General features: G+C 60.6%; 54 protein-coding genes and 1 pseudogene (1 of these 55 only partly in view). 28 read left to right on the top strand and 27 right to left on the bottom strand.

The window, feature by feature from the left end:
- The 4 genes from ubiB to ubiE form a co-directional block, all read right to left on the bottom strand.
- Nucleotides 1-895: the 5' portion of a ubiquinone biosynthesis regulatory protein kinase UbiB gene (ubiB, locus tag ACNAZS_RS25945; protein WP_415793457.1), read on the bottom strand. It extends 659 nt beyond the left edge of the window; only the first 895 of its 1,554 coding nucleotides appear in the window; its start codon is at nt 893-895; the stop codon falls past the left edge of the window.
- Nucleotides 896-898: 3 nt separating this feature from the next.
- Nucleotides 899-1,537 (bottom strand): ubiquinone biosynthesis accessory factor UbiJ, encoded by a 639-nt coding sequence (locus ACNAZS_RS25940; protein ID WP_415793456.1) that lies wholly within the window; start codon nt 1,535-1,537, stop codon nt 899-901.
- 349 nt (nt 1,538-1,886) lie between these two features.
- A complete protein-coding gene (locus ACNAZS_RS25935) occupies nt 1,887-2,900 on the bottom strand; it encodes a Tim44 domain-containing protein (RefSeq protein WP_415793455.1) in 1,014 nt (337 codons plus the stop codon).
- Nucleotides 2,901-3,158: 258 nt separating this feature from the next.
- The gene (gene ubiE / locus ACNAZS_RS25930; RefSeq protein ID WP_415793454.1) at nt 3,159-3,923 is read right to left on the bottom strand and encodes a bifunctional demethylmenaquinone methyltransferase/2-methoxy-6-polyprenyl-1,4-benzoquinol methylase UbiE; all 765 of its coding nucleotides are present in this window, start codon (nt 3,921-3,923) and stop codon (nt 3,159-3,161) included.
- A 162-nt stretch (nt 3,924-4,085) separates the two neighbouring features.
- Here ubiE and phoB point away from each other — a divergent pair, with 162 nt between their 5' ends.
- The 3 genes from phoB (at nt 4,086) to serA (ending at nt 7,430) form a co-directional block, all read left to right on the top strand.
- Nucleotides 4,086-4,784, top strand: coding sequence for a phosphate regulon transcriptional regulator PhoB (phoB, locus tag ACNAZS_RS25925; RefSeq protein ID WP_415793453.1), 699 nt, complete (start codon nt 4,086-4,088; stop codon nt 4,782-4,784).
- Between the two features lie 12 nt (nt 4,785-4,796).
- Complete coding sequence (gene phoR / locus ACNAZS_RS25920) at nt 4,797-6,095, top strand: phosphate regulon sensor histidine kinase PhoR (protein WP_415793452.1); 1,299 nt, start codon at nt 4,797-4,799, stop codon at nt 6,093-6,095.
- Nucleotides 6,096-6,230: 135 nt separating this feature from the next.
- Nucleotides 6,231-7,430, top strand: a complete 1,200-nt coding sequence (gene serA / locus ACNAZS_RS25915; protein WP_415793451.1) for a phosphoglycerate dehydrogenase — start codon at nt 6,231-6,233, stop codon at nt 7,428-7,430.
- Here the strand turns inward: serA and ACNAZS_RS25910 are convergent.
- Nucleotides 7,397-8,284, bottom strand: coding sequence for a LysR family transcriptional regulator (locus ACNAZS_RS25910; RefSeq protein WP_415793449.1), 888 nt, complete (start codon nt 8,282-8,284; stop codon nt 7,397-7,399). The genes serA and ACNAZS_RS25910 overlap by 34 nt on opposite strands.
- Nucleotides 8,285-8,463: 179 nt before the next feature.
- Here ACNAZS_RS25910 and ACNAZS_RS25905 point away from each other — a divergent pair, with 179 nt between their 5' ends.
- The 4 genes from ACNAZS_RS25905 to ACNAZS_RS25890 are packed head-to-tail and all read left to right on the top strand — an operon-like array spanning nt 8,464 to nt 11,453.
- Complete coding sequence (locus ACNAZS_RS25905; RefSeq protein WP_415793448.1) at nt 8,464-8,895, top strand: VOC family protein; 432 nt, start codon at nt 8,464-8,466, stop codon at nt 8,893-8,895.
- Between the two features lie 24 nt (nt 8,896-8,919).
- Nucleotides 8,920-9,645, top strand: coding sequence for a 5-oxoprolinase subunit PxpB (gene pxpB / locus ACNAZS_RS25900; protein WP_415793447.1), 726 nt, complete (start codon nt 8,920-8,922; stop codon nt 9,643-9,645).
- Nucleotides 9,642-10,643: a 5-oxoprolinase subunit C family protein gene (locus ACNAZS_RS25895; RefSeq protein WP_415793446.1), complete on the top strand. Its 1,002-nt coding sequence runs from the start codon at nt 9,642-9,644 to the stop codon at nt 10,641-10,643. The genes pxpB and ACNAZS_RS25895 overlap by 4 nt, the downstream gene beginning before the upstream one ends.
- Before the next feature lie 36 nt (nt 10,644-10,679).
- Entirely contained in the window at nt 10,680-11,453 is a 774-nt protein-coding gene (locus ACNAZS_RS25890) for a LamB/YcsF family protein (protein WP_415793445.1), read from the top strand.
- 73 nt (nt 11,454-11,526) lie between these two features.
- Here the strand turns inward: ACNAZS_RS25890 and ACNAZS_RS25885 are convergent, their stop codons facing one another.
- A complete protein-coding gene (locus ACNAZS_RS25885; RefSeq protein WP_415793444.1) occupies nt 11,527-15,486 on the bottom strand; it encodes a DUF3683 domain-containing protein in 3,960 nt (1,319 codons plus the stop codon).
- Between the two features lie 76 nt (nt 15,487-15,562).
- A complete protein-coding gene (locus ACNAZS_RS25880; RefSeq protein ID WP_415793443.1) occupies nt 15,563-16,108 on the bottom strand; it encodes a YqaA family protein in 546 nt (181 codons plus the stop codon).
- Between the two features lie 113 nt (nt 16,109-16,221).
- Here ACNAZS_RS25880 and ilvA point away from each other — a divergent pair, with 113 nt between their 5' ends.
- Nucleotides 16,222-17,730, top strand: a complete 1,509-nt coding sequence (ilvA, locus tag ACNAZS_RS25875; RefSeq protein WP_415793442.1) for a threonine ammonia-lyase, biosynthetic — start codon at nt 16,222-16,224, stop codon at nt 17,728-17,730.
- A 52-nt stretch (nt 17,731-17,782) separates the two neighbouring features.
- Here the strand turns inward: ilvA and ACNAZS_RS25870 are convergent, their stop codons facing one another.
- The 6 genes and pseudogenes from ACNAZS_RS25870 to ACNAZS_RS25845 form a co-directional block, all read right to left on the bottom strand.
- On the bottom strand, nt 17,783-18,673 hold the full coding sequence (locus tag ACNAZS_RS25870; protein WP_415793441.1) for a LysR family transcriptional regulator: 891 nt from the start codon (nt 18,671-18,673) through the stop codon (nt 17,783-17,785).
- Nucleotides 18,674-18,876: 203 nt separating this feature from the next.
- Nucleotides 18,877-19,340: pseudogene (locus ACNAZS_RS25865) on the bottom strand (nuclear transport factor 2 family protein).
- 96 nt (nt 19,341-19,436) lie between these two features.
- Complete coding sequence (locus tag ACNAZS_RS25860; protein ID WP_415793440.1) at nt 19,437-21,503, bottom strand: FAD-binding oxidoreductase; 2,067 nt, start codon at nt 21,501-21,503, stop codon at nt 19,437-19,439.
- A gap of 58 nt (nt 21,504-21,561) precedes the next feature.
- Nucleotides 21,562-22,179: a glutathione S-transferase family protein gene (locus ACNAZS_RS25855; protein ID WP_415793439.1), complete on the bottom strand. Its 618-nt coding sequence runs from the start codon at nt 22,177-22,179 to the stop codon at nt 21,562-21,564.
- Between the two features lie 375 nt (nt 22,180-22,554).
- The gene (locus tag ACNAZS_RS25850) at nt 22,555-23,685 is read right to left on the bottom strand and encodes a porin (protein WP_415793463.1); all 1,131 of its coding nucleotides are present in this window, start codon (nt 23,683-23,685) and stop codon (nt 22,555-22,557) included.
- A gap of 306 nt (nt 23,686-23,991) precedes the next feature.
- Nucleotides 23,992-24,351, bottom strand: a complete 360-nt coding sequence (locus ACNAZS_RS25845; protein WP_415793438.1) for a DUF4148 domain-containing protein — start codon at nt 24,349-24,351, stop codon at nt 23,992-23,994.
- Nucleotides 24,352-24,485: 134 nt separating this feature from the next.
- Here ACNAZS_RS25845 and ACNAZS_RS25840 point away from each other — a divergent pair, with 134 nt between their 5' ends.
- The gene (locus tag ACNAZS_RS25840; protein ID WP_415793437.1) at nt 24,486-25,436 is read left to right on the top strand and encodes a LysR family transcriptional regulator; all 951 of its coding nucleotides are present in this window, start codon (nt 24,486-24,488) and stop codon (nt 25,434-25,436) included.
- On the opposite strand, the gene ACNAZS_RS25835 is transcribed toward ACNAZS_RS25840, so the two are convergent.
- From ACNAZS_RS25835 to purT, 8 genes are all read right to left on the bottom strand, one after another.
- On the bottom strand, nt 25,433-25,981 hold the full coding sequence (locus tag ACNAZS_RS25835; protein ID WP_415793436.1) for an adenine phosphoribosyltransferase: 549 nt from the start codon (nt 25,979-25,981) through the stop codon (nt 25,433-25,435). The two genes, ACNAZS_RS25840 and ACNAZS_RS25835, sit on opposite strands and share 4 nt — an antisense overlap.
- A gap of 55 nt (nt 25,982-26,036) precedes the next feature.
- Nucleotides 26,037-27,722, bottom strand: a complete 1,686-nt coding sequence (gene cydC, locus ACNAZS_RS25830) for a thiol reductant ABC exporter subunit CydC (protein WP_415793435.1) — start codon at nt 27,720-27,722, stop codon at nt 26,037-26,039.
- Nucleotides 27,719-29,518 (bottom strand): thiol reductant ABC exporter subunit CydD, encoded by a 1,800-nt coding sequence (gene cydD / locus ACNAZS_RS25825; protein ID WP_415793434.1) that lies wholly within the window; start codon nt 29,516-29,518, stop codon nt 27,719-27,721. Before cydD ends, cydC begins: the two co-directional genes overlap by 4 nt.
- Before the next feature lie 5 nt (nt 29,519-29,523).
- Nucleotides 29,524-29,649 (bottom strand): cytochrome bd-I oxidase subunit CydX, encoded by a 126-nt coding sequence (gene cydX / locus ACNAZS_RS25820; RefSeq protein ID WP_415793433.1) that lies wholly within the window; start codon nt 29,647-29,649, stop codon nt 29,524-29,526.
- A gap of 39 nt (nt 29,650-29,688) precedes the next feature.
- Nucleotides 29,689-30,843 carry a cytochrome d ubiquinol oxidase subunit II gene (cydB, locus tag ACNAZS_RS25815; RefSeq protein WP_415793432.1) on the bottom strand — a complete coding sequence of 385 codons (1,155 nt, stop codon included), beginning with the start codon at nt 30,841-30,843 and terminating at the stop codon, nt 29,689-29,691.
- A gap of 15 nt (nt 30,844-30,858) precedes the next feature.
- Nucleotides 30,859-32,436, bottom strand: coding sequence for a cytochrome ubiquinol oxidase subunit I (locus ACNAZS_RS25810; RefSeq protein WP_415793431.1), 1,578 nt, complete (start codon nt 32,434-32,436; stop codon nt 30,859-30,861).
- A gap of 123 nt (nt 32,437-32,559) precedes the next feature.
- Complete coding sequence (locus ACNAZS_RS25805; RefSeq protein ID WP_415793430.1) at nt 32,560-33,105, bottom strand: GbsR/MarR family transcriptional regulator; 546 nt, start codon at nt 33,103-33,105, stop codon at nt 32,560-32,562.
- Between the two features lie 242 nt (nt 33,106-33,347).
- Nucleotides 33,348-34,562, bottom strand: coding sequence for a formate-dependent phosphoribosylglycinamide formyltransferase (purT, locus tag ACNAZS_RS25800; protein ID WP_415793429.1), 1,215 nt, complete (start codon nt 34,560-34,562; stop codon nt 33,348-33,350).
- Between the two features lie 110 nt (nt 34,563-34,672).
- On the opposite strand from purT, the gene ACNAZS_RS25795 reads away from it, so the two are divergent.
- The 8 genes from ACNAZS_RS25795 (at nt 34,673) to hprK (ending at nt 40,475) form a co-directional block, all read left to right on the top strand.
- Complete coding sequence (locus ACNAZS_RS25795; protein ID WP_415793428.1) at nt 34,673-35,662, top strand: KpsF/GutQ family sugar-phosphate isomerase; 990 nt, start codon at nt 34,673-34,675, stop codon at nt 35,660-35,662.
- Nucleotides 35,659-36,264, top strand: coding sequence for a KdsC family phosphatase (locus ACNAZS_RS25790; protein ID WP_415793427.1), 606 nt, complete (start codon nt 35,659-35,661; stop codon nt 36,262-36,264). Before ACNAZS_RS25795 ends, ACNAZS_RS25790 begins: the two co-directional genes overlap by 4 nt.
- A 14-nt stretch (nt 36,265-36,278) precedes the next feature.
- Entirely contained in the window at nt 36,279-36,896 is a 618-nt protein-coding gene (lptC, locus tag ACNAZS_RS25785; RefSeq protein ID WP_415793425.1) for an LPS export ABC transporter periplasmic protein LptC, read from the top strand.
- Nucleotides 36,893-37,531: a lipopolysaccharide transport periplasmic protein LptA gene (gene lptA, locus ACNAZS_RS25780; protein ID WP_415793424.1), complete on the top strand. Its 639-nt coding sequence runs from the start codon at nt 36,893-36,895 to the stop codon at nt 37,529-37,531. Before lptC ends, lptA begins: the two co-directional genes overlap by 4 nt.
- Before the next feature lie 31 nt (nt 37,532-37,562).
- The gene (gene lptB / locus ACNAZS_RS25775; RefSeq protein ID WP_415793423.1) at nt 37,563-38,354 is read left to right on the top strand and encodes an LPS export ABC transporter ATP-binding protein; all 792 of its coding nucleotides are present in this window, start codon (nt 37,563-37,565) and stop codon (nt 38,352-38,354) included.
- Between the two features lie 153 nt (nt 38,355-38,507).
- The gene (gene hpf / locus ACNAZS_RS25770) at nt 38,508-38,846 is read left to right on the top strand and encodes a ribosome hibernation-promoting factor, HPF/YfiA family (RefSeq protein WP_415793422.1); all 339 of its coding nucleotides are present in this window, start codon (nt 38,508-38,510) and stop codon (nt 38,844-38,846) included.
- Between the two features lie 227 nt (nt 38,847-39,073).
- Nucleotides 39,074-39,529, top strand: coding sequence for a PTS sugar transporter subunit IIA (locus tag ACNAZS_RS25765; RefSeq protein WP_415793462.1), 456 nt, complete (start codon nt 39,074-39,076; stop codon nt 39,527-39,529).
- A gap of 19 nt (nt 39,530-39,548) precedes the next feature.
- The gene (gene hprK / locus ACNAZS_RS25760) at nt 39,549-40,475 is read left to right on the top strand and encodes an HPr(Ser) kinase/phosphatase (RefSeq protein ID WP_415793421.1); all 927 of its coding nucleotides are present in this window, start codon (nt 39,549-39,551) and stop codon (nt 40,473-40,475) included.
- 57 nt (nt 40,476-40,532) lie between these two features.
- Here the strand turns inward: hprK and ACNAZS_RS25755 are convergent, their stop codons facing one another.
- Both ACNAZS_RS25755 and ACNAZS_RS25750 read right to left on the bottom strand, forming a co-directional pair.
- Nucleotides 40,533-41,837, bottom strand: a complete 1,305-nt coding sequence (locus ACNAZS_RS25755) for a c-type cytochrome (protein WP_415793420.1) — start codon at nt 41,835-41,837, stop codon at nt 40,533-40,535.
- 9 nt (nt 41,838-41,846) lie between these two features.
- The gene (locus ACNAZS_RS25750; protein WP_415793461.1) at nt 41,847-42,509 is read right to left on the bottom strand and encodes a c-type cytochrome; all 663 of its coding nucleotides are present in this window, start codon (nt 42,507-42,509) and stop codon (nt 41,847-41,849) included.
- Between the two features lie 300 nt (nt 42,510-42,809).
- Between ACNAZS_RS25750 and rapZ the strand changes: the two genes are divergently transcribed.
- A complete protein-coding gene (gene rapZ, locus ACNAZS_RS25745) occupies nt 42,810-43,682 on the top strand; it encodes an RNase adapter RapZ (protein ID WP_415793419.1) in 873 nt (290 codons plus the stop codon).
- Complete coding sequence (locus tag ACNAZS_RS25740) at nt 43,679-44,824, top strand: septal ring lytic transglycosylase RlpA family protein (RefSeq protein ID WP_415793418.1); 1,146 nt, start codon at nt 43,679-43,681, stop codon at nt 44,822-44,824. The genes rapZ and ACNAZS_RS25740 overlap by 4 nt, the downstream gene beginning before the upstream one ends.
- A 5-nt stretch (nt 44,825-44,829) precedes the next feature.
- Here the strand turns inward: ACNAZS_RS25740 and ACNAZS_RS25735 are convergent, their stop codons facing one another.
- Both ACNAZS_RS25735 and rsmI read right to left on the bottom strand, forming a co-directional pair.
- Complete coding sequence (locus ACNAZS_RS25735; protein WP_415793417.1) at nt 44,830-45,480, bottom strand: methylated-DNA--[protein]-cysteine S-methyltransferase; 651 nt, start codon at nt 45,478-45,480, stop codon at nt 44,830-44,832.
- Nucleotides 45,477-46,415, bottom strand: coding sequence for a 16S rRNA (cytidine(1402)-2'-O)-methyltransferase (rsmI, locus tag ACNAZS_RS25730; RefSeq protein WP_415793416.1), 939 nt, complete (start codon nt 46,413-46,415; stop codon nt 45,477-45,479). Before rsmI ends, ACNAZS_RS25735 begins: the two co-directional genes overlap by 4 nt.
- 69 nt (nt 46,416-46,484) lie before the next feature.
- Between rsmI and ACNAZS_RS25725 the strand changes: the two genes are divergently transcribed.
- From ACNAZS_RS25725 to ACNAZS_RS25710, 4 genes are all read left to right on the top strand, one after another.
- The gene (locus tag ACNAZS_RS25725; RefSeq protein ID WP_415793415.1) at nt 46,485-46,985 is read left to right on the top strand and encodes a YraN family protein; all 501 of its coding nucleotides are present in this window, start codon (nt 46,485-46,487) and stop codon (nt 46,983-46,985) included.
- A 94-nt stretch (nt 46,986-47,079) separates the two neighbouring features.
- Nucleotides 47,080-47,673 (top strand): phosphoheptose isomerase, encoded by a 594-nt coding sequence (locus ACNAZS_RS25720; RefSeq protein ID WP_415793413.1) that lies wholly within the window; start codon nt 47,080-47,082, stop codon nt 47,671-47,673.
- Nucleotides 47,670-48,404 carry a BON domain-containing protein gene (locus ACNAZS_RS25715; RefSeq protein ID WP_415793412.1) on the top strand — a complete coding sequence of 245 codons (735 nt, stop codon included), beginning with the start codon at nt 47,670-47,672 and terminating at the stop codon, nt 48,402-48,404. The genes ACNAZS_RS25720 and ACNAZS_RS25715 overlap by 4 nt, the downstream gene beginning before the upstream one ends.
- 15 nt (nt 48,405-48,419) lie before the next feature.
- Nucleotides 48,420-48,914: a peroxiredoxin family protein gene (locus ACNAZS_RS25710; protein WP_415793411.1), complete on the top strand. Its 495-nt coding sequence runs from the start codon at nt 48,420-48,422 to the stop codon at nt 48,912-48,914.
- 14 nt (nt 48,915-48,928) lie between these two features.
- On the opposite strand, the gene ACNAZS_RS25705 is transcribed toward ACNAZS_RS25710, so the two are convergent.
- Entirely contained in the window at nt 48,929-49,714 is a 786-nt protein-coding gene (locus ACNAZS_RS25705) for a MetQ/NlpA family ABC transporter substrate-binding protein (protein ID WP_415793410.1), read from the bottom strand.
- A gap of 234 nt (nt 49,715-49,948) precedes the next feature.
- On the opposite strand from ACNAZS_RS25705, the gene argB reads away from it, so the two are divergent.
- Genes argB through slmA form a run of 3 tightly spaced genes read left to right on the top strand, consistent with a single transcriptional unit; the run spans nt 49,949 to nt 52,218 of the window.
- Entirely contained in the window at nt 49,949-50,851 is a 903-nt protein-coding gene (argB, locus tag ACNAZS_RS25700; RefSeq protein WP_415793409.1) for an acetylglutamate kinase, read from the top strand.
- Nucleotides 50,851-51,600, top strand: coding sequence for a pyrimidine 5'-nucleotidase (locus ACNAZS_RS25695; protein WP_415793408.1), 750 nt, complete (start codon nt 50,851-50,853; stop codon nt 51,598-51,600). Before argB ends, ACNAZS_RS25695 begins: the two co-directional genes overlap by 1 nt.
- A gap of 45 nt (nt 51,601-51,645) precedes the next feature.
- Nucleotides 51,646-52,218 (top strand): nucleoid occlusion factor SlmA, encoded by a 573-nt coding sequence (gene slmA, locus ACNAZS_RS25690; RefSeq protein ID WP_415793407.1) that lies wholly within the window; start codon nt 51,646-51,648, stop codon nt 52,216-52,218.
- Nucleotides 52,219-52,326: 108 nt separating this feature from the next.
- On the opposite strand, the gene ACNAZS_RS25685 is transcribed toward slmA, so the two are convergent.
- A complete protein-coding gene (locus tag ACNAZS_RS25685) occupies nt 52,327-53,493 on the bottom strand; it encodes a mandelate racemase/muconate lactonizing enzyme family protein (protein ID WP_415793406.1) in 1,167 nt (388 codons plus the stop codon).
- 135 nt (nt 53,494-53,628) lie between these two features.
- On the opposite strand from ACNAZS_RS25685, the gene ACNAZS_RS25680 reads away from it, so the two are divergent.
- Together ACNAZS_RS25680 and ACNAZS_RS25675 are read left to right on the top strand one after the other, a co-directional pair.
- Nucleotides 53,629-54,543, top strand: a complete 915-nt coding sequence (locus ACNAZS_RS25680) for a LysR family transcriptional regulator (RefSeq protein WP_415793405.1) — start codon at nt 53,629-53,631, stop codon at nt 54,541-54,543.
- 158 nt (nt 54,544-54,701) lie between these two features.
- On the top strand, nt 54,702-56,501 hold the full coding sequence (locus ACNAZS_RS25675) for an ABC transporter ATP-binding protein/permease (RefSeq protein WP_415793404.1): 1,800 nt from the start codon (nt 54,702-54,704) through the stop codon (nt 56,499-56,501).
- Nucleotides 56,502-56,643: the final 142 nt, after the last annotated feature.

The following is a 56,643-nucleotide window of genomic DNA, read 5'->3' as shown; positions in this document are numbered from 1 at the left end:
CGGGCTGATCAGAGACGTAGATGTTACCCGGGTGCATGTCGGCATGGAAAAAACCGTCGGAAAACACCTGGGTAAAGAAAATATCCACACCACTGCGCGCCAGCTTGGCGATGTCGATGCCAGCCGCACGCAAACGATCGATCTGTCCCACCGGTATGCCATACATCCGCTGCATGGTGAACACCGTCGCGGTCGTGAACTCCCAGATCACCTCGGGGACGATCAGCAAATCACCGCGCCCGGATTGCGCATCGAAATTGCGGCGCAACTGGCTGCAATTAGAAGCCTCGCGCACGAGATCGAGCTCATCGTGCAGGTAATTGTCAAACTCCGCCACGACTTCGCGTGGCTTGAGGCGGCGGCCATCGGCGCCGGCGCGCTCGACAATGCGCGCCACAATATGCAGCAAGGACAAATCGCGCTCGATCGCTTTGCGCATTCCGGGACGCAGGACTTTCACGGCGACCTCGCGGCCGTCGTGCAGCACGGCGAAGTGGACTTGGGCAATCGACGCAGAGGCCACCGGATCGACATCGAACTGTGCGAACAACTGCGAGGGCGGCGCCCCAAGCGCGGTCTCAATGCACGCCGCCGCCTGCGCCGACGGAAATGGTGCGACGCGGTCCTGCAAATGCGCGAGCTCGTCAGCAATATCGGCTGGAATCAGGTCGCGGCGCGTCGATAGCACCTGGCCGAACTTCACAAAAATCGGACCCAGGGACTCGAGGGCGCGTCGCAAACGCAAGCCGCGCGGCGCTTTGGGCTGCCCCCCCAATCTCAGCAACCACCGCAACGCGCTCGCCAACGGGTGATTCAGACTGGACAACACCAAGTCATCGAGACCGAAACGAAACGCCACGCACAGGATACGAAGCACGCGAAAGATGCTGGGCATGGATCAGACGCCTCGCTTTGCGGCCAGACGGGCCAAACGTGCTTCCAGTGCCGCTGCCCCGCGGGCGATCTCGTCGCGACGTTGGGTCATGTCAGCCAGATCCTGACGCCATTGGGCCAACAAGGGCGCGCCGACGAGCACACCCCGCTCTTCGGCCAGGTACTCTGACACATTTCGGGTCAGATTGGATGCAGCGGTGCGCGCGCCCTGGCTGGCAGCCCGGGCCCCGGCCATCAGGCGCGCGGCGGGAATATCGCCCACGAACCGAGACAGGTCGTCCTCCGGATCCCAGCGCAGGTTTTCTGCCAGATCGGACACGACACGCGCCAGGGCGGCATCGCCCTCGATATGGGTCGCCTCGGCCATATCCGGCCGCGTCTGGCCGGGCAGCAGGCCCAGCGGGTTGAACTTGGCGGGGTCCACGGTCAGGGTCACATCCGGCACCACGGCGGCGTCGGCCTGATCGGCGTAGCCCTCGCTATTGATCGCCAGGCCCGTCACGAAACCGCCCACGGCAAAACGTACGGTTTTACCCGCATGACGCGCCAAGCGTTCGCGCGCCCAGTCCTCACGCGACAGCAAGGCGTTGAGCGCACGGACAGCCAACCGCGACGGCGTGGGCAGTAAGGAAAAAGGCAGCATTGATGCGAGACGAGCCTGCACTAGCAGCCCCCGTCAAAAAAACGAAGATATCCGGAGTTTACCGGTTCAGGGCATGAGCCCCTGAAAACGCGCCGTGTCGGCCCGCAGAAATGAAAAGCCCCGCATGCTGCGCCTTTGGCTTGCTGCCCCCCAAGGGGGGTTTTGCCTTGGGGCGGCCCGGCGGCAAAAAAAGGCCCCCAACGCTGCGCCTTTGGCTTGCTGCCCCCCAAGGGGGGTTTTGCCTTGGGGCGGCCCGGCGGCAAAAAAAGGGCGCCTCACTGACGACGCCCTCTTTGGATTGGGGGGAATCCGACGGGATCCGTGCTTCAGATCCCATGGCCCACCGTGATCAGCTGGCGTATTCGACAGGAATCTGCTGAATACCGGCCAACAGCCACCCGCCTTGCTGAGGCTTGTAGAGGTTCCAGACTTCTTCGAAGCGGAAGGCTTCAGTACCCGGGGCCTCACGCAGCATGCCGGAAAAGCGCACGCTGGCCAGGTGACCGTCGGACACCGTCTCGATGCCCAGCATTTCGGCGTTGAGCAAAACGACCTCGGTTTTGTTCGGCGCCGCGCCACGCTCGGTCAATTGCTGCTTGAGCTCGGCGATCAGATCGTCGGTCAGGTATTCGCGCAGACGATCCGTCTCGCCACTATCCCAGATGCCCTGGATAGCCACAAACTGGGCCTTGGCGTTTTTCAGGAACGCGGTGGTATCGAAATCACCTGGGATATACCAGTTATCGTTATCGCCCGCGGCAGGCGATTCAGCCGATGCCGAGGCCGGGGCCGAAGGTGCCACCGCGGCGGCGGGCACGGCTGCCGGCGACTGCGACTGCGATTCGCGCCACATGGGTTGCTGGCTCTGGCCGGCATGGTCCTGGCGGGCGGCATTGTTGCCGCCAAAAGCGCCTTGCATGGCCGGACGCGCGCCCGCACCGCGCAGGCGGCGGACGATAAACAAGATGGCGAAGACAACCAGCCCGATCAGCAGCATGCTGGACAGGAACTCGGCAAACGCGCCCGACAAGCCCAGGTGAGACAGCAGAGCGGCAATACCCAGACCCGCTGCGATACCGGCGATCGGACCCAGCCAGCGGGACATGCCGCTCTTGGCCGCGGTGCCCGCCGCCGCTGTACCCGCCGCGGCAGCCGTCGGTGCGGCACTGCGGTTGGTCGTGGTCGACGTGGTCGACGGCGTCGTGGCCTGGCGCTGCTGCGTGATGTTGGTGGATTGACGGCCAAAGCTGCTGCCGCCGCCCATGCGACGCGCCTCGGCGTCAAACGACACCGCAAGCATCGCGGTACCCGCGACGGCGATCAGCGCTGCAGCGAAAAACCGGGTAATTCCGGATCGGGACATATCGTGTGACTCCTGACATATGGCGGTGCCCTGGAAGACGCCGCTACCAGCCCCCCGCTAGGTTGCTGGCTTTTTGTTAAAAGCTTTCTTACGGAAAGCTGAATACCCAAAGAATAATAGACAAGCCCGGGAACGGCAAGTTCCTCGCGCGACGCCCTGGGGGATCAGGCCGATGCCTCGTGAGGCGAGCAATCCCCATCGGGGCCTTCATTGTGCGGGGCAGGCCGGCAATGGTACCAAGGCGCGCCCTGCCGACGTTCAAGCCAGACGCACACCTTCGTGCAGTGCCGCCACGCCGGCCGTCAGATTGAAGTACTGCACCCGCTCGAGGCCCGCCTTGCGCATCATGTCGGCCAGGGTGTCCTGGTCGGGATGCATGCGGATGGATTCGGCCAGGTAACGGTAACTGGCTTCGTCGCTGGCGACTTTTTTGCCCAGCCAGGGCAGCACATTAAAGGAATACCAGTCGTACACCGGCGCCAGTGGGCGCGCCACGCGTGAGAACTCGAGCACCAGCAATTTGCCACCTGGCTTGAGCACCCGCGTCATTTCCGCCAACGCCTGGTCTTTGTGCGTCATGTTGCGTAGACCAAACGCCACGCTCACCCGGTCAAAATAACCGGAAGGAAACGGTAATTTTTCAGCGTCGCACACCGCCGTGGGCAACAACAGGCCCGCATCGGTCAGACGATCGCGCCCGACCCGCAACATCGAGTCGTTGATATCAGTCAGCCAGACCTCGCCCGTCGGACCGGCGCGACGTGCAAAGGCGCGGGCCAGATCACCAGTGCCACCCGCGATATCCAGCACTTTCATGCCGGGGCGAATGGCCGCACGGCCAATGGTAAAAGCCTTCCAGATGCGATGCAGGCCGCCCGACATCAGATCGTTCATGACGTCATAGCGCGAGGCCACGGAATGGAAGACTTCGGCGACCTTGCGCGCTTTTTCGCTTTCGGGAACCGATTGAAAGCCGAAATGGGTGCTGGCCGAATCAGAAGAAGAATCAGGGTTTTGTTGCATAGTGAGGGCCCGGTGTATGACGCAATGGTAGCCGATCGGGGCTCAGAACCGTTGCGAAAGTCCTGGCAAAAAAGGCATTGGTCACATACCTGTAATAATTTGGCCATAGTATCGCAATGTTCGCGCCTACTATGCGCTCATCAGCCTTCCTGATTACTGCCCATGTCCAGCACTATTCTTGTCGTCGAAGACGAACCCGCCATTCAAGAACTGATTGCCGTCAACCTCTCGTTTGCCGGCCATAAGGTCTTGCGCGCGTTCGACGCGGATCAGGCGCAAACCCTGATCCGCGCTGAGCTCCCCGATCTGATTCTGCTGGACTGGATGCTGCCCGGCACATCCGGCCTGGCCCTGGCGCGCAAGCTACGCGATAGCGAACGCACTCGTGCCGTCCCCGTCATCATGCTGACGGCCAAGGGGGCTGAGCAGGACAAGGTCGACGGACTGGAAGCCGGCGCCGACGACTACATCACCAAGCCGTTCTCGCCCAAAGAGTTGATGGCGCGCATCAAGGCGGTCTTGCGCCGCCGTGCGCCCCAACTGACGGACGACATCATCGATGTCAGCGGCCTGAAACTCGACCCGGTAACGCACCGCCTGTCCGGAAATGAGCAATCGTTATCGATCGGCCCCACCGAGTTCCGCCTGCTGCATTTCTTCATGACCCACCCGGAACGTGTGTTCTCGCGCTCGCAATTGCTGGATCAAGTATGGGGCGATCATGTCTTCGTCGAGGAACGGACGGTGGATGTGCACATCCGGCGTCTGCGCAAGGCCCTGGAGCCCTCGGGCCATGACTCCCACGTGGAAACGGTGCGTGGCAGCGGATATCGCTTTACGGCACAGATTCCGGCACGGTAAAACTGTGCCACGATGATTTGGCTGCGCACTTTCTTTCTCGTCGCCCTCTGGGCGATCCTGGCGTTGCTCGTGCAATGGATAATTGGCGATCCGGCAGGCTGGATCGTATTTTGCACCGCCGTGACATTCATGCTGTTTTGGCGCAGCTGGCGACTGCGCCTGGTATCCCACTGGGCCAATCATCCAGACACCTCGCCCCCCGCCGCGGTTGGCCCCTGGGATGACATCCTGGCGCCGCTGTATCGCTACACGCGCGCCCGGGCCCGCGATCTGGCCGAGGCGCGTGCCGCCATGCAAAGCATGCTGTCGGCCGCTCAAGCCCTGCCTGATGGTGTCGTCACACTGAACGAAGACTTTCAGATTGAATGGTGCAATCGCGTCGCGCGCCATCACCTGTCGCTGAATTTACCCGCTGATCGCGGCCAAAATCTACTGAACCTGCTACGAGCACCAGAGTTTGTCGCGTACGCCCATCTGGACGACTGGCCCGATCCTATTTTGGTGCGCCTGGCGCATGGCGGCCAAGAGCGCGTCATGATGATGCATTTGGCCGCCTACGCCAGCAACCGCCGGCTGCTGATCACGCGCGATGTCACGCAAATCGAAAAACTCGAAACCACGCGACGCGATTTTGTGGCCAACGTCTCGCACGAGCTACGCACGCCGTTGACGGTGCTGACGGGCTTTCTGGAAACACTGCGCGATATGCCCGTGGATGCGCTGGATGATGCGCAGCGTGCCCAATACCAGGCCATGATGTTCGAACAGGCGCAACGCATGCAGGCGATCGTCGAAGACTTGCTGGCGCTCTCTACACTGGAGTCCTCTCCCGGATCCGATCCCCGCGCCGTCAACGTCCCTGCGCTGCTGCAAACGGCACGCCAGCAGATCGAGGCGCTGTCGGCTGGCCGGCATACCTTCTCGTGGGACATCGACGAAACCCTTGACATCCTGGGCGCCGAAACCGAGCTGGCATCGGCCATGTCGAACCTGTTAACGAACGCCGTGCGCTATACACCCGACGGCGGCAAGATTACGGTACGCTGGTATAGCGAGTCCGATGGCGGGGCCCGCTATAGCGTGCAGGACACCGGCATAGGCATCTCCGCGCTGCATATCCCCCGCCTGACCGAGCGCTTTTACCGAGTAGATCGGGGTCGTTCGCGTGCAGCGGGCGGTACGGGACTGGGGCTGGCCATCACCAAGCACATCGCGATCCGCCACGATGCCGAGTTGCTGATCACCAGCGAACCCAGCCGCGGCAGCACGTTCGCCCTGCATTTCTCCGCCGAGCGCGTGGTGGCCGCCTGAGCTCGCGGCGCGTCCTTGCATTGCGCCCTATCGCCTTACCGATCTAATGGGCTCTCGCACCTGAAACGGGAAACTAGGTCACAATCAATGAACGCTTTTCATTGATTCCTTCCGCATTTTCCCACTGCCGCATCCATGACCAAGATCGTCCTGTTCGAGAATATCCATCCTAGCGCCCGCGAAGTCTTTGCCGCGGCGGGCTACACCGACATTGTCACGCATGCGACGGCGCTGCCGCCAGCCGAGTTGCGTGAGGCGCTGCGCGGTGTGCACGTCGCGGGTATTCGTTCCCGCAGTCACATCGATGAGCAGGCCCTGGCCGCAGCCACCGACCTGCGGCTGGTGGGCTGCTTTTGCATCGGCACCAATCAGGTCGATCTGAATCACGCCATGCAACGGGGCATTCCGGTCTTTAATGCGCCATTTTCCAATACCCGCTCGGTGGCCGAATTGGTATTGGGCGAAGCGATCCTCTTGCTGCGCCGCATTCCCGAAAAAAATGCCAGGGTCCATCTCGGGCATTGGGATAAATCAGCCAATGGCGCATTCGAAGCCCGTGGCAAGACGCTGGGCATCATCGGCTACGGCAATATCGGGTCGCAGATCAGCACATTGGCCGAAGGCCTGGGTATGCGCGTGGTCTTTCATGATGTAGAAGGCAAGCTGCCGCTGGGCAATGCACGCGCGGCGAATTCGCTCGCCGACCTGCTCAAGCAAGCCGACGTGGTAACGCTGCATGTGCCGGGCGGCAAGAGCACGGAAAACTTGATAAATGCCGATACGCTGGCCCAGATGAAGCCCGGCGCGATCCTGATCAACGCGTCGCGCGGCACAGTGGTCGACATCGACGCGCTGCACACGGCATTGACGTCGGGCCATTTGGCGGGGGCGGCACTCGATGTTTTCCCGACGGAGCCCAAGGGGCCGAACGAACCGCTGGCAAGCCCACTGATCGGCCTGCCGAATGTTTTGCTGACCCCGCACATCGGAGGCAGTACGCAGGAGTCACAGGAAAACATCGGCCGCGAGGTGGCGGAGAAGCTCGTGCGCTTCTTGCAAGCGGGCACGACGAAGGGCGCGGTGAATTTTCCCGAATTGCCCTACCAGGAGCCGACGGGCGAGACGCGCATCCTGCACGTTCACCGCAATGCGCCGGGCGCGTTAGGCGCGCTGGATAATCTGCTGGCGGAACAGGGCCTGAATATTCTCAGCCAAAGTCTGCAGACGCGTGGCCAAGTGGGCTACGTGATTACCGATGTGGATGGGGAAGTCAATGATCTCGTACTAGAGAAGTTGCGCAATCATCCCATTACGGTGCGGTGCGATCTAGTGTAGCGGCGCAAAGCCAGGCAGTGGCTTAGCTGAGCCGCAAGCGAGTTGGGGTCTTGAGCGGCCGGGGCAACGACACCCACCTCCCGGTTGAAGGCAGCAGGCCCCAGGTCCTGGAGGTGCAGGCCTTGTGAGTCGAGGTGGCGAGTGCGAGGCAGCAGCGCCACACCCAGACCGCGGCGGACGAGGTTGGCGATCGCGTCCATTTCGTCGAGTTCTATGGCCTCGCGTACGGTGATACGGTGTTTTTTCAGGAACATATCGACGAGGCGGCCGCCGAACGAGGAGCGGTCGTAACGGATGAATGGTTGCCTGGTGAGATGATCACGCCAGGATTGCGCGGGCAGATCTGCGGGTGCCGCCAAGACGAGGGGCTCTTGCAGAATGAGACGCCAGGTCAGTTCGGGGGGCAAGGCAAAGGGCGGACGCAGCATGACGGCCATGTCTATTTCGCCGGCGTCGACTTGGCCCAATAGCGACAGAGAAACGCCGGGAATGACGCGCACCCGCACGTCAGGAAACGTTTCCCGAAAATCCTTGAGGGCATCGACGAGCAGATGCTGCTGGACCGACGCGATGGCTCCCACTCGCAGTAGACCGCTGATGTGTCCGGCACCCGCGGAGGTAGCCATGCGCTCTGCCATGGCCACCAGTTCTTCGGCCTGAGGCAGCATGTCGCGGCCTGCGGCGTTCAGCACGGCCGATTTGCCTGTGCGCTCGAACAAGGTCACACCCAGATAGTCTTCGAGCCGGCGCATTTGCGCGCTGACGGCGGATTGGGTCAGGCCCAGTTGGCGGCCAGCGCCGGTAAAGGTGCCATCGCGTGCGACGGCAATAAAGGTTTTGAACTCTCGGATCATGATGACCCCATACTATCGATTTTTTTGATGCTCAGGACAAATAAATATCGTTTTTCGATCAAAAAAACAATTGCTAAACTATCTCTCATTGTGTCGCTATCGACATAGCCGTTTGTTCCGGCATCAGGATGTCGACACCTTCCCCTACTTTTTTTACGCTTATTGACTTGGAGTTCTGTATGAGCACACCCGCCATTCTGCCGCCCTTTCACTTGGCATTCCCCGTGCGCGATATCGCCGAAGCCCGCGCGTTTTATGGTGAATTATTGGGCTGTCCCGAGGGCCGTAGTTCGGACGAATGGGTAGACTTTAACTTCTATGGCCACCAAATCGTTGCGCACCTGTCGCCCGACGAGTGCGGCCACAAGTCGACCAGCTCGGTGGATTCGCACGATGTGCCAGTGCGCCACTATGGCGCCGTGCTGCCCATGCAAGACTGGGAAACGCTGTCCAAGAAGCTGATCGCTGCCGGCACCAAATTTGTCATTGAGCCCTATGTGCGCTTCAAGGGCGAGGTTGGCGAGCAAGCCACCATGTTCTTCCTGGATCCGTCGGGCAATGCTCTAGAATTCAAATCGTTCAAGAACCTGGATTCGCTGTTTGCGAAATAATCCCGTCTGGAGGCGGTTGCCCTGGTGAACGAGTCCTCGCTGATACCCAGTTCAACCGCCTGGCGCATCGTGCCGCAAGGCGATCGCTGCCTGATGATTTATTTTGGCGACCAGATCGACGCCGCGACGGGTCGATTATGCCTGGCCGCAGCCAGCCTGCTGAGCCAGGCCAGGTTGCCCGGGGTCACGGATCTGGTGCCGTCGTTCATCGCGCTAGCCGTGCATTATCAGCCCAACGGTCGGCACGGCCCACGCTACACAGCGTTGGTCAACCAGATCGAGGGAATTTTGTCGCAAGGCATCGCGCCCGATGCGCAAACCGGGCGGGACGTCGATATCCCCGTTTGCTATGGCGGCGAGTATGGCCCGGATCTGGACGAAGTCGCCCGTCACGCCGACACGTCCACCGATGAGATCATTGCACTGCACACGCGCCCCGGCAGTCTGGTGTTCATGCTGGGATTCGCACCGGGCGCCCCTTATATCGGAGTCCACGACGAACGATTGAATATTCCCCGGCGAGCCTCGCCACGTACTGCCGTCCCGGCGGGATCCGTTGCCGTCGCCAATCGCCAAAGCGTACTGTATCCCAGTCGCTCACCCGGCGGCTGGAACATCATCGGTGCCACGCCCTTGTCGTTGTTTGATCCTGCGCGTACGCCCTCCACACTGTTGCAACCCGGTGATCGCGTGCATTTTGTGCCGATCGACCGCGCCGAGTTCCTCCGACTGCGGGAGGCCAAAGCATGAGCCTGACCGTCCTGAAGCCCGGCCTGCTTTCTACCTTTCAGGATATGGGTCGCGCCGGCCATCAGCATTTAGGTGTGCCCGTCTGCGGTGCCATGGACATGTGCTCGCATCGTCTGGCCAACCTGCTGGCGGGCAATGACACCGATCACGCCACGCTGGAAATGACCCTGGTCGGCCCGACGCTGCGGTTTGAGGCACCGGCCTGTTTCGCGATTGCGGGGGCCGACTTGCAACCGACGATCAATGACGCCCCCGTTTCCGCTTATCGTCCGCTGATCGCCCGTGCGGGCGACGTACTGGCCTTTGGATCGGCTGCACCCGATACCGGCGTGCGTACCTACCTGGCCGTCCACGGTGGCTACGCGCTCACCCCCGTGCTGCAAAGCACCAGCACTTATGTCCGCGGCGCCTTTGGTGGACATGCCGGCCGAGCGCTCGCCAAGGGCGATACCATCGGCCTGCACACGACGCTGACGGCGGCCTCCGACACCTTGACGGATCTGGCCCAGGCCTTGTGGCAGATCCGCGTCTACCTGCCCAGCGCAGTCGTGGCCCGGGCACGCAGTCATCTGCGTCTATTGCCCGGCGTTCATTGGGACGAATTCACCGCAGCATCCCACCACGATCTGCTGAGCAGCGCATTCCGCATCAGCGTCCAATCAGACCGCATGGGCTACCGTCTCGAGGGCCCTGCCCTGTCGATGACGACGCCGCGTCAGATTCTGTCCGAGGCGGCCAGCTATGGGACCATCCAGGTGCCATCTGGCGGCGAGGCCATCATCCTGATGGCCGATCGCCAAAGCACCGGCGGATATCCCAAAATCGCGCAAGTCATTACCGTAGACCTGCCCTGGCTGGCACAACGTGGGCCCGGAGCGACAGTACGCTTTGAACTTACCGAGCTCGATGACGCCCAGCGGCTCGACGGCGAGCGCGAAGCCGCTTTTCTACAATTACAGGACGCGCTCGCCTCGCTGCGAACCGCGCTACAGGCCTGACGCCACTCTCATCTGCATCCTCACAGGAACGCCATCATGACCACCACGCCCCATCTTGTCATTGACCTGAACTGCGACATGGGCGAAAGCTATGGCGCCTGGCACATGGGCAACGACGACGCCATCTTGCAATTTGTCAGCTCGGCGAACGTGGCCTGTGGGTTTCATGGCGGTGATCCCTCGACCATGCGCAAAACGGTCGCCGCGGCCATCTCGAACAACGTCGCGATCGGCGCGCACCCCAGTCTGCCCGATCTGGTGGGCTTTGGGCGGCGCGTGATGCAGATCACGCCCCAGGAAGCCTACGACATGGTGGTCTATCAAGTCGGCGCGCTCGCTGCCGTCGCCGCCACGCAAGGCACGCGATTGCATCACGTCAAGGCCCACGGTGCCCTCTATAACATGGCCGCCAAAGACGCCGCCTTGTCACAAGCCATTTGCCGCGCAGTCCGGGATGTCGATGCCAATCTCGTGCTCTATGGCCTGGCGGGCAGCCACCTCATCCAGGCCGCCCAGGATCTGGGCCTGAAGGCGGCTAGCGAGGTGTTTGCCGATCGCTCTTATCAGGACGACGGCTCGCTCACTCCCCGCAGCCAGCCAGGCGCCATGATCGAAGGTGTGGACACGGCGGTCGCCCAGGTCCTGCGCATGGTTCAGGAACGCCTCGTGCGTTCGGTCAACGGCCGCGACGTACCCGTTCAGGCCGACACGCTCTGCATTCATGGCGATCAGCCCGGCGCCCTAGTTTTTGCGCAAACATTGCGCGATGCACTCGGCCAGGCAGGGATCGACGTACGGACAATGTCGTGATGAGCGCAGTCACGGGCTTTTAAGCGCCGCGCGCTCAAAAGCCCTCTCCCATTAGGTGTAACGCGTAAACGCGTTACACCAGCACCCGCTCAATCCCGCCCGCATTCGCGCGCTGCACGTATTCTTGCATCCATTGCTCGCCCAGGATATGGCGCGCCATCTCGACCACGATGTAATCCGCCTGCATCGCCGTATCGCCCTCATAGCGTGACAATCCCTGCAAGCAGGACGGGCACGACGTCAGCACTTTGATGTCGTCGGTATTGCCATCCTTGCGTAGTGCCTCCTGGCCCTTGAGCAGTTCCTCTTGCTTGCGGAATCGCACTTGGGTCGACACATCGGGCCGGCTCACCGCCAACGTCCCCGACTCGCCACAGCAGCGATCCGTTTTCACCGTACTGTCGCCCACGAGCGAACGCACCGTCTTCATCGGATCCTGCAGCTTCATGGGCGTATGGCAGGGGTCGTGGTACATGTAGCGCACGCCCTTGGCTCCGTCCAGCTTGATGCCTTTTTCCAGCAGATATTCGTGAATATCGATCAGGCGGCAGCCCGGGAAAATTTTGTCGAATTCGTACCCGGCAAGCTGGTCGTAACAAGTCCCACAACTAACCACGACGGTCTTGATATCCAGATAGTTCAACGTGTTGGCGACACGATGGAACAGCACGCGGTTATCCGTGATGATCTGCTCGGCCTTGTCATTCATGCCATTGCCGCGTTGCGGATATCCGCAGCACAGATAACCTGGCGGCAAGACGGTTTGTACACCCGCGTGCCATAGCATCGCCTGCGTCGCGAGGCCGACCTGCGAGAACAGGCGTTCGGATCCGCAGCCCGGGAAATAAAACACGGCTTCGGTATCCGCCGACGTGTGCTTGGGATCACGAATGATCGGCACGTAATTGGCGTCTTCGATATCCAGCAGTTTGCGCGCGCTTTGCTTGGGCAGCCCACCGGGCATCTTTTTATTGATGAAGTGCACGACCTGCTCGCGCAGCGGCGGCTTGCCCACCGTGGCGGGCGGCTGTGCGGTTTGCTTGCGAGCAAAGGACGACAAGACATCATGGGCCAGGCGCTGGGCTTTGTAGCCCACGCCCACCATCGCCTTGCGCGTGGCGTTGATGGTGGCCGGGTCTTTAGCGTTCAAGAAAAACATGGCCGCCGAAGTACCGGGGTTAAATGACTTGCGACCCATGCGGCGCAACAGCGCACGCATGTTCATCGATACGTCGCCGAAGTCGATATCCACCGGACAGGGGTTGTAGCACTTGTGGCACACCGTACAGTGGTCGGCCACGTCTTCGAACTCTTCCCAGTGCTTGAGACTGACGCCGCGGCGAGTCTGCTCTTCGTAGAGGAAGGCCTCGACCAGCAACGACGTCGCCAGGATCTTGTTACGCGGCGAATACAGCAAATTGGCGCGCGGCACATGCGTGGCACACACGGGCTTGCACTTGCCGCAACGCAGACAATCTTTCACCGAATCGGCGATCGCGCCGATGTCGCTTTGCTGCATGATCAGCGATTCGTGCCCCATCAGGCCAAAGCTGGGCGTCCAGGCATGGCGCAAATCCGCACCCGGCATCAGCTTGCCTGCGTTGAAATGGCCACGCGGATCGACACGCCGCTTGTAGTCCTGGAACGGCGCGAGTTCGGCTTCGCTCAAAAACTCGTACTTGGTCAGGCCGATGCCGTGTTCCCCCGAAATCACCCCATCCAGATCCCGCGCGATCTGCATGATGCGGGCCACTGCCTGGTGCGCCTCGGTCAACATCTCGTAGTCGTCGGAGTTAACCGGGATATTGGTGTGCACGTTGCCATCGCCGGCGTGCATATGCAGGGCGATAAACACTCGGCCCTTGAGCACACGCGCGTGAATGGCCTTGAGTTCGTCAACGATGTGCGTACCCGTGGCCCCTGAAAAAATGGTGCTCAGCGGCGCCAGCACCTCGGTGCGCCAGGACACCCGCACCGTGTGATCCTGCACCACATCAAAGATACGTGCCTCGGGTTGCGTCGCTACGCGATCGGACAACACACCCTGCAATGGGGTCATACCCAATCCGGACAAATCAGGCAGGGCCTGCCGCAGCGGCAGGTCGAGATGATCAAGCAGCCATTGCCAGCGTTGACGCACCGCCGCCAACACCTTGACCGCCTGCAACGTGCGCTCGGCCAGCGTTTCGGCGCGGGTCAGCTCGTCTTCCTCGTCTTCGGCCTTGCCCACGGGCAAGGGCTCGGACAGGTACTTGTCCAGCGCGTCGAGCAGCTTCAGCTTGTTGCGCGTCGAAAGCTCGATGTTGAGACGTTCGATGTGATCGGTGTACTCGCCCATGCGCGGCAGCGGAATCACGACGTCTTCGTTGATCTTGAAGGCGTTGGTGTGTCGTGCAATCGCCGCGGTACGAGAACGATCCAGCCAGAATTTTTTACGCGCCTCGGCACTGACCGCGACAAAGCCCTCGCCATGGCGCGTGTTGGCCAGGCGTACGACCTCGCTGGCGGCAATCGCCACAGCGTTCTCGTCGTCACCGACGATGTCGCCGATCAGCACCATCTTGGGCAGCGTGCCGCGCTTGCTCTTGGTGGCGTAGCCCACCGCACGCAGATACCGCTCGTCCAGATGCTCCAGGCCAGCCAAAATTGCCCCAAGCGCACGACCCTCGCCATCGAGATAGCCTTTGACTTCGACAATGGACGGAATCGCATCTCGCGCCTGGCCGAAGAATTCCATACAGACCGTACGCGTATGACGCGGCATACGGTGCAGCACCCAGCGGGCCGACGTAATCAGGCCATCACAGCCTTCTTTTTGGACGCCAGGCAGACCCGCCAGGAACTTGTCGGTGACGTCTTTGCCCAGGCCCGTCTTGCGGAACACGCCGCCGGCGATATCGAGCTGCTCCGTCTTGAGCAGCTTTTCACCGGGCTTGCCGGTACCGTCGAACCACTTGAGCTCAAAGCGCGCGACGGGGACGTCATGGATCTTGCCCAGGTTGTGTTCCAGACGGGTGACCTCAAGCCAGTTGCCGTCGGGATCCACCATGCGCCACCACGCCAGGTTGTCCAGTGCGGTACCCCATAGCACGGCTTTCTTGCCGCCTGCGTTCATGGCGATATTGCCGCCCACACAAGAGGCCTCGGCCGAGGTCGGATCGACGGCAAACACAAAGCCCGCCTGCTCGGCGGCCTCGGACACGCGCTTGGTAACCACCCCTGCACCGGCATCGATCACCGCGCACGGCTCGGTACGGCCCGGCAACATACAGGACTCGACCGCCCCCAGGGTGTCGAATTTCTCGGTATTGATAACGGCGGACTTCCAGGTCAGCGGGATTGCGCCGCCGGTATAACCCGTGCCACCCCCGCGCGGCACAATAGTCAGTCCCAGTTCGATGCACGCACGCACCATGGCGGCGATTTCGGATTCACTATCCGGCGTCAACACCACAAAGGGATAATCCACCCGCCAGTCCGTCGCGTCCGTCACATGAGACACACGCGACAGGCCATCGAACTTGATGTTGTCGCGGGCCGTGATGCGGCCCAGGACTTTCTGGGCCTGCTTACGCATGTGCTGCGTTTGATCGAACTCGCTTTCGAATGCCGCCACCGCCGAGCGCGCCCGCGCCAACAAGTCGACGACCTTGGTGTCGCGCAGCGGATCATGGCCCGCCTCGGGGGGCGAGCCCGGTTCGCGACGCTTGTCGATCTCGCCCAGGCGGTGATGCAGGGCCTCGATCAACTGCTTGCGTCGTTTGGGGTTATCGAGCAGATCGTCTTGCAGATAAGGGTTGCGACGCACCACCCAGATATCGCCCAGCACCTCGTACAACATGCGCGCGGACCGGCCGGTACGCCGCTCACCGCGCAGGTCGCTCAACCATTGCCAGGCGTCTTCGCCCAGCAAACGACCGACAATCTCACGATCGGAGAATGACGTGTAGTTGTACGGAATTTCGCGCAAACGCGAAGTTGCTGCCGGCGGGATCGCCGCAGATAAGATTTGGCTAGCGAGGGGGGCGTTCATGAAAAGACGGGGATAGGCCCTTAAAGAGTCATTTTATGACATTGCGCGAAAAATGCCTTTCGGTCTTGTCGTTCGCCTACGGCGTCTGGGGGAAAAACCACAGCAACCCGGCCGTCATGACCGCATAACGGGCAAATTTGCCAATGGCCATGTACAGCACGCTGGGCCAAAAGGCCAAGCGCAGCCAGCCCGCCACGGCGCACAACGGGTCGCCTACGGCAGGCAGCCACGACAGCAGCAAAGCGGGAGGCCCCATACGGTACAGCCAATCGTGCGCATATCGGTGCCAACGGCCGCTCATGCTGCCTTCCTTGGCCAGCGCGTCGCGCGGCGATTCGGCATGGGGATGTTTTTCACGCCAATCCTCCACGGCCCGGTGAGCGCCTCGCCCCATGGCGTAGCTGATCGCGCCTCCGACGGTATTGCCCGCCGTGGCCACCAGGACCGCGGGCCAGAACATATCCGGCGCCAGCTTCACAAAGCCAAATACCGCCGGCTCGGACCCCAGGGGCAGCAGCGTCGCAGAGATCAGGCTGATCAGGAAAATCGCCGGCAGGCCGATCTTAGGCAGCGCCAGTACGGCCAGCAACCAGTGCACGGCACTCAGAAGACTTTGTTCCATGATTCCACGAACAAGCAGGATGGCGGGCAGTGTAGCCCGGCTTGCCCGATGGTGGCAGAAGGCTGTGGTAATCTGGCCCGTGCTTTTTTTCCCTCCCGGCCTGTTACGCCTCCATGTCTGACGATTATCTCAAACGCATCCTGACCTCCAAGGTCTACGACGTCGCTGTCGAATCCCCGCTAGAACCTGCCACCCAGTTATCCCAGCGAATTTCGAACACGATTTTGCTCAAGCGTGAAGATACTCAAGCCGTATTCAGTTTCAAGCTGCGCGGCGCGTACAACAAGATGGCCAACCTGCAGCCCGCCGCCCGCAATCGCGGTGTGATCGCAGCATCGGCGGGCAATCATGCCCAGGGGGTCGCACTAGCGGCACGCCGACTCGGCTGCCGGGCTGTCATTGTCATGCCCACCACCAGCCCGCAGGTCAAGATCGACGCAGTACGCAGCCTGGGCGGCGAGGTCGTGCTGGCGGGCGAAAGCTTTTCAGATGCCTACACGCACGCAGTAGCGCTGGAAAAGAAAGAAAAACTGACCTTCGTCCATCCCTTTGACGATCCTGATGTCATCGCCGGCCAGGGAACCGTCGGCATGGAGATCTTGCGCCAGCATCCCGGCCCGATCGACGCCATCTTCGTGGCCATTGGCGGCGGCGGGCTGGTGTCGGGCATCGCGGCCTATGTCAAGGAACTGCGCCCCGAGATCAAAATCATCGGCGTACAAACCGAAGACTCCGACGCCATGTTGCGCAGCGTGCGCGCCGGGCGGCGCGTCCAACTGAACGACGTCGGCCTGTTCTCCGACGGCACCGCCGTCAAAATGGTGGGCGCCGAGACCTTCCGCCTCACGCGCAAGTATGTGGACGATTTCGTGGTGGTCGATACCGACGCGATCTGCGCGGCTATCAAAGATGTGTTCCAGGACACGCGTAGCGTACTGGAACCCGCCGGCGCCATGGCCGTGGCGGGAGCCAAGCAATACGCGGCCCAGCACAAGCTAAAAGACAAGACGCTCGTCGCCATCGCCTGTGGCGCCAATATGAATTTCGACCGCCTGCGTTTCGTGGCCGAGCGGGCCGAGGTCGGTGAAATGCGTGAGGCCGTCTTCGCCGTCACCATGCCCGAGCAGCGCGGCAGTTTCCGCCGCTTCTGCGAGCTATTGGGGCACCGCAACGTCACCGAGTTCAACTACCGCATTTCCGACGCCCAGCGCGCCCATGTTTTCGTCGGCGTACAAATCAGCTCGCCGGCCGAGTCCGACAAGATCGCGGCCAATTTCCGACGCCATGGTTTCGACACGCTAGACTTGACGCATGATGAAATGGCCAAAACCCACTTGCGCCACATGGTGGGTGGCCGTTCGACCTTGGCCCAAAACGAACTGCTGTACCGCTTTGAGTTCCCCGAGCGCCCGGGCGCCCTGATGCGCTTTCTGAATGCCATGAATCCCGACTGGAACATCAGCCTGTTCCACTATCGCAACCAGGGCGCCGACTACGGTCGCATCCTGATCGGCATCCAGGTGCCACCGTCGGATAAAAAACAGTTCAAGACCTTTGTGGCAGAACTAGGCTATCCGAACTGGAACGAAACCGACAATCCCGCGTACAAGCTGTTCCTGTAGACCGCCCCACTGAAACTGCTGTCCTCATTCCCATTACCGTCGGCTTGAATGGTCAGTTAAAAAGCGGATTCTCTCGCAGTCGTGGCACCGCCAAGTCCACAAAGGCTCTCACTTTCGCGGGAGCCTGCCGGCCCTCTGGATACAGCACGTGCACAGGTAACGGGGGCTCTTCAAAGTCGCTAAGCACAATCTGCAGTGTGCCATCATGCAAGGCGGGCCCGACCTGATAGTGCAGCACTCTGGTCAGGCCCCAGCCCGCTTTGGCGGTGGCAATCGCAGCTTCGTTGGTATTGCATTGCAGGACGGGATCGATAATGACGCGTTGCCCATGTGCAAAATGCCATTCCGGAGATATCCAGGCACTATGGGAAGCCACAATGCGGTGATGCTTGAGATCCGCAGGCGTGGTGGGTATGCCACGGGTTTTCAAGTATTCTGGCGACGCGCAGATAACGCGGCGAATGGAGCCGACCTGGATAGCAGTAAAACCCGAATCCGGCAGATGACCTATTCGGATGGCAAGGTCCATGCCTTCTTCCACGATGTTAACGAGGCGGTCGACAAAGAAAGTCCTCGCGTACATGCCCGGGTATGCATCAAGATATTCCGTCACGATGGGCAGTACGTACATCTGGCCAAACAAAGCAGAGGCCGTGAGAGTCAGCGTTCCAGATGGCTCGGCGTAGTGGCCGGCCGCGGCCGACTCCGCCTGCGCAATGTCATTCAGGATCCGGCGACAATCATCCAAATAGCGACCGCCCGCTTCGGTGGTCTTGACTGACCGGGTGGTGCGCACGAATAGACGCGCTCCAATCAGTTCCTCCAGCGCGGCCACCGTCCGTGTAACCGCGGGCGCACTCATGTGCATCTGGCGAGCAGCTTTAGCGAAGCTCTCGGTCTCGGCGACCTTCACAAAAATTCGCATCGCCTGCCAACGATCCATTTCTTTGTCCTTGCTCTTGCACTAATGGATTTGCATGAGAGTCTCCGGCGCCATTCTCGGATGGACTGTCGGCGTGTGTCGACATAGTAATCGGGACAGCGGCGACTTGCCTTCTGCGAGCCGGCGAAGCGGCGCGCGCGCCGTCCCGAACCCGTATCAAGCATCAAAGCGGGTGGCGGTTCGGTAAATAGGGTGTCAGTCTCTTAGAAGCCGAAATCGCTCAGACCGGGAGATCGTCTGGTCGACGTCCGAGCGGCCAGCGGAACTGACGCTCGGTCTCGGCGATCGGGTGTTCGTTAATGCTGGCGTGGCGCACCCGCATCAGGCCATCTTCGGCGAACTCCCAATTCTCGTTGCCATAGGCGCGAAACCATTGACCGCTATCGTTGTGATATTCATAGGCGTAGCGGACGGCGATGCGATTGTCCTTGAACGCCCAGAGCTCTTTGATCAGACGATAGTCCAGCTCCTGGCTCCATTTACGGGTGAGGAAGGCTTCGGCTTGAACACGGTTCGTGACGAACTCCACTCGGTTTCGCCAATGGGTATCCACGGTATAGGCCAGCGCGACCTTGGCAGGGTCGCGACTGTTCCAGCCGTCTTCGGCAAGGCGCACTTTCTCTACGGCCGTCTGTTCAGTGAACGGAGGGAGCGGGGGACGGGACATTGGAAAACTCCTTGAGTATGAAAGGACACGGAGGGATGGCGACGAGCAGCAACCTCCCTAGTCGCATCATGTGTCAAATACGTAAACGGAAGTCTGTCAAAGTGCGAGCTGGATTCGATCCTCATCGTCCTTTTCCTGTTGTGCCGGTACGGCACAGCAAATGAGAACCTCATCCTTACCAACGCTGGCAACGGGCTCCTTAATATAGGTCACTGTACCCTTGATGAGCTGCGTGCGACAGGTCCCGCAACTCCCTTCGCGACAACTGAATTCGGGTTCAAGGCCACGGGCTTCAGCTAGCTCCAGGAGCGTGCCGGAATCGGGCATCCAGCGCGCCTCCTTCAGCGAGTTCATGAATGCAACCGACACAGGCTTGATCGATGGCGACAATCGGGCAGGAGGCGTTGCAACGTGGTCACGTGTGCGCGTTAACGACGCCGGTCCAAACGCTTCGGCATGGACTCTTTCGTCGGCGATGCCGTAGCTCCGCAGTCCGTCGTAGATCGCCTGCGTAAATGGCGGTGGGCCGCATAGGTAGAACTCGTAGTCGCCGAAGGCCAGGAAACGGCCAAGGAGCGGCATATCAATGCGACCGGAGGCATCATAATCAACGCCATCCTGGGCACCACGGGTGTCGCTAAGCACCCGGACCAGTTTTACTGCGCCTTGCCCGGCAGCGATGAGCTCTGCCAGCTCCTGGTCAAAGGCACGCTCCTGCTTTGATCGCGAGGCATAAACGAGCGTGGTGGGCCGGGTGCGCTGCTTACGTAGCCCCTCGTAGACAATATGGCGCAGCATCGCAAGCAGGGGCGTTATACCGACACCGCCGGCTATCAGCACCACGGGACGCATCGCCAGCGTATCCAGCGTGAAATTTCCGGCCGGTACGCGCGCTTCGATCATATCGCCTTCACGTAACTGATCATGGAGGTATTGGGACACCAGGCCATCACGCTTGACACTGATCCGGTAGCGGCCATCAGAGGGGGCGACCGACAGCGTATAGGTACGAATGATGGACTTATCTGCACCAGGCAGCCGAACCCGGATGGGCAAGTGTTGACCTGCGGCATGTGGCAACAGCCCCGCGCCATCGTTCGGTTCCAGATGAAAAGATCGGATGGACTCGCTTTCTTGGACGATCCGGGATATCGTCAGCGCCCGCCAACGCGTTGCCAACTCGGCGGCACGCAACCGGTCGTCCGCCTGCAGCCAGTCGCCCGTCATGAGCGAACTATCAGACCAACCGCCATCCTGGAACGCCCAGCGCAGGGCCAGGCCGCCGAGTCTGCGAACCATCTTGCGCGCTCGAAATGTCCAGAGCCGCTCGGCGCCTTGAAACACCGCGATTTCGGGCGAATCAAAGACAACTTCAGCGTCGCCCGTCATCTGCAGCATGTCGCCGGTCTCGAAATCGACAAAGAGAAGCCCTGCTTGACCATTCAGAAAAATGTTGCCAAGCGTGGAGAAGAACAGATTACCGTCGAAATCCGGAATCGTGAGCGTACCGTCGCCGGCCACGCGAACAAAGCCCGCTTTTCCGCCGCGGTGGGAGACGTCGACTTGGCGGCGATCTTCACGATCGGCGTAGGAGGCAACGAAAAATGCGTCGGCGCGCTCGATCAACTCGCGAGCCGCTGGATCCATCGCCGCGAGTGCCTCGACCTGCCCTGCAAAGGAGCCGTTCGGATCTCGATCGAAACTGAAATCACGCAGCTGTATGTACCGAGGGCAGTTGCCAAAGCTTTGATCGACCTCGACCCGCAACCCTAGGTCAATATTCGAGAGAACACCATTCATGCGGTTGCGTCGACGCGTGTGCATCTCGATGCCCAGTAGGCCAACTGAGGCTCCTTCGATCATCCCACGCCCCGCGGGGTCCGCAGGACTCGGACGCGCGGCAATGTCGAGCGTCGTTGGCGTGGATGAAGACATAAAACCCGGCCTGCCTTCAAGAAACGTTGCCCAAGCATTCCCCTCAGAATCAACGCTGCCCAGCACGATGAACGGAAGTTGCGCGTAGAAGGCACGATGCTGGTCGGGCATGAAGTCCCGCACAACACGTTGGCCGACCGCTTCCATTCGTTCGGCCACACCGACCTTTTCCTGGATGAATTTCTCGCCCTCATGCCAGATGGGAAACTGCTTCTGTTTCACGGTCATTTCCGTCCCTTTGTGGCTCACATCGCTGCCGGTGTACGCACACGCCCTTTGGCCGCTATCACGCGTTAGCCGCGAGCCCTGCCGGGGTTTGGACGAAAGGGACAAAGCCGGGCAATGCTTCAACGCGGCCAAGAAAGCGCTTGACGGCGGTGTACGCGGACAGATCAACATTTCCCTCGGGCGCGCGAGCGACGTAGCTATAGATCGCAGCGTCAGCGATGGTTGGATGATCGGCGGCTAACCAATCGCGGGTTGTCAGATGGTGTTCCAGTTTATTGAGCAGGATATGCGCGCGCCCAATGACTTCTTCGGCGTTATAGGCGGCGCCAAACACGGTGATCAACCGAGCGGCTGCCGGGCCATACGCGAGCTCGCCGGCGGCCACGGACAGCCAGCGCTGGACGGTAGCCGCGCCGCGCGCGTCGTCCGGTAGCCACTCGCTTCGCCCCGTCCTCTTGGCGAGGTAAACAAGGATGGCGTTTGAATCCACGATGACAACACCGTCGTCGTCCAGCACCGGCACTTGGCCAAAGGGATTCAGGGCAAGAAACTCGGGCTTTTTGTGTGCGCCCGCCTTGAGGTCGACTTCAATCAGGTCGCTCTGCAGGCCAAGCAGCGATGCGAAAAGGACCACTCGATGAGAATGACCCGACAAAGGATGGTGATAAATCTTCATTGCCCGGTTCCTGGTTGGGGTTATCGGGCCGGGTTAATTCCCGATCCGTGTCACCAGTGTGAAACCGAATGTCCTCCAGAGGAATGATCTCTCTGGACATTTCTTTATTGCGCCAAGTGAAATAATTGACGCATTGTCAGGCTAGCGCCACCAAGACGGCGATCGCGTCATCGTCGCCGGGCGCGACAACAGGACAGCATCAATCAGGTGTTTGCCACCAAGCGATACCGCACAAAAGCGGAGGGGCCTCCGAAGAGGCCCCTCCTATCTAGGGCACGTGCACGCCCGGCGCAAAACCTTCGCGGGGTTAGTTGTCACTCGATGGAACGGAGAGAACCATGCATTCGTCAACCCACGCCGGAACGTGCGACGGCCTTAGAACCGGTGACGCAAGCCGACAGCCACAGCGGTGCTGCGCTGGTCTTCTTGGAATGCCCAGTTGTCGCCGTACGAACCCATCGCGTACAGGTTGGTACGCTTGCTCAGGTCATAGGTGTAACCCAGGCTGAACGTGTTGCTCGTGGCGTCGTCGCCCGTCAGACGGCTGTTGTTGACGTCAGCGCGCTGCCAGGAGGCCCAGATGTTGCTGGCACCGCCGATCGGAGCGCTGATACCCAACAGGTACGAGTTAACGCGCGAGCCGTCAGCCAACTGCCAGCTGCCCGTACCCGTGCCACCGACGTCGCTCAAGCCATCAATGCTCGTGCCAACGAACCAGCCGTCAAACGTTTGACCGAAAGCGGCCGAGATTTTGACGACTTCGAAGTCGTAAGCAGCACCAAGGATGTACGCTTGGACGTTGTCGGTATCGTATTGACCTTTGGTACGGCTGCTGTCCGGACGGAAGTTGTCGTACGACAGGGCCACATCCAGCGGGCCATTCTGATAGCGACCACCAACGGTCAGCACACGGTTGTTTTCGTTGGTACGGAAGCCGCCGCCGGGGTTATCGACGCTGCTGGAATTATCATCAGCATTGAACGAATAACCAACGCCGAACTTGAAACCCGAGAACGAGGGGGTTTGGTACAAGACCAAGTTGTCCAGACGGACCGTGTTGGCCGAGCTGAACGACGTACCCATAGTGGCTTGGTCGTAGCTGATGCCCGAGGGATCGATGCCGGAGAAATATTTCGAAGCCAAGTTGGTTTGACGACCGAAATCGAGTTGACCCCAGCTGTCGCTTTGCAAACCGACCGTAGCTTGACGACCAAACAGACGGCCACTTTGCGAAGAGTTACCGTTGTTGGGCGAAAAACCGCCTTCCAACGTGAACACAGCCTTCAGGCCATCACCCAGGTCTTCCGAGCCGCGCAGACCGAAACGCGAACCGCTATTCACGCCGTCCACAGCGCCGATACGGCTGGCTTTGTCGCCATTAGCACCCTTGACTTGGTTGTAACCAAGACCTGCATCAATCAGGCCATACAGCGTGACCGAGGTTTCGGCTTGGGCCACGCCTGCGAAGCCGGCAGCTAGCGCAACGGCTAGTAGCGTTTTTTTCATCATGATTTCCTAAAGCGATGTGACAGGAAAGGGCATGCGCGACCCGTCTATGCCGTAAGCGGTGCCGGACGACGCATGTACAAACGAAGTATCTTTCCTGAGGCAATAGGGATTAACCACGAATTTGGCGATCTGTCTTCCAAAAACAGGGGTAAGCGATATAGAGACACCCCGAAATCGCCGGTACCACCAATGAGGACGCCGTTTGTATCGGTTCAGAACGGCCTCGAGCACACCGTTGCATGATGCAAATTTATTAACAGAATACGTTGCACTAGCGCAACATTTATAGCAACAGCCCGCTCGCTATCGACGCTCTGGAGGATAGTCCTGTTCGCCGTACGTCACTTCCCCAGCCGCTTTAGCGGCCTGTAGTTCGGCCCGCACTTGCTCGCGTGTTTTATGGGTTGTGGCACGAAGTGGCGGCGGATAGTCCAGATCACCTGAGCTCACGTCGCCAGCAGCACGGGCTTGCTCAAGTTCGGCGCGAACTTGCTCGCGCGTCTGGACTGTCGTCGCCGACTGAACAGGCGGATAGTCCTGTTCGCCGTCAGTCACCTCGCCTGCGGCCTTGGCAGCAGCAAGCTCCGCACGGACCTGAGCGCGGGATTTTCCTTTTTTTGAATGCTTTTCCATCATCCGCACCAAACTAAATGTCTTCACCATTCATGCCGCCTCTGCGCATGACCGACACGAGCGTTTGTTCGGCCCACTGGAACAGTCTTTCCCATTTTTCACGCAGACGCGCACCATTACATTGGGATATCGTATGTATTCGGCACATTACTCGCAGAAAGATCATGGATATCCAGCTAAACGACATCGCCCTGTTTGTCGAAGTCGCCAAGCGCAAGAATTTCAGTCATGCCGCCGAAGCACTCAATATGCCCGCCTCGACCCTATCACGGCGAGTTAGCGACCTTGAGCACAACATCGGCATGAAACTGCTTAACCGCAGCACTCGACGCATCGATCTGACCGAAGCCGGTCAGATATATTTTGAACGTTGCCGCCCTATTATTGAAGAAGCCAGCGTCGCGCACGACCAATTAGTGGACATGGCCGCCCAGCCCAAAGGACGCCTGCGTGTCTCGATGCCTTCCAGCTTGGCGCAGATATTTTTACCCGCGATCATCCGCGACTTTCGCACACAGTATCCCGATATCGAGTGCGATTTTGACCTGAACATACATCCAGTCGACCCGATCAGCAATCCGTATGATCTCGTATTGCGATTCGGTCAGCAACCCGATTCAAGTCTGGTCGCACGCCAGGTCGTGCTCATGGAACACCGTTTATACGCGTCATCGCAATACCTGAAGCTGCACGGCACCCCACGCATACCGAGCGACCTGGAACACCACGAGTGCCTGCGTCCCGCCATGAGCGATGCGTTCTCGCACTGGACGCTGCATTCGGGCGACAAGACCGAGCGCATTGCCGTATCTGGGCGAGTGGCGGCCAACAACGTAGGCATGCTGTCGAGCTTGGCCAATCAGGGCATGGGTATCGCGCCCTTGCTGCACTTTGAGCCCATTGGCCACCCGATTGCCAACAAAGATTTGGTGCTCGTGCTGCCCGAGTGGCGCCTGACGCCTGTCCCATTGTTCGCGCTGCTGCCTTCGCGCATGATTCCTGCGAAAACACGGGCATTTCTGGACTTTATTCAGCCACGATTGATTAACCCGACCTCATGGCTGCAGCCGGACGCGGATATCGCCACAAGGCATGACCAATTGAACGCCGCCTAATCCGCCGAGCCGTAGCTACACACAGTAAACAGCGGTGTACCCGTTGCGGCAATCTTGCCCGACCCACCCAAGTCGGGCAGATCCACAATCGCGGCGGCCTCGACGACATTAGCCCCGAGTCGCTGCAGTAGCTTGATCGCGGCCAACATCGTGCCACCCGTGGCAATCAGGTCATCCACCAACAGCACGCGCTGGCCCGTACGCACCGCGTCGGCGTGCATTTCCACGGACGAGTTGCCGTATTCCAGTGTGTATTCTTCGGCGACCGTACGAAATGGCAGCTTGCCGCTCTTGCGCACCGGTACAAAGCCCAGATTCAACTCGTACGCCAGGACGCTGCCAATGATGAAGCCACGCGCGTCGACGCCCGCGACCAAATCTAAACGCTGGCGCATATAGCGGTACACAAACAGGTCGATCAGGACACGAAAAGTGCGAGGATCTTGCAATAATGGCGTGATATCACGAAACATCACGCCCGGGCGTGGCCAGTCGGGTATGCTGCGGATGGTGCGCCGAATCAGTTCGACGTTGTCGGTCTGCATAAGCATGCCCCGGGGATAAATTAATGCAAGGCGAACTATAACCGCGCCCGTGCGGTTAGGCTAGAACAGAAACTTCCAGACATCCGCCACGCAAGCGCAGCGTGCGGTCCACCGCGCCCGGCGGCAAACGCGCATGCGTTACCAACACGACCGTGCGGCCCGCCGCAGCACGTGCCAGATCGGTAAAAAAAGCCTCCTGTGCGTCTTCCGCCAGCCCGGCGGTGGGCTCATCCAGGGCCAGGACCGGACAGGGCGTCAACAAGGCCCGCGCCAGACACAAGCGACGTGCTTGCCCCATCGATAGACTCGCCCCCGTCTCTCCGACCCAGGTATCCAGTCCATCCGGCAAGCTCCGCGCAAAGTCTCCCAACCGTGCCCCATCCAACGCCGCCCACAGCGACGCCTCATCGGCCTGCGCATCACCGATCAACAAGTTGGTTCGCAGCGTGCCCAGAAACGCCGGCGCGTCCTGCGCCAACCACGCTACTTTGCTGTGCAATTCCGCTAACGACGCCTGACGCAAATCCACACCGCCAAAACGCACGCATCCAGACTGGGGATCCTCGAGTCGCACCAACAGTTGCAACAATGTGGACTTGCCTGCTCCGCTGGGGCCGGTGATGGCGACGTGCTCACCCGGCTCGATACGCAAATTGATCGATTTCAACACCGGCGCCGTCAGCGCCTCCTCCGCACTCGGGTAAGCAAAAGACACGTCATCAAACTCAATCGCTCCCTGCGCGGGCAAGGACCGGGGGTGCGCCGGGTCACGTTGATCAGGTATCTGTTCAACCAGAGCGCGAATACGCTGCGCGGCCGCGACTGCGCCCCCCAATCTTGCGGCGCCTCGCATCAATGGACCCGTGACCTCAAAAATACCGATGACCGCCAACAGCAGTCCCGCCAACAACGGTCCGCTCAACCGTCCCTGGCGCAACCCTTCCAGACCGAACCACAAAACGCCCAGCACACAAACGCCGGCCAGGACCTGCAGCAGCCACACGCCATTGGCCGCCACGTGCATTTGCGTTTCATGGGCGCGCGCCGCGCGCCGGCAGTCCACGGCAAATCCGGATCTGACCTGATCCACGGCAGACAAGGCCATCAGGTCAGCGTGACTTTCCACCACCTCGAGTGTGGTCGCTCGCAACGCCGCCAGATTTTCTTGAAGTTCAACCCCAGGCACACGCGCAGCACGCGCCTGCCAGACGGGAATCACCAGACAGGCCACCCCCATCGCACCAGCCAACACCCACCCCGCCGCGGGCACCCAGACGCCCAGCACGACAGCCAGCACGACCGCCGCAATGCCGGACGTAAGCATGGGGGTCAGTACGTGTAGAAACACGGTATCCAGGGCATCGACGTCCCCTGTCAAACGCGCCACCAAGTCGCCATCGCGATAGCGCCCCAACTGGCGAGGCGTCAACGCCACCAGCGCCGTGAACACGCGGCTGCGCAAATCCGTCAACAAGCGCAGCGTGGCGGCATGCCCTACCAATCGCTCCGCATAACGCGACGCGATGCGCACAAAAGACAACATCCGCACCAGCGCCGACGGCGCGAACAGGTTAAAAAAGGCCCCCGCTCCCGCCAAGGCGGCCGCACTCAAAAACCAGCCCGATACGCCGAGCAATCCCACGCCGGCGGCGATCGTCAATAGCGCCAGCAACAGCGATCCTGCCAAACTCACCCAGCGGCGGCGATATAAAGATGGCAACAACCGCAGGAGGGATTTCATGCGGGCTCCAGCTTGCTATGCACCACCTGAATCGTTCGCGACAAGCGCTGCGCCACGGCCGAAGCATGGGTCGCCAGCAGCAGCGTGCGCCCCTGTGCAAACGCCAGTATTTCGTCCAGGACTTGCATTTGCATCGCCCCGTCCAGATGCGCGGTCGGCTCGTCCAGCAGGATCAGCCCGGGGTCTCGCAGAAACAGTCGCGCCAGCGCGACCCGCTGCGCCTGACCGCCAGACAGTCCGCGTCCCCGCGTGCCCAGTTCAGTATCCAGACCTGCGGGCAGGGGCGACGCAAACTCCCACACATACGCGCGACGCGCGGCCTCATGCACCTGCGCATCGGTCGCATCGGGTCGGCCCAATCGAATGTTGTCCGCGATGCTGCCCGCAAACAAAAAGGGCTTTTGTCCGATGAGGGCGACATGCGTACGCAACGCGCTCTCGTCCCAATCTGCCAGCGGTATGCCGCCGAGCTCGATCGCACCTTGGCCAGGACGCAAGCGACAAAGTGTTTCCAGCAAGGTGGTCTTGCCACTCCCGCTGGGGCCCATCAACGCCACCTGCTCGCCCGCCGCCAGACGGATCGACGCCGCGTCGAGCACAGGCGCGGACCGGCCCGGCGCGTGTACCGTCAAACCGGGCGCGGACACACTCATTGCGACACCCGCAAGAGGCCGTGTCGAAGATCCTGTGCGTTCGGGAAGACGCGCATCGTCCGCCGCATCGGCAGGCGTCATCACGGGCTCGGCCTCGGACCGCAACGTTTCAGGCAGTCCCTCGAACGCCGTCGCGATTTGCGCGGTTGCCGCGCGCGCGGCCGCCCTATCGTGATAATGCGCGGCAAACTGACGCAACGGCGCATACGCCTCAGGCGCCATTAGCAAGCAGAAAAGCCCGACCTGCAACGTCAGCCCAGTCGCGCGCAAATCCAGAAAACCCAGATACGTCAGACCAAAATACACGGCCATGCCGGCGACACCCAGCGCAGCGAAAAACTCCAGGACGGCGGAGGACAGAAAGGCGATACGTAACACCGACATCGTGCGCTGACGTACGGCCTCGCTGGCCGTCGCCACCGACGTCGCCTCGGCCTGGGCACGACCATACAGTTTCAGCGTCGACAATCCGCGCAAGCGATCTGCAAAAAAACCCGACAACCGCGCAAAGGCCCGCAAATGCCGGCGACTCGCCGCCTCGGCCCCCCACCCGACCAACGCCATGAACAGGGGAATCAGCGGTGCGGTCACGAGCAGCAGCAGGCCCGCAATCCAATCAAACGGCAGCAACACCACCGCAAAGGTGATGGGCAGCAGCGCGGCAGAGACAGCGGCGGGCAAATACCGAGAGAAAAAGCTATCAAGGGCCTCGACCTGATCGACGATGCCGCTGGCCAGCTCACCGGACACGCGCGCCCGCGACCATACGGGGCCGCGACTCACCAGCCGATCAAACAACGCCAAGCGAATACGCTGCTTAATGTCCTCGGCCGCGCGCGCGCCTGCCCGCTCGCTGACCCACGCCAGCCCCGCGCGCACTACCATCAGCACGATAATCACCGAGATCTTGCCCACCAGCGCCGTACGCGGCACCTGATGGGCAATCGCAGCATCTAGCACCTGCGCCAACAACCAGGCCTGCACTAACAGCAGCACCCCACCCAAGAGAGGCGCCGCAATGGCCAATGCCAGCGGTACCCGCGGGATGCGGGCCTGGGCACTTAGCCAACGGACGTGCTCGCGCGGCAGCTTGTCGGCCCCCAACGTCGAGGCAGATGTCGCCCCCGAAGGCCCCTGCTGCACGCGGGTCACACGCGGCCAGACGTCTTGGCCGGATCGTGCTCTGCGCCTTCACGCAGTTCGAACCACATGGCGTTCAAAATGCCGAACGCACAGGCTAGGCTCAAGCCCAAAATCCACGAGAAATACCACATGATTTAACGCTCCTCGCAATACGCAATAACGTATTAGGCTCAATAAGAATTAGGCGTTTCCGAAATCGACTCGGTCGTGACTTTACCGCGCATTACACGGTAGACCCAGGCGGTGTAGAGCGTGATGATCGGCAGAAAAAATGCGACCGCCAACACCATGATCCACAACGTCAGCTTGCTCGACGATGCATCCCATATGGTCAACCCGAAATTCGGATTCGTCGACGACGGCATCAAGAAGGGAAACAGCGCAAACCCGACCGTCAGGATGACACCCGCGATGGCCAGCGACGAGACGATGAACGCCAGCCAGTGCGCCCGTACCGTCAGCAGCAAAGCCACCACCAACGCGCCGCCGACGCCCAGCGCGGGTGCAATCCAGGCCAGGGGCCATTTTTCAAAGTTGAGCATCCAACTGCCCGCCTGGACGGCGACCTCTTTGAGGGTGGGATTCGAAGGCGCCATCGTATTCACGGCACTGGTAATGACATGACCATCGATCGCTCCCGCGATCCAGAATCCTCCGGCGGCAAATAGCACGGCTGTCAGCACGGCAGCGATGCGCCCGGCATGACGCGCCCGTGCCGCTACCGCGCCTTCGGTTCGCCACGCCAGCACCACCGCGCCGTGCATCACCACCATGAGTACGCTCACGATACCGGCCAACAACGCGAAAGGACTGAACAACTGATAAAAGTGCCCGTGGTACTCGGGTCGCAAAGAAGCGCTATCAAAACCAAACGGCACGCCCACGATCAGATTGCCCATGGCCACCCCGAACACCAGCGCGGCCACCACGCCCGTCCCGCAGAGCACGCCATCCCAGGTTTTACGCCAACGGCTGCCTTCCATTTTGCTGCGATATTTGAAAGCCACCGGTCGCAAGATGAGCGCGAGCAGCGCCAGCATCATCGCCAGATAAAACCCGGAAAATGACGCCGCATAGAGCAGCGGCCAGGCCGCAAAAATAGCGCCTCCGCCCGTAATCAACCAGACCTGGTTGCCCTCCCAGACAGGTGCCACGACGTTAATGACCACCCGCCGCTCGGCATCGGTGTGCGCCACAACAGGCAGCAACGCCGCGACGCCCAAGTCAAAACCGTCCATGACGGCAAATCCGATCAATAGCAGGCCCAACAGCGCCCACCAGATCACGCGCAATGTCGCGTAGTCAAAAGGAATCAGCGTTTCCATGTGTGATCTCCGGGCTTAGTAGGCATCAACAGCGGCGGCCACCGGGTCGGCCGGCGTCGGACGCGCAACGGCCAAGTCCGATTTGGGCCCTGCCTTGATCGCATGCAGCATCACCTTCACGCCGACAACCAATAGTGCGGTATACAACACCAGGAATATCGTCAAACTGATCACCAGATCGGTAACGGTCAGGCCGGACGCCGCATAGTACGTCGGCAGCACCCCTTCGATCACCCAGGGTTGACGCCCATACTCTGCGACAAACCATCCCGCCTCGATCGCCACCCATGGCAACGGCAGGCTCCATAACGCGATCTTCAGGAGTGCGGGTCGCTTCTCCAGGTGCCCACGCGAAGCCAACCAAAACGCCACCGCGAAGAACAGGATCAGATACATCCCCACGGCCACCATGATGCGAAACGCCCAGAATAGCGGCGCCACGGTCGGAATCGTGTCTATCGCCGCCTGTTGAATCTCGGCGTCGGTGACTTTGCTCAGATCGGGTTGATAGCGCTTGACCAACAAGGCGTATCCCAGATCGGGCCACCCTTTGTCCAGGATCATACGGGCCTCGACATCGTCTGGATTGGCCCGTATGCGTTCCATGGCCTGGTACGCGACGATCCCCTCACGAATACGAAACTCGGCGCGCCTGACCAGATCGTCGATCCCCAACAACGGCGTCGTCAGCGAACGCGTACCGATGATGCCCATCACATAGGGGATCTCGATCGCGAAATCATTCTTGCGCTCGGCCTGATTGGGAATAGCAAACAGATTAAAGCTGGCCGGTGCGGGCTCGGTATGCCACATCGCCTCAATGGCCGCAATCTTCATTTTCTGATGTTCCGTGGTCAGGTAACCGCTTTCGTCACCCAGCACCACGACCGACAGGGACGCGGCCAGACCAAAACTGGCCGCTACCGTCATGGAGCGTTTAGCCAGGTCCACGTGACGACGGCGCAGTAGATACCAGGCACTGATCGACATCACAAACATCGCACCCGCTACGTAACCGGCGCTGACCGTATGTACGAACTTAGCCTGTGCCACCGGGTTGAAAATAACGGCGGCAAAATCCGTCATCTCCATACGCATGGTGTCGGGGTTGAACACCGCCCCTACCGGGTTCTGCATCCAGCCATTGGCGATCAAAATCCACAGCGCAGAAAAATTGGTGCCAAACGCCACCAGCCAGGTCACGGTTAAGTGCCCAACCTTCGAGAGACGATTCCAGCCAAAGAAGAACAGCCCGACAAAGGTCGCCTCGAGGAAGAACGCCATCAGGCCCTCGAGCGCCAACGGCGCGCCAAACACATCGCCCACGTAGTGGCTGTAGTAGGACCAGTTCATGCCGAACTGGAACTCCATCACGACGCCCGTGGCCACGCCCAACGCGAAATTGATGCCGAACAATGTGCCCCAGAACATCGTCATGCGGCGCCAGATGTCGCGCCCCGTCATGACGTACACACTCTCCATGATGGCGAGAATGAATGACAAGCCCAAGGTCAGCGGCACAAAAATGAAGTGATACATGACTGTCGCGGCAAACTGAAACCGCGACAAATTCACGACGTCTAAATCAATCATGGACAGCCCCCGAACAGACAGCACACCACGACGGCATTTGCACGCCGCGACCGACGCAACAGGTATCCCATAATAGGGACATACAGGGCAACTTCATAGGGGCTCTCATTGTGCGCTGCGATGTCAATCCCGGCCCCGCAGCTTGCCGGCAAAATCCAGAACCTTTTGAACCTTGGTGCCCATCCGCATCAGCCGTTGCAGCGTTTCTGGGGGTAGGCTATGCACCTCATCGAACCAACCGGTGGTGAGCTCGATGAGTTTGAGCATTTCGTCCATACGTTCATGCGCATAAGCCTCGGCCTCGCCCATAGGCGCCTCCAACAGCGTGTCACGCAGCATCGTCAACGTCGGATCGATTTCGCGCTTACGCTTTTCTTCCATCAAAATGCGGAAGATTTCCCAGACGTCTTTGGGGGTTTCAAAGTAATCGCGCCGATCTCCAATCTGGTGAATCAGCTTGACCAGCCGCCAGGACTGCAGCTCTTTGAGTCCCATGCTGACGTTCGAGCGCGAAAATCCCAGCGCCTCGGCAATGTCATCCGCATGCAACGGCTGCGGAGACAGGAACAGCAATGCATACATCTGCCCAACCGTCCGGTTAACTCCCCAGCGGCTGCCCATCTCGCCAAAATGCAGGACGAAACGTTCGGTTTGAGGGCTGAGTGGCATTATTTTATTACGTTGATTTCAGAAATTCCTGAAATTATCGAACAAACAGAATACGAAGGCAAATCCTGTGATGTAGCGCAGCCACACTCACGGCAACTCGGAAAAAAGATCAAAGACGTCATATCGCGGCATGATACGGCCGCAAAAATGACTTTGTATTAAGGACCGCGCGGATAAACTGCCTAACCCTGATAAAGATCAAACCCTTGGCATTTTTCGCCGTGGCACCTGCCCGATCAGACTCAGGCCTTGACGGTCACCGTCGACGAAACGCGTTTGGCCTTTTCGCGAGCGGCCTCGACATTGTCGGCAACCGCCAACGCCACGCCCATGCGACGCTTTACAAAAGATTCGGGCTTGCCGAATAGCCGCAGATCGGTGCCGGATTCGGCCAGCGCCTGTGCGACGTCGTGAAACGACACTCCACGCGTGTCGAGCCCCCCGTAAATCACGCTGCTGGCGCCGGCCTGACGCAGCGCCGTATCGACAGGCAGACCCAGCAACGCACGAGCATGCAATTCGAACTCGCTTTGTACCTGGGAAATCATGGTCACCATGCCCGTATCGTGCGGCCGCGGACTGACTTCGGAAAACCAGACCTGATCCCCGGCCACGAACAGTTCGACCCCAAAGACCCCCATTCCGCCCAGATCGCTCGTAATGGCACGGGCAATCTCGCGCGAGCGCTCCAGCGCGATCGGCGACATGGGATGCGGCTGCCAGCTTTCGACATAGTCGCCGTCGACCTGGCGGTGACCGATCGGGTCGCAGAAAAACGTCTCGATGTCACCATTCGCACCGCGTGCTCGCACGGTCAGCAGAGTGATTTCGTAATCAAAGCGGATAAAGCCTTCGACAATGATGCGACCGGCGCCCACGCGGCCGCCTTCTTGGGAATATTGCCAGGCAGCCTCAATATCGTCAGGCCCATGAATGACGGATTGCCCTTTGCCCGACGAGGACATCACGGGCTTGACCACGCAGGGATAGCCAATGCCACTATCAATCGCCTGGCGCAACTCGGTCTCGGTATCGACGAAACGATAGGGCGAGACCGGGAGATTCAGGGTTTCTGCGGCCAAACGCCGAATCCCCTCGCGATTCATTGTCAATTGTGCAGCCCGCGCGGTCGGCGTCACCCGCACGGCGCCGGCGGCCTCTAGCGCCACCAGCACATCCGTGGCAATCGCCTCGATCTCGGGCACCACGACATCGGGACGTTCTTGTTCGATCACGCGCCGCAAGGCCTCGGGATCAGTCATGGGGATGACGTGCGCACGGTGCGCGACCTGATGACCTGGTGCATCCGCATAGCGATCCACGGCGATAACCTCGATACCCAACCGTTGCAGGGCAATGATGACTTCTTTACCTAGCTCGCCAGAACCCAGCAACATGACACGGGTGGCCGTTGGGGACAAAGGCGTGCCTAGCACGGGCGCGGGAAACGAGGACATGATAGGAACCTGACTAAGAATGGATGCGAAAGGAAACGCAAATTTGCCGCGCCAGCATGCCATACCCCCCGACCATCAGCAACTGGCCATAGTGCGATTAAAATCCGTCCATGATCGATCATCCCACCCCCTCGTCCGCGACGGCGCTCAGTTCGGCGCGCCGCACCCTGCAAATCGAAGCACAGGCCCTCACCGACCTGGCGGCACGGCTGGACGACGACTTTAGACACGTCGTCGACCTGCTGCTGGCGTGTCGTGGGCGCGTCGTGGTCAGCGGTATAGGCAAAACGGGCCATATTGCCCGCAAAGTCGCCGCCACCTTTGCCTCGACCGGCACCCCGGCGTTTTTCGTCCATGCGGCCGAGGCCATCCATGGCGACCTGGGCATGATTACGCGTGACGACGTCCTGATCGCGATTTCACACTCCGGATCCGGTCAGGAATTGCTCACCATTTTGCCCGTTGCCCGTCGTATGGGAACCACCCTGGTCGCCATCACCGGCAACCCGGACTCCGAATTGGCGCGATTGGCCGACTGGCACCTGGACACCAGCGTGGCCCAAGAGGCCTGCCCGCTGAATCTGGCCCCGACCGCCAGCACGACGGCCGCCCTGGCTCTCGGCGACGCGCTCGCCGTGGCTTGCCTGGAGGCCCGCGGCTTCGGTCCCGAGGACTTTGCCCGCTCGCATCCCGGCGGCACGCTAGGTCGCCGGCTGTTGACCCACGTCCGCGATGTCATGCGCGACGGCGCCGCGCTCCCCCTGGTCACCGAAGACGCCAGCCTCTTTCCGGTGCTCGAAGTCATGTCCGCCAAAGGCATGGGCATGACCATCGTGGTAGATTCAGAAGGCAAGCCGGTCGGCATTTTCACTGACGGCGATTTACGTCGCCTGATTGAACGCCATGGTGACATTCGCAATCTAACGGTCGCCCAGGGCATGACCCGCCTGCCGCGCAGCATCGGCCCCGATGCGCTGGCCGTCGATGCCGCCCGGGAAATGGACGAACAACGGCTGAACCAGATGCTCGTGGTCGATGCCGACGGCGCCCTGTTGGGCGCCCTACACATGCATGACCTGATGGCCGCGAAGGTAGTATGACCATGACGATTTCTCCTCTTCCCCACCCCGCCGAAGCCCTGGTGCTCGCCCGCATTGCTCCCGCCATACGCCAGCGCGCCGCGGCCGTACGCCTGATGGTTTTTGACGTCGACGGCGTCCTGACCGATGGCAGCCTGTACTACGGCGAGAGCGGCGAATTATTCAAACGCTTTAATTCCCTGGACGGCCACGGCTTGCGCTTGCTCACAGAAGGCGGCCTCAAGGTCGCACTGATTACCGGTCGCTCGGGCCCCATCGTCAGTCGTCGCGCCGCCGAACTCGGCATCGCCGATGTCATGCAAGGCATACGAGACAAGGCCGCCGCACTGACCGAACTGGCGCAACGGCACGGCATGGAACTCTCCCAGATCGGTTATATGGGTGACGACATCATCGATTTGCCCGCCATGCAGCGGGTCGGTTTCGCTGCCAGCGTCCCCAACGCCCCCGGCTACATCACCCAGACCGCGCACTGGGTGGCATCGGTTCCCGGCGGCAGCGGCGCCGTACGCGAATGCTGCGACCTGCTGCTGGCCGCCCAAGGCCGGCTCGGCGCCTTCATGAACGCGCCCGGCCTGCTCGGTCCGGGCGCGATTCAGTAACGCAAGGGCGTCGCATGAAAGAACGACTTCCCGCGCTGATCGCCCTGCTGCTGCTGATTGCACTAGTGGTCGGCACCTGGTGGGCGGCGGGTTACGCGCAGCGTGCCATTCCCATCGACCCGCCTCGTCGCCTGACCCACGAGATGGATTCTTGGGCGCGCGACTTCGTCATGTTGCGCACGGACGCCAGCGGCAAACCCGTCAATCGTATGGAAGGCGCATACGCCGAACACTTTCCGGACGATGACTCCTACCATGTCACCGACCCGCGGGCCGTTGGCCAACAAGAAGCCAACCCTATCACTGTCGCCACCGCCAACAGCGCCATCATGGAAAAAGGCGGTGATCGCATCATCATGAATGGTTCGGCGCATGTCCATCGCCAACCAGACGCAAAGAACGACGCGCTTGACGTACGTAGCGAACAGCTCATCATCTTGCCTGACGAGGACGTCATTTACACCGACCTGCCTGCGATCGTCCTCAAGGGCAACTCACGCATGAGCGGCACTGGCATGCGCTACAACAACAAAACCCGGCAATTGCAGGTCTCGGCGTCCACCGACGTCGAGATTGCCGGATCCGAAACACGCAGCCGCACTCGAGACGGCTCCAACCAGAATCCACCATGACCGACTTACGGACTTTCTTTAGCCCACGGCCACGCCGCCACGCGATCACGTTCCTGCTCGCCACCGTGCTGCTGGGCATGGGTGCCGGCGTGCACGCGCAAGACCAGAACGCGCCCGCCGAAGATCCCAGCACGATGATTTTGTCGGACACGCTGCACTACGATGACATCAAGCGTCAAAGCGTTTTCACTGGTAACGTTGTGCTGACGCGCGGACTCATGAAATTGACCGCCGATGAACTCGAGGTCACTGAAGACGACGCGGGCAACCAGCACGGCACGGCCCGGGCCAACAAAGGTAAAGTCGTCACCATCCGCCAAGAGCGGCCCGCCACCTACGAGGTGATCGAGGGCAAAGGCCTGCGCGCCGAATATGACAGCAACAAAAGTCAGTTCGACCTGATCGGGCAAGCCGTCATCATCCGCTACGTCTGTGGCAAACCCTTCGACACCATCCGTGGCGAGCGGGTACGCTACAACGAAAAAACCGGGGTATACCAAGCCCAGGGGGGAGCCAACTCCTCGGCGCCCGGCGGCCGCGTACGCTCGATTGTCGAGCCGCGTGCCAAAGCCGATGCCGCAGCCGCGGAATGCCGTGGCGGAAAAGGCCCCAAAGACGCCAAACAAAATGGCTAATTCATCCTCGCCGTCCGCTCATACCGTTGCAATGACCCAGACTTCCACGCCGTCTTCCTCGTCGTCCGCCCCCAGGGTCAAACAAGGTAGCCTGCGTGCCACCGGCCTACGCAAAATCTACAACGGTCGCACCGTCGTGCAAGATGTCTCACTGTCGGTCGTCAGCGGCGAGGTCGTGGGCCTGCTGGGCCCCAACGGCGCCGGCAAGACCACCAGTTTCTACATGATCGTCGGACTGGTGCCCGCCGACGCCGGCCGGATAGAAATCGACGGCACCACCATCACGTCCATGCCGATTCACAAACGAGCGAGGATGGGGCTGTCCTATCTGCCACAGGATGCGTCCGTGTTTCGACGTCTGACCGTTGAGCAAAACATCCGGGCCGTGCTGGAATTGCAACTCAATGCGCAGGGCAAGGCCTTGTCCCAGGCCGAAATTAAAGAGCAGCTTGAAGCCCTGCTCGACGACCTGCAGATCGGTCATATCCGGGATAATGCCGCGATCTCGCTGTCCGGTGGCGAGCGCCGCCGCGTCGAGATCGCCCGCGCCCTGGCCACACGTCCGCGTTTCATCCTGCTCGATGAGCCCTTTGCCGGCGTCGATCCGATCGCCGTCATCGAAATTCAACGCATCGTGCGCTTTCTCAAGGGTCGCGGCATCGGTGTGCTCATCACCGATCACAACGTCAGGGAAACACTGGGGATCTGCGACCGCGCGTACATCATCAGCGAGGGCAAGGTTCTGACGGACGGTCAGCCCGACGAGATCGTCGGCGACCCCGCCGTGCGGCGCGTTTATCTAGGCGAACATTTTCGGATGTAACCCCGGCGACCGGGCCCCTTGTTTTACCGGGCAGAGTCTATACACTAGTACTGAGTCAGTTCTATTTCTATTTTTCTACAGGAGGTCCTTTTTACTCATTTTCCCGCGCAATACGCGCACTTATTTCTCTTTGATATGGAAGGAGAGCACACTATGAACCTGAGCATCTGCGGTCGTCATCTCGACGTCACCCCGGCCATCCGGGAATATGTCATGAACAAACTGGCGCGAGTGCTACGGCATTTCGATCATGTGATCGATACCCAGGTCATGCTCTCAGTAGAGCCCCTGCGGCATAAAGCCGAAATCACCATGAGACTGCGCGGCAAGGATATCCATTGCGAAGCCGTGGATGAAAACCTCTATGCAGCCATCGATCTATTGGTCGACAAAATCGACCGTCAGGTCTTGAAACACAAAGACAAGATGCAGAGCCACACGGCAGAGTCCGTCAAGCGGTTGCCCGATATCAGCGCACCGCCCAGCCCATAAGGCAGGCACAGCATTACTTGTTCGCGCCACGCTACGGCCGGACTGAACCTTAAGATCCTCACGGATCGCCCTGACACCGGTGTCCCGCTGGATGGTTTCGATCCCGCCGGGGCATCGGCAAGTTACCCCCTCCCATTCCCGCCCGGAACCGACTATGCTTGTGGATTCCAACAGGCGAGCGAACGCAGTGTTTGTTGCACTGCGGGATAACACCTATAATGATCCGCATGAATCATTTGTCGCGCATCCTACCCGCCGGCAACATCATGCTCGACATGGCCGTTACCAGCAAGAAACGGGCATTCGAGCAGGCCGGGCTACTCTTTGAAAACCATCATGGCTTGGCCCGAACCATCGTGTTCGACAGCCTGTTTGCCCGCGAGCGCCTGGGATCCACTGCCCTGGGCCAAGGCGTGGCAGTCCCGCATGGTCGCGTAAAAGGTCTGGAAACCCCCCTGGCCGCATTTGTGCGGCTGGCGCAGCCGGTGCCGTTTGATGCGCCCGATGGTGAGCCGGTCATCATGCTGATGTGTCTGCTTGTGCCCGAGACGGCCACTCAGCAACACTTGGACATCCTGGCCGAACTGGCGCAATTGATGTCCAACAAAGCGTTGCGCGAAGCCCTGGTCACCGAGACGGATCCGACCGAAGTCCATCGCATGCTGACCACGGGCCAACGCTGACGTTCGCGGAACTACTGCCATGCTGACGGTCCAGGAACTGATCGACGATAACGTCGGCGATATCCCCTTCAACTGGGTCGCCGGCCAACCTGCGGCCCAACGCTCCGTCCCCGATAATGGCATGGCGGCCGCCGACCTGGTGGGTCACCTGAATCTCATCCATCCCTCGCGCGTCCAGGTTTTTGGCGTAGAAGAGCTCGCCTACTACGAGCGGATGGATCGGCGCCGCCGCACCCATCTGATGGATGAGCTCTTGCTCGGCGGCGTACCGGCGATCCTGCTGGGCGATGGACTGACACCCCTACAAGAACTGATCGATCAGTGCGAGCAACACCAGGTGCCGCTGCTGTCCACGCCCGTCGCAGCGGCCCAGCTCATCGATTTGTTACGTATCTATCTCAGCAAAAAACTGGCGCCCACCACGACCGTACACGGCGTTTTCATGGACGTGCTGGGCCTGGGCGTGCTGATCACAGGCGAATCCGGCCTGGGCAAAAGCGAACTCGCGCTGGAGCTGATCTCGCGCGGACACGGCCTGGTGGCCGACGACGCGGTGGAGTTTTCCCGCATCGCGCCCAGCATGATCGAGGGTCACTGCCCGCAGCTCTTGCAAAACATGCTTGAGGTTCGCGGCCTGGGCCTGCTGGACATTCGCACCATCTTTGGCGAAACCTCGGTCCGCCGCAAAATGCGCCTGAAACTGATCGTGCACCTCGTGCGCGCCACGGCGCAAGACAAATTCGAGCGCCTGCCCCTACAGGACATCACCCAGGACATGCTCGGCCTGCCTGTGCGCAAAGTCATGCTGCAAGTGGCCGCCGGTCGCAACCTGGCCGTGCTGGTCGAGGCCGCCGTGCGCAACACCATCCTGAAACTGCGCGGCATCGACACGCTGGGCGAGTTCATGGAACGCCAGGCCATGGCGATTCTGCAAAGCAGTAAATAAACCCCATCACATCAATGGGCCGGCGCCACCCCATCGCGCCGTGCCCCCCTTGCAAACTCAGTTCAACGTTGACGCGTCTCGCACGCGCTTGACGTCAAATCCCGTGACAGCGCTCGCCCGGTTATCCCAACTGAACCGGATATACGAGACCAGCGCCGCAATATCGTTGTCCCCCAGCACCTGCCCAAACGGCGGCATGCCGTGCGGCCGCGGGTTCGCGGCGGTCGCGGGCGCGTAGGCACCATCGAGCACCAGTCGGATCGCGTTGACGGGTGACGGCGCCGTCACCGTGGGATTACCGGCTAACGCTGGCCAGGCCACCCCGCTGCCCTGTCCTTGGTCCTGATGGCACTGGGCACAGTGCTGCGCGTACAGCTTGCCCCCGTGGTTCAGCAACGCCGTCGAGGGTTGGGTGACCGTGTTCTCGCTATCCGTTGACGATGCTGGCAAGGATTTCAGATACTGGCCCATCGCCAGCGCGTCGGTCTCGGTCAGGTATTGGGAACTCCCCAGCACCACTTCCGCCATCGGCCCGCTGGCCGTGGAGTGCGTCGCCACCCCAGTACGCAATAGGGTCGCGATATCTTGCGCGCTCCATTTGCCCAGCCCCCTCACGGGGTCATTGGCCAGAGAAGGGGCATACCACCCCAGCCCCGCAATCATTCCTCCGGCCAGGCCGTCCGCGGCACGCGTGGCCCCGTGGCTATTACGCGGCGCGTGACAAGCAGCACAATGACCCAGCCCTTCGACCAGATAGCGGCCACGATTCCATTGCGTCGATTGCCCGGCCTCCGGCTGCAGCACCCCTGGCTCAAAATACAGGGCCCGCCAAAACGCCAGCAACTCCCTTTGATCATAGGGAAACTTCAACTCATGCGCGCGACTGGGCTGACTGGATGGCGGCACCGTACGCAGAAAAGCAAATAACGCATCCGAATCAGCACGCGATACACGCGTGTATTCGGTATAAGGAAAAGCGGGGTACAGCAAACTCCCATCTTTCGATTTACCGTTATGCAGGGCATGCCAAAAATCGTCGGCGTCCCAGTCGCCTATGCCGGCTTGTACGTCGGACGTGATGTTGGGGCCGTACAAGGTGCCAAATGGCGTAGGGATCGGCGTTCCTCCCGCATAGGCTTGACCGCCTTGCGCTGTGTGGCATCCCATGCAATTGCCCAGACGAGCCAGATAACGGCCTTGTTCGATCAGACCTTCAGTCTGCACTGCGCCGCTCACCTGGACAGGGTTCCCCGCGGCGGCCGGGACCGCCTCATCGCGAGTCCCCAGCCAGTACACGACGCCAAGCGCCACCACACACGCGACGACCAGGGCCAGCAGAACATACAAAATGACGCGTTTCATGCCGCCCCCTTAGCGCTGCTGGGCTTGGCTGCCGCATTCGGCAGGCAAGGTCGTTGAACCGGCGGGATCTGGCACATAAGGCTCCACGATCGTACGCGAGGACAACCAGGCCGACAGGGCTCCGATATCCTCTGGCGTGAGTTTCTGCACAATATCGGCCATGCAATCTGGCTCCGCCGCTCGACGCAAACCGTTTTTCCAACCCCCGATTTGCGAGCCGATGTAGTCTCGCGGCAAGCCCAACAGGCCCGGAATCGCGGGCGCCAGTCCGCTGAATGACGTGCCATGGCAGGCCACGCAGGCGGGAATGCCGCGAGCGGTGTCTCCTCGGGTCGCCAACACGCGACCGTGCTCCAACGTACTCGCGGACACCGCAGGCCGCGATGCCGGCGGATACGGCACATGCTGATCGGCAAAGTAAGTGGCAATTTCCAGCAGGTAGTCGTCAGGCAGACCTGTTAGCAAATGTGTCATTGGTCGATATTGACGCAAACCGTCGCGAAAATTCAGCAACTGATGGTAAAGATAGTCACGAGGTTTGCCGGCTAAGCGAGGATAGTAGCCATCCGTCCCCGCTTTGCCCTGTGCGCCATGGCAGGCGGTACAGGCGGCCACGCGTGCCTGCATCGTGTCCGGACGCAGGGTCGGGCCCTGCGCTGCGGGTTGCCCCATGGCAGTCCCGCCGGACAGCACGGCCCATATCAGGATGAGTAGCAGGCACAAGGGCCCTCTCGTGCGGCTCACACAGGGAAATGCTGACATGGGAGATGCTGACATTGATTGCTGCGAAGAAAAATGGGGACGAGGCACTGCCGGGCGTGCTTGACCACTCGCCAGGGTAGTACGGGTGCCTCATCTTACGCTGTCACATCAATTTGATACAACAAAACTCCTTCTTCTTGATGCCTACTGATCCTATCATCGGGCATCCAGTGCGTGTCAGGTAAGCAAAATCATGCAACAATCGAGGTCATGCTAAGAGTTGTCCTTATTACTGGAATTTCCGGCTCAGGGAAATCCGTGGCGCTGCGCATGCTCGAAGACGCCGGCTACACGTGTATCGACAATCTGCCGGTTCGATTCCTGAGCGAGTTCATCGCCAACGCGCGCGATGAGCAGCTCGAACGCGTAGCGGTCGCGATCGACGTGCGTTCCCCAGGCGAGCTCGCCGACTTGCCAGATACCATCACAGCGTTACGTGCCATGGGTACCTCGTTGCGCGTGATATTCCTCGACGCCAACACCCAAACGTTGGCGCAACGCTATTCCGAGTCCCGCCGCCGCCACCCCCTCACTGACCGGCTGTCGCGCGGCGGGCAAGCCCCCTCGCTCCTGGATGCCATTTCGCTGGAACGCGATCTGCTGGCTCCGTTGCGTGAACAAGAACACGTCATTGACACCTCGGGCCTCACCCCGGGCCAGCTCCGCTCCTGGATCGCAGACCTGATCCAGGACGACCGGCCCCCACTGGTGCTGACGTTTCAATCTTTTGCCTACAAGCGCGGCGTCCCCAACGATGCCGACTTGGTTTTTGACGTGCGCTGTCTGCCTAATCCCTACTATGACCGCAACTTGCGCCCCCTGACAGGCCGCGACGAGCCCGTCGCGACGTGGCTGGCCAGTTTTGAGATTGTCGGCCAGATGATCGACGACATTACGGGCTTTTTGCAGCGCTGGTTACCTCAATACACGCAAGATACGCGCAGCTATCTGACGATCGCGGTCGGATGTACGGGCGGCCAACATCGGTCTGTCTATGTCGTCGAGCAATTAGCCAAGCGCTTTGCCGACCATGACCCATTGTTAGTGCGGCATCGCGCACAATTACCGGACGAATCCTCTTGAAGAACACCCGCCAGATCCTGACCCCGCTATTGGTCGGCTTGGCTGTGGTAATTGCAGGTTGCACTTCCACAGCGCCGTCGCACACGGGCAGCCAATCCCCTACCCATTCCCCCAGCAGCAGTTCCAGCACGAGCAAGGGGGGAGGCTATTACAAAGATGACGGCCCCGAGCGTGACGTGCCGGCAGGCATTGAAAAGACCGCGGACGCTATCCCGCAGCTTGAGCCATTGTCCCGTGGTGGTAATAGCCCGTACAAGGTGTTCGGCAAACGCTATGTGCCCATCACCGACGAGAACAAAGCCTACAAGGTAAGCGGCAAAGCGTCGTGGTACGGTAAAAAATTCCATGGCAGGCGCACGTCTAACGGCGAGACCTATGACATGTACGCCATGACGGCTGCCCATCCGACGTTGCCGATACCCAGTTATGCGCGGGTCACCAGCAGTGTCAATGGCCGCACGGTGATTGTGCGTATCAATGATCGCGGGCCGTTTCACCGCGGTCGCATCGTGGATTTGTCTTATACCGCGGCAAAGAAGTTGGGACTCATCAAGGTGGGTAGCGCCAAGGTGACGGTGGAGCGCATTTTGCCTGAGGAAATCCGCCTGGCGCAGGCCGAAGGCACTAACATTACGGGGACGCCGGCGCCAGACAAGATAGCGCAGGCGCCAAAGGCGAAACCGACGCCAGCGCCGGTCGGAAAACTGACCATGAAGGTGATCGAACCCGAAGCGCAACCGACGCCGTCGCCCACCGCAAAGTTGGCCGCGAAAGAGACCAAAGCCGAATCGAAGCCAACGCCCTCACCCATCGGAACGTTGACCACCAAGGAAGTGGCGCCTGCGCCGGCTTCCAACGTAACCCGTGTCGCGAGCCGTTCGAGCGGGCCGTCGATGTTGTCGCGATCGGATGGTATCTATCTGCAGATGGGTGCGTTTAGTCAGCCCACCAACGCGCAGGCGCTCGTACAGCGGGTCAATAGCCAGCTTGATAATTCGTCAGGCGATACGGCCGTGGTGCAACAGAATGCCGGTCTATACCGGGTCCGGTTGGGTCCTTATGTTGACCGTGCAGCGGCGCTTGATGTGGCGCGCCAGGTGGCAAGTCAGACAGGGATTTTGCCGCAACTGGCTGCGCAGTAATCCATTCACTGCCAAGGCAGTGCCAATTGGCTGTTGTCGATACGGCGCACGCGGGCGTGATGGCCCGGATAGCGATGGCCTTCATGCTGGAGCAGCGCTTGCTTGCGAGGCAGGCCGCCGCCGAATCCTGTGAGCGAGCTGTCGCGGCCGACCACTCGATGACAAGGAATGAAGATTGAGATCGGATTGCGGCCGATGGCTTGGGCGGCAGCTCGGAACGATTTGGGTTTGCCGATCGCGCTCGCCAGATCGCTATAGCTGCAGGTAGTGCCAAAAGACAAATCGAGCAGAGCCTGCCACACGGCTTGCTGGAAAAGCGTTCCCTGCGGCGCCAGGGCAACGTCGAATTCGCGGCGTTGACCGGCGAACCATTCGGTGAGTTCGGTTTGAGCCTGGCGCAAGATGGGGTGTTGCGTGTCTTGCTGCCAGGCGTCCGAGGGCGCGGGCAAGTCGGATTGATCCAGAAACCAGGCGCCACTCAAAGCGACAACGGTGTCATCACTGTCAGGATCCCGCGCGGTAGGACGATTGGCCAATTGGCGAGTCGGGCCGGACACCTCGTTTGCGGCGCAGGCGCGAGCCGCTAGCCGCATGAGCCCCAACGGGGTTTCTGTATCAAGATAAATTACGTGGTCTGTGGCCGAGGGGATTTTCATGTGCCCTCCTTGCGGGCCAGCGCCAGCGCGTAAAGAACATCGCGGGGTTGGCCTGTGACTTTGGCAGCGACTTTAGCGGTGTCGCGCACGGACAGAGTATCGAGCAAGGCATCGAGCAGGACGATCGTCGCGGGGTCATCCGGGCCGACATCGTCGTCGCCCGAGGAAGCGGCAGCGTGGACGATCAGAACGAATTCACCCTGCGCGCGATGAGGATCTTCGGCGAGCCAGTCGGCGGCACGAGATAGCGGCAGCGTGGCGATTTGCTCGAAACGTTTAGTCAGTTCGCGGGCGATCGTGAGCTCGCGCTGTCCGCCGCAAACCTCGAGCAAATCGTTCAGCGTCGCGGTCAGGCGATGCGGGGATTCGAACATGACGACGGGCGCGGGCAAGGCACACCATGACCGCAGCCAACGCTGCCGTGCGACGGCTTTGGGGGGAGCGAAGCCTGCAAAGGCATAGGCGGGATTTTCGTCGGAGGTGACACCACTGCCCATGAGGGCCGTGATGACGGCACTGGGGCCCGGTACGGGCACCACGATATAGCCGGCGGCCCGCACGGCCCTTACGACACGCGCACCCGGGTCGCTGACGGCGGGTGCGCCGGCATCGGAGACGAGGGCGACGCGCTGCCCCTGCTCGAGGCGCTGGCAGATATCTTGGGCGGCGGTCGCCTCGTTATGACGATGCGCGGCGATCAATGGTGTGCTGATGCCCCATGCATCCAGCAGGCTGCGACTGGAGCGTGTGTCTTCGGCAGCGATCACATCCGCCTGGGCGAGGGCCTGCCAGGCACGCAACCCCAAGTCCCCCAGATTGCCGATGGGGGTGGCCACGACGTATAAGGTGGCCGTAGGCCAATGCTGGCCGGCCACACGTTCAGCCATGCGGCTCCATACATCGCCAGCGTGCGCAAGCGGGACATTTTGATTCATGGGGCAATAGCAACCTGACAGCAAAGTATGTCAGTGTAGCCGCCCGACACGAGCAGGGCATCTCACGACATGCACGATCCTTTTCTGGATATTGCCTATGAACGCGCCCGTCTGGCACAGCAACGCCAATTGAAACGGCGCCGCGTCGCCATGCGTAAGGCGGCGCTAGCGCGGACAACGACCGATGTGCGCCGGTCCGAGCCCAAGGTTTCACCCACACAGCGCGTGGGCGCCACCCACGAAGATCGGGCCTTGCGACGACTGACAGACGCGGGGCTGATCCCGCTGGCTCGCAATGTGCACTGCCGCACCGGAGAAATCGATTTGATCATGCGCGATGGCGACACCCTGGTGTTTGTCGAGGTACGAGCGCGGGCCAGCAGTCGTTATGGCGGGGCGGCCGCCAGCGTAGGTCACATGAAGCGCGCCCGCGTTGCCCGCAGTGCGGCGTTGCTGCTGCCCGGCCTGGCTCGCCAGCATTGGCAGGGTCGCACGCCGCCTGTGCGGTTTGATGTCGTGGCCTTTGATGCGGATGAGATCGAATGGCTAACGGCGGCCTTTACACTTTGACGCAGAGAGTTCTCGTGACACTTGTATCCTTATCCTTAGAGGCGACCTCTTCCCCGTCCGCCCTTGCGCCCGCCACCGTGAGATAATGGCGGCCATGGATATGACCTCTAGGATGACGTCACACTTTCGTGACGCCATGGCAGTCTGCGAAGCAAGCATGCACGCGCTATCGGCCCCGCTGGCCGGCGCGGTCGACCTGCTGTTCGCGGCGCTGGCCAATAACGGCAAGATTCTGGCCTGCGGCAATGGCGGCTCGGCCGCTGACGCGCAGCATTTCATTGCCGAGCTGGTCGGCCGCTTCGAGCGCGAACGACTGCCGTTGGCGGGAATCGCTCTGAATACCGACACAGCGATCATGACCGCTGTGGGCAACGACTATGGTTTCGAAGAAATCTACGAACGCCAAGTCAGCGCCCTGGGCCAACCCGGCGACGTGCTGGTTGCAATTTCCACCAGCGGCAATTCCCCCAACGTGATCCGCGCCATGGAGGCCGCTCACGAACGCGAGATGACCATCATCACCCTGACCGGCAAAGGCGGGGGGGTCATGAGTGAACTATTGACCGAGCACGACGTCAATTTATGTGTGCCTCATGACCGCACCATGCGCATCCAGGAAGTTCACACCCTGATCTTGCATGCGCTGTGTGACGGTATAGACGCCTTACTTCTCGGAGACACTGAATGATCCACGATACCAAGAAGATCGCCCGCCCCCTGCTGTTGGCAGCTCTGATCGCCACTGCGGCAGGTTCCCTGTCGGCGTGTGCGCCCCTGCTCGTGGGCGGTGCCGCGGCTACGACCGCCGTGGTGGTCACCGACCGGCGTACCTCGGGCGCTCAACTCGAAGACCAGAATATCGAGTTCAAAGCCGAGCGGGATATCAGCGCCAAGCTCGGCGACGCGGCGCGCGTGAACGCCATGTCTTATAACAACGTGGTCCTGCTGACCGGTGACGTCCCCAACGCCGAGGCCAAAAATCAGGCCACCGCCCTGGCGCAAAACGTTCAGCACGTCAAAAAGGTCGTCAACCAGCTCAATATCGGACCGGCCGCCTCGTTCGGCACCCGCTCGAGCGACACCTGGCTGACCTCCAAGGTCAAAACCAAACTACTCAATACCGAATACGTGCCTTCGGCAACGATTGATGTCACCACCGATCATGCCGTGGTCTACCTGATGGGTCTGGTCACCGAAGCCGAAGGCAATAACGCGGCCACCGCCGCGTCAGGCGTCAGCGGCGTGGCCAAGGTCGTGAAAATCTTCGAATTCATCAGCCGCGAAGAAGCCCTTCGCCTGTCAGGAACCTCGTCCTCCAAACCCAAGGACTCGTCATCGTCGGGCACGCAGACCAACGCCCCCATCGAGTCGGGCGGCAGCAGCAGCTCGGGTGGCGTAGAAGTCATGCCCATCCAATAACTGAAAAAGCAAGCCATGAAAAAAATTGTTCTTGCCCTGGCCGTTCTGGTGGCAGCGGGTATCGGGGCCTGGTTTGTATGGCGGCCAGCTCCCACCGCCCCGGATGTGGCTTTCACCACCATCGAAGGCAAGACCTTCAGCATGCAGGATCTGCGTGGCAAGGTCGTGATGGTGAAGTTCTGGGCGACCAGTTGTGTCACGTGCGTCAAACAGATGCCCGGCGCGATTGAGACCTACAACGAATACGCGCCCAAGGGCTACGAGACCGTCGCCGTCGCGATGAGCTATGACCCGCCCAACTATGTGCTCAACTACGCCGAAACACGCAAACTGCCGTTTCCGGTGACCCTGGACACTAAAGGCGAGCTCGCGCGCGCCTTTGGCGACGTCAAGCTCACGCCCACCGCATTTCTGATCGATAAACAAGGGCATATCATCAAGCGCTATCTCGGCGACTACGATGTCGCCGAGTTTCACGCCACCCTCAAAAAAGCCCTGGCCGCAGGCTGATCAGCCTGACGAGCCTAGAACGCCGGAACCACGGCGCCCTTGTACTTTTCCTCAATGAACTTCTTGACTGCGGGGGTATGCAGGGCGTCAACCAGTTTCTTGATCGCGGGTGCATCCTTGTTGTCTTCGCGCGCGACCACGATATTGGCGTAGGGTGACTCTGCGCCCTCGATGAACAACGCATCTTTGGTTGGAACCAAACCGGCCTCCAGGGCGTAATTGGTGTTGATCAGCGCCAAGTCAACATCCTCCAGGGCGCGCGGCAGAATCGCGGCCTCAAGTTCGCGGAACTTCAATTTCTTGGGATTTTCCGCGATGTCGAGTGGCGTTGCCGCGATGTTGGTCGGATCTTTCAGCTTGATCAGACCTTGTTTTTGCAGCAACAACAAGGCTCGACCGCTATTGGACGGATCGTTCGGAATCGCAATGGTTGCGCCCTCGGGTAGCTTGTCCAGAGACTTGAGCTTGCGCGAGTAGCCGCCAAAGGGCTCGACATGCACGAGACCGACCGACACCAGCTTCGCACCTCGATCCTTGTTAAAAGTGTCCAGATACGGTTGATGCTGGAAGAAGTTCGCATCCAGTTCTTTATCAGCCAGTTGCAAATTAGGCTGCACGTAATCGCTGAACACCTTGATATCCAGCTCGACACCCTCTTTGGCCAGCTCGGGCTTGACGACTTCCAGGATCTCGGCGTGCGGCACCTGGGTCGCACCCACGATCAACTTGTCCGCATGCGCGGTGCCGACCAGAAAAAACGCGGAGGCCAAGAGGGCCGTCCGGGCAAATGAGAAGCGCATAAATCACCCCGTGAAGTAGAAAAGCCCGGCCTACCGGGCCGGGGCCGTTGCAAAAACGCCCCCAATTTACCTGAATAGCGGTTATTTGTCGGGCATAACAACATAGGTTTTGGCTATATGACATAGGCGGGGTCTACAATCTGCCGTATGCTTGCCCTGGCAGCGCCGATGTCCGCGCCGGCGCAGGCATTTTACTTTTCTACTAACTCCTTCTTTAGCTGAGTTTTTGTTGCCATGACCGACACCCCCGACCCTGCCCCCGTTTCGTCGCCTGCCATCAAGGCGGCCGTTCTTTCCGAAGCGCTGCCGTATATACGACGATTCCACGGCAAGACCATCGTGGTGAAGTACGGCGGCAACGCCATGACTGAAGAGCGCCTGCAACGCAGCTTCGCGCACGACGTGGTCCTGCTCAAGCTGGTGGGATTGAACCCGGTGGTCGTCCATGGCGGCGGGCCGCAGATCGACGATGCGCTACGCCGCATCGGCAAACAAGGCACGTTCGTACAAGGCATGCGCGTCACCGACGCCGAGACCATGGAGGTCGTCGAGTGGGTACTCGGCGGCCAGGTCCAGCAGGACATCGTCATGATGATCAACGAGGCAGGCGGTAAAGCCGTCGGCCTGACCGGCAAAGACGGCATGTTGATCCAGGCCCAGAAAAAGCTCATGGCCAACAAGGAAAATCCCGCTGAACCACTGGATATCGGTTTCGTGGGTGACATCACCTTGGTCGAGCCCGCCGTCGTCAAAGCGCTGCAAGACGACCAGTTCATCCCGGTGATTTCGCCAATCGGCTATGGCGAGGACGGCACGGCCTACAACATCAACGCAGACGTGGTCGCCGGCAAAATGGCCGAAGTGCTGGGCGCGGAAAAACTGCTGATGATGACCAATACGCCGGGCGTACTGGACAAGGCCGGCAATCTGCTGACCAAGCTGTCCGCGCAGACCATCGACGAGTTGTTCGCCGACGGCACCATCTCTGGCGGCATGCTGCCCAAGATCTCGTCGTCGCTGGATGCCGCCAAAAATGGCGTGAACTCCGTACACATTGTCGATGGCCGCGTCCCCCACTGCCTGCTGCTGGAGATCCTGACCAACGAAGGCGTTGGCACCATGATCAGCTCGCATTGATGCTCGCGCATCGCTACTTGCTGCGACCCGCGGCGCGCCTGCGTCGCTCGCGCCGCATTGCCGCGGGCGTTTCCGAACGCCTGTGGCTGTTCGATCTGGATAACACGCTGCACGACTGCTCGCACGCGATCTTCCCGTGCATCGATCGCGGCATGACCGCCGCCGTCTCCGAGTCGCTCAATGTCGATATCGAGACCGCCAATGCGCTACGCGCAAAGTACTGGCTGCGCTACGGCGCGACGGCCATCGGCATGGAACGTCACCACGGCATCAATATGCGTGATTTCCTGCATCGCAGCCATGACTTCGACGTGCGCCCCCTGATACGCGCCGAAACCGGCCTGTCAGCCAAGCTGCGACAGTTGCCCGGCCGCAAGGTGCTGCTGACCAACGCACCGTTTCATTACGCGCGCAGCGTGCTGCGGCATCTGGGTATCCTGCAACAGTTCGACAGTCTATGGGCCATCGAGCATATGCGTTTGCACGGCGAATTCCGCCCCAAGCCCTCACCGGCGCTGCTCCGTTACGTGTTGGCTCGCGAAGGCGTCCCCGCGGCACGCGCCGTGCTCGTGGAGGACACGCTGCCTAACCTGCGCAGCGCTCGCCAGGTCGGTCTGCGCACCGTGCACGTGTATCACTCGGGTACACCTTTTGCTCGTCGCAACAACCAGCGACCGAGCTATGTCGACTTGCGGGTAAACTCGGTCAGTGATTTATTGCTGCGCCGCCGTCCAGTGCGTGCGGTGTAGCATACACGCCCTTTCCCTTTTTGTCGGACCCATCCGTTGTCAGCCATGGCGAGCAAACCCGGCGAGCGCAAGAACCAGATCCTGCAAACCCTGGCAGAAATGCTAGAGCAGCCACACGCGGCCCGTATCACGACGGCCGCCCTGGCAGCACGGATGCAAGTGTCCGAAGCCGCGCTGTACCGACATTTCGCCAGCAAGGCCCAAATGTTCGAGGGCCTCATTGAATTCATCGAAGTCAGCCTGTTTACGCTAGTCAACCAGATCGCGACGGCAGAGCCCCATGGCGTGGGCCAAGCCCGCAAGACGGTGTCGATGCTGCTGGCGTTTTCCGAGCGCAATAAAGGCATGACTCGCGTGCTGACCGGCGATGCGCTGGTCACGGAAGACAACCGACTGCAAGAACGCATCAACCACATCAACGACCGCATCGAGGCCTCGATCAAGCAGTCCTTGCGTGTTGCGGTCACCGATGGCGACTTGCCCCCCGACACCGACATCAGCGCACGGGCCAGCCTGCTGACCCATTTGGTGCTGGGTCGCTGGTTGCGCTACGCCCAAAGCGGCTGGCGGGTTACTCCGACCGGGCACTTGGATGAGCACCTGCGGGTTGTGCTTTAAGCGGGGGGTGTTGTTCTTCTGGACGTCGAGGCGGGCCGGAGCGACCCCCAGGCACTCGGCAGGGACGCCAACATAGAGACATCCCACAACGCCAGCACGCGCACACAATCACTCAGCCAACGCCCGCATCTCCGCATACAAGTCGGCCTTGCCTTCGAAGCCGATGCCAGGCAGTTCCGGCAAGGTCACGATGCTGTCTTTGACTTGTACGCCGTCAGGGAAACCGCCATAGGGTTGGAACAGATCGGGGTAGGACTCATTGCCGCCTAGTCCGAGCCCGGCCGCGATGGCCAGCGACATTTGATGGCCGCCGTGAGGGATGCAGCGCGATGCGGACCAGCCGTTTTCTTTCAGCATGTCCAGCGTGCGCAAATACTCCACTAGCCCATAACTCAACGCACAATCGAACTGCAGCCAATCCCGATCGGAGCGCATACCGCCATAACGAATCAGATTGCGCGCATCCTGCATAGAAAACAGATTTTCCCCCGTTGCCATCGATCCCGCGTAGTGATTCGCCAGCTCCGCCTGCAAGGCGTAATCCAGCGGATCGCCCGCCTCTTCGTACCAGAACAAATCATACTGAGACAAGGCCTTGGCATACTCCACCGCCGTCTTCAAATCAAACCGGCCATTCGCATCGACCGCCAAACGCTGCCCCGGTCCGAGCAGTTTCAAGACGGCCTCGATACGCGCGCAATCTTCGGCTAGCGAGGCGCCGCCGATTTTCTTTTTCACGACCGAATAACCACGGTCCAGATAACTTTGCATTTCGCGGCGCAGACCTTCCAGCCCCTGCCCCGGCCAGTAATACCCACCCGCGGCGTACACGAACACGTCGCGATTCGCCTTGCCATTTCCATAGCGCTCAGCCAATAGTTGGTACAGGGGTTTTTCCTCGATTTTGGCGACGGCGTCCCAGACAGCCATGTCGATCGTCCCGACAGCAACCGAGCGCTCACCGTGCCCCCCCGGTTTCTCATTCGTCATCAACGTCGCCCAGATTTTGTGAGGATCCAGGTTGTTACGCGTATCGTCGAGCAGACTATCGGCTTCGGCTTGCAAAACGCGTGGCGCAAAACGCTCCCGAATCAAACCACCCTGCCCATAGCGGCCATTGGAGTTAAATCCGTAGCCGATGACCGGTTTGCCATCACGGATCACATCCGTCACGACCGCCACAAGGCTGAGTGTCATTTTCGAGAAATCGATATACGCGTTGCGAATATTCGACTTAATCGGGCGCGTAGATTCGCGGATGTCGACAATCTTCATGAACAGGGTCTCCGGTCGTTCGAGGAATCAGGGCTGTACCGAGGTGTCGGTCAACGATGCAGCGTATTATCAAGGCTTGGCATGAGGTTTGCCCAATGCCATTTTTTTCTGCTTTCATGCTTTCTAGGCATTGCCATGAATTTGTCCTGGCTAGAAGACTTTCAGGCCTTGGCCACCAGCGGTAATTTCTCGCGCGCGGCGCAAGACCGGCACATGACTCAACCGGCTTTCAGTCGTCGCATCCGCGCGCTCGAAGAATGGCTTGGCGTCGAATTATTTGACCGCAGCACGCATCCGATCACTTTGACCGAGACCGGCGCCTGGTTTCGCGAGACGGCGCAAGAAATCCTTGGACGTGTCGCACGCGTGCCCGACGAAGCCCGTGCCGTCGCGGCAGCCGGCTCCGCCACCCTGCGCTTTGCGGCCACCCACGCCTTATCGCTGACCTTCCTGCCGCAATGGCTGCGCGGCCTGGAGTCGCGCACCCCTATCGGTCCGATTCAACTCGTCTCAGACATGCTGCAACAATGCGAAGCCTGGATGCAGCAAGGTCGCGTGCAGTTTCTACTGTGCCACACCCATGCCCAAGCCCCCAGCCGCCTGGACACGCCGGCTTATCAAGCCCTGACTATCGGCAGCGACACGCTGGTCCCCGTATGTTCGCCTGATCGTGCCGGCCGGCCTCGCCATACCTTGTCGGAACACGCGAATCACACCGTCCCGATGCTGACCTACAGCATCGAATCCGGCCTGGGCCGCCTGATCCACGCCCGACTGGGGGCTGCACTACAGCAGGCGCGCGTAGAACCGGTTTTCACCGCCCACCTGGCGACTGTCCTGAAAAACATGGCGCTGGATGGTCGCGGGATCACATGGTTACCACACAGTCTCATCGAGACCGAGATACAGGATGGCCGACTCGTCGAGGCAGGATCTGCCGATTGGCGGGTCAGCACCGACATTTGCTTGTACCGCCCCACCACCACGCTCACACCCGCGGCCGAAGCCTTCTGGCAAGCCGCTATCGCCGCACACGCGACGAGTACCTGACAAGCCTGTGATTGCCCCAGGGAACTATTTATCAATCTCCCCTCTAATTTTAAAAGGGCACCCACGTTGTATCGCGTCATCCACGCGTCCCGGGAGCCGGGCTAACTAGCGGGGCAAACCCGCCCATAACAAATCACCCGCAAGGTACACCGCTCCCTATGGATCTGAATTGGCATCAGCAATTAAGCAGCAGCCTGCTTTGGCTGCTGTACAGTTTTCTTATTGCCGGCAGTGTTTCGGCAGTACTGATTTACATCCTGGCGCGCACGACTCAGTGGGGTCGTCAGTTCTGGCGGCTGACGTGGCCGTACCTGGACCCGCGCCGTAGCTGGGGGCCGCTACTCAGCTTGGCGCTGCAGCTATTGCTTGCTTTGGCCGCGGTACGCATGACGGTCCTGTTTTCGTACTGGTACCAAGGGTTCTACAACGCGTTGCAGGCCCTGAACGCCGGGGCGTTCAGGATCATGCTGGGCGTATTCGGTATCTTGGCCACCATCCACGTCGCGCGCTCGCTGATCGATTACTACATCGGCCAGGCCTTTGAAATTCACTGGCGCGTCTGGCTCAATGAACGCCTGACAGAAGATTGGCTGGCGGGCAGCGCTTACTACCGCGGTCAATTTCTCGATGACCCCATCGACAACCCCGACCAACGCATTGAACTGGACATCACGGCATTTGTGGCGGGCTCGCGTGCCCTGGCGTTCGGTGCGATCAGCGCCCTCGTGTCGCTCGTGGCGTTCACACAGATTCTGTGGATCCAATCCGGCCCGCTGACCCTGGGCAGCATCGAAGTGCCTCGCGCCATGGTCATGCTGGTGTATGCCTACGTCATTGTGGCCACGCTCCTCGCCTTTAAAGTCGGGCATCCGTTAATTCGACTGAATTTCCTCGCCGAGCAACTCACAGCAAACTTCCGCTATGCACTGGTGCGACTGCGCGAAAACGCCGAGAACGTCGCCTTTTATCAAGGAGCGGCCGTCGAACGACAGACCTTGGCCACACGCTTTGCCGCATTCATCGCCAACCAATGGGCGCTCATCCGCCGCATGGTGAAGTTCGACGGATTGAACCTCACCATCAGCCAGATCGCGGTCATATTCCCGTTCATGCTGCAGGCCCAACGTTTTTTCAGTGGCGCCATCAAGCTAGGCGACGTCATGCAAACCGCCCAGGCCTTTGGCCAGGTCCAGGACTCACTATCGTTCTTTCGGACCTCGTACGACACCTTCGCCCAGTACCGTGCCACCCTGACGCGACTAGACGGCTTTCAGGATGCCAACCAACAAGCACGCGCCCTGCCGCACGTGCAAACCCGATCACAGCCCGATGCCCTGCACATCGACGGCGTAAACGTCTATCGCCCCGACGATCAAGAGCACCCTCTGCTACGCGACCTGCACCTGCGCCTGACACCCAGCCAAGCCTTGTTGATCAAAGGCCCCTCCGGCAGCGGCAAGACAACCCTGCTACGCGCCCTGGCAGGCCTATGGCCGCATGCCGATGGCCTGGTGCAACGTCCCACACAGGCACAAGCGCTATTCTTATCGCAACGCCCCTACTTGCCATTGGGCGACCTGCGCACCGCGTTGGCCTACCCCGCTCACGCCACGCCTGCAGACGATCCCCGTCTGATCGAGGCACTGCACCAGACGCAACTCGGACACCTGACCAAAGCCCTGGACCAACCTAACGATTGGTCACGCGTCCTCTCCCTCGGCGAGCAACAACGCCTGGCTTTTGCTCGCGTTCTGTTCAACCGACCGGCCATCGTTTTTCTCGACGAAGCGACCTCCGCCACCGACGAAGGACTGGAACATGCGCTCTATACGTTGCTGCGCGAAACACTACCGAACAGCATGCTCGTCAGCGTGGGACATCGCAGCACACTGGACGCATTTCATGGTCACGTGCTGCGTCTGGATGGGCACGGGGGATGGCAAATTGCGGCGCTTTAGGGCGGCTTAATGCGTCGGTCTTGGCTCGGGCATGCGTCGGTGGTGCGATTGGCGCCCCGGTGTGGGATGCGAAGCGGCGCCGGGCCNNTNANCGACGGGCAGTCCCGCGCAGCGGGACCGAGGCCCCTGGTCATGGGCCGAG

The sequence above is a fragment of the Bordetella tumulicola genome (assembly GCF_965138755.1).
Taxonomy (GTDB): domain Bacteria; phylum Pseudomonadota; class Gammaproteobacteria; order Burkholderiales; family Burkholderiaceae_B; genus Bordetella_A; species Bordetella_A tumulicola.
The sequence above is the reverse complement of the archived record's forward strand: the minus strand, read 5'-3'. Positions and strand labels throughout refer to the sequence as shown.

Excerpts from the sequence above, each read along its gene's own strand:
- ACNAZS_RS25940 (WP_415793456.1), bottom strand. The coding sequence starts at position 1,537 with ATGCTGCCTTTTTCCTTACTGCCCACGCCGTCGCGGTTGGCTGTCCGT.
- ACNAZS_RS25935 (WP_415793455.1), bottom strand. The coding sequence starts at position 2,900 with ATGTCCCGATCCGGAATTACCCGGTTTTTCGCTGCAGCGCTGATCGCC.
- ubiE (WP_415793454.1), bottom strand. The coding sequence starts at position 3,923 with ATGCAACAAAACCCTGATTCTTCTTCTGATTCGGCCAGCACCCATTTC.
- phoB (WP_415793453.1), top strand. The coding sequence starts at position 4,086 with ATGTCCAGCACTATTCTTGTCGTCGAAGACGAACCCGCCATTCAAGAA.
- phoR (WP_415793452.1), top strand. The coding sequence starts at position 4,797 with ATGATTTGGCTGCGCACTTTCTTTCTCGTCGCCCTCTGGGCGATCCTG.
- serA (WP_415793451.1), top strand. The coding sequence starts at position 6,231 with ATGACCAAGATCGTCCTGTTCGAGAATATCCATCCTAGCGCCCGCGAA.
- ACNAZS_RS25910 (WP_415793449.1), bottom strand. The coding sequence starts at position 8,284 with ATGATCCGAGAGTTCAAAACCTTTATTGCCGTCGCACGCGATGGCACC.
- ACNAZS_RS25905 (WP_415793448.1), top strand. The coding sequence starts at position 8,464 with ATGAGCACACCCGCCATTCTGCCGCCCTTTCACTTGGCATTCCCCGTG.
- ACNAZS_RS25895 (WP_415793446.1), top strand. The coding sequence starts at position 9,642 with ATGAGCCTGACCGTCCTGAAGCCCGGCCTGCTTTCTACCTTTCAGGAT.
- ACNAZS_RS25890 (WP_415793445.1), top strand. The coding sequence starts at position 10,680 with ATGACCACCACGCCCCATCTTGTCATTGACCTGAACTGCGACATGGGC.
- ACNAZS_RS25885 (WP_415793444.1), bottom strand. The coding sequence starts at position 15,486 with ATGAACGCCCCCCTCGCTAGCCAAATCTTATCTGCGGCGATCCCGCCG.
- ACNAZS_RS25880 (WP_415793443.1), bottom strand. The coding sequence starts at position 16,108 with ATGGAACAAAGTCTTCTGAGTGCCGTGCACTGGTTGCTGGCCGTACTG.
- ilvA (WP_415793442.1), top strand. The coding sequence starts at position 16,222 with ATGTCTGACGATTATCTCAAACGCATCCTGACCTCCAAGGTCTACGAC.
- ACNAZS_RS25870 (WP_415793441.1), bottom strand. The coding sequence starts at position 18,673 with ATGGATCGTTGGCAGGCGATGCGAATTTTTGTGAAGGTCGCCGAGACC.
- ACNAZS_RS25860 (WP_415793440.1), bottom strand. The coding sequence starts at position 21,503 with ATGACCGTGAAACAGAAGCAGTTTCCCATCTGGCATGAGGGCGAGAAA.
- ACNAZS_RS25855 (WP_415793439.1), bottom strand. The coding sequence starts at position 22,179 with ATGAAGATTTATCACCATCCTTTGTCGGGTCATTCTCATCGAGTGGTC.
- ACNAZS_RS25850 (WP_415793463.1), bottom strand. The coding sequence starts at position 23,685 with ATGAAAAAAACGCTACTAGCCGTTGCGCTAGCTGCCGGCTTCGCAGGC.
- ACNAZS_RS25845 (WP_415793438.1), bottom strand. The coding sequence starts at position 24,351 with ATGGTGAAGACATTTAGTTTGGTGCGGATGATGGAAAAGCATTCAAAA.
- ACNAZS_RS25840 (WP_415793437.1), top strand. The coding sequence starts at position 24,486 with ATGGATATCCAGCTAAACGACATCGCCCTGTTTGTCGAAGTCGCCAAG.
- ACNAZS_RS25835 (WP_415793436.1), bottom strand. The coding sequence starts at position 25,981 with ATGCAGACCGACAACGTCGAACTGATTCGGCGCACCATCCGCAGCATA.
- cydC (WP_415793435.1), bottom strand. The coding sequence starts at position 27,722 with ATGAAATCCCTCCTGCGGTTGTTGCCATCTTTATATCGCCGCCGCTGG.
- cydX (WP_415793433.1), bottom strand. The coding sequence starts at position 29,649 with ATGTGGTATTTCTCGTGGATTTTGGGCTTGAGCCTAGCCTGTGCGTTC.
- cydB (WP_415793432.1), bottom strand. The coding sequence starts at position 30,843 with ATGGAAACGCTGATTCCTTTTGACTACGCGACATTGCGCGTGATCTGG.
- ACNAZS_RS25810 (WP_415793431.1), bottom strand. The coding sequence starts at position 32,436 with ATGATTGATTTAGACGTCGTGAATTTGTCGCGGTTTCAGTTTGCCGCG.
- ACNAZS_RS25805 (WP_415793430.1), bottom strand. The coding sequence starts at position 33,105 with ATGCCACTCAGCCCTCAAACCGAACGTTTCGTCCTGCATTTTGGCGAG.
- purT (WP_415793429.1), bottom strand. The coding sequence starts at position 34,562 with ATGTCCTCGTTTCCCGCGCCCGTGCTAGGCACGCCTTTGTCCCCAACG.
- ACNAZS_RS25795 (WP_415793428.1), top strand. The coding sequence starts at position 34,673 with ATGATCGATCATCCCACCCCCTCGTCCGCGACGGCGCTCAGTTCGGCG.
- ACNAZS_RS25790 (WP_415793427.1), top strand. The coding sequence starts at position 35,659 with ATGACCATGACGATTTCTCCTCTTCCCCACCCCGCCGAAGCCCTGGTG.
- lptC (WP_415793425.1), top strand. The coding sequence starts at position 36,279 with ATGAAAGAACGACTTCCCGCGCTGATCGCCCTGCTGCTGCTGATTGCA.
- lptA (WP_415793424.1), top strand. The coding sequence starts at position 36,893 with ATGACCGACTTACGGACTTTCTTTAGCCCACGGCCACGCCGCCACGCG.
- lptB (WP_415793423.1), top strand. The coding sequence starts at position 37,563 with ATGACCCAGACTTCCACGCCGTCTTCCTCGTCGTCCGCCCCCAGGGTC.
- hpf (WP_415793422.1), top strand. The coding sequence starts at position 38,508 with ATGAACCTGAGCATCTGCGGTCGTCATCTCGACGTCACCCCGGCCATC.
- ACNAZS_RS25765 (WP_415793462.1), top strand. The coding sequence starts at position 39,074 with ATGAATCATTTGTCGCGCATCCTACCCGCCGGCAACATCATGCTCGAC.
- hprK (WP_415793421.1), top strand. The coding sequence starts at position 39,549 with ATGCTGACGGTCCAGGAACTGATCGACGATAACGTCGGCGATATCCCC.
- ACNAZS_RS25755 (WP_415793420.1), bottom strand. The coding sequence starts at position 41,837 with ATGAAACGCGTCATTTTGTATGTTCTGCTGGCCCTGGTCGTCGCGTGT.
- ACNAZS_RS25750 (WP_415793461.1), bottom strand. The coding sequence starts at position 42,509 with ATGGGGCAACCCGCAGCGCAGGGCCCGACCCTGCGTCCGGACACGATG.
- rapZ (WP_415793419.1), top strand. The coding sequence starts at position 42,810 with ATGCTAAGAGTTGTCCTTATTACTGGAATTTCCGGCTCAGGGAAATCC.
- ACNAZS_RS25735 (WP_415793417.1), bottom strand. The coding sequence starts at position 45,480 with ATGAAAATCCCCTCGGCCACAGACCACGTAATTTATCTTGATACAGAA.
- rsmI (WP_415793416.1), bottom strand. The coding sequence starts at position 46,415 with ATGAATCAAAATGTCCCGCTTGCGCACGCTGGCGATGTATGGAGCCGC.
- ACNAZS_RS25725 (WP_415793415.1), top strand. The coding sequence starts at position 46,485 with ATGCACGATCCTTTTCTGGATATTGCCTATGAACGCGCCCGTCTGGCA.
- ACNAZS_RS25720 (WP_415793413.1), top strand. The coding sequence starts at position 47,080 with ATGGATATGACCTCTAGGATGACGTCACACTTTCGTGACGCCATGGCA.
- ACNAZS_RS25715 (WP_415793412.1), top strand. The coding sequence starts at position 47,670 with ATGATCCACGATACCAAGAAGATCGCCCGCCCCCTGCTGTTGGCAGCT.
- ACNAZS_RS25710 (WP_415793411.1), top strand. The coding sequence starts at position 48,420 with ATGAAAAAAATTGTTCTTGCCCTGGCCGTTCTGGTGGCAGCGGGTATC.
- ACNAZS_RS25705 (WP_415793410.1), bottom strand. The coding sequence starts at position 49,714 with ATGCGCTTCTCATTTGCCCGGACGGCCCTCTTGGCCTCCGCGTTTTTT.
- argB (WP_415793409.1), top strand. The coding sequence starts at position 49,949 with ATGACCGACACCCCCGACCCTGCCCCCGTTTCGTCGCCTGCCATCAAG.
- ACNAZS_RS25695 (WP_415793408.1), top strand. The coding sequence starts at position 50,851 with ATGCTCGCGCATCGCTACTTGCTGCGACCCGCGGCGCGCCTGCGTCGC.
- slmA (WP_415793407.1), top strand. The coding sequence starts at position 51,646 with ATGGCGAGCAAACCCGGCGAGCGCAAGAACCAGATCCTGCAAACCCTG.
- ACNAZS_RS25685 (WP_415793406.1), bottom strand. The coding sequence starts at position 53,493 with ATGAAGATTGTCGACATCCGCGAATCTACGCGCCCGATTAAGTCGAAT.
- ACNAZS_RS25680 (WP_415793405.1), top strand. The coding sequence starts at position 53,629 with ATGAATTTGTCCTGGCTAGAAGACTTTCAGGCCTTGGCCACCAGCGGT.
- ACNAZS_RS25675 (WP_415793404.1), top strand. The coding sequence starts at position 54,702 with ATGGATCTGAATTGGCATCAGCAATTAAGCAGCAGCCTGCTTTGGCTG.